Here is a 57,287-nt window from a genome sequence, read left to right as displayed (position 1 = left end):
GACCTGCGCGCCGTGGTCCGCCACCTGGTCACCGAGTTCCGCGACGCGCTCTAGCCGCGACCGGACCACCCCGGGCATACCTGGCCGAATCGGGCGTACCTGGCCGAATCGGGCGTACCTGGTCGTTCCTTTCGACCAGGTACGCCCGATTCCACTTTCCATCGCGCGTGCGATGGGAAGGAACGTCGCGACGCGACCGGACGACGGACGGGAGGCCCGGTGCCAGCTGGCACCGGGCCTCCCGTCCGTCAGGTGGTCGCGATCGCGAGCCGCGTCAGCGACCCAGGAACTTCTGCAGCGACGCGAGCTCTTCCTCGGTCGGTGCCTTGCCGCCCTTGGCGCCCCCGAGGCCGAGGCCGGACCCCTGCGGGGCCTGCTGCGGCGCAGCCGCCGCGCCGGCAGCCAAGGCCGCGCGCTTGGCGGGGTTGCCCACCTTCGACTTCTTCTTGCCGCCCTGCTGCTGCTTCTTGCCGCCGTGCATGCCCGGGATCGGACCCATGCCCGGCATCTGCGGCACGCCACCGCGGGCGACGGTCTTCATCATCTTGGCGGCCTGCTCGAAGCGGTTCACCAGCGCGTTGACCTCGGTGACCGTCGATCCGGCACCGCGCGCGATGCGCAGACGACGCGAACCGTTGAGGAGCTTCGGGAGCTCGCGCTCCTGGGGCGTCATCGACTGGATGATCGCCTCGGTGCGGACGATCTCGCGCTCGTCGAAGTTGTCGAGCGCCTCGCGCATGCCCTTGGCTCCCGGGAGCATGCCGAGCATGCCCTTGATGGAGCCGGCCTTGCGGAGCTGCTGCATCTGCTGCAGGAAGTCGTTCAGCGTGAAGTTGTCGGTCGCGATCTTGTCCGCGACCTTGCGCGCCTCTTCCTCGTCGAAGGCGCCCTGCGCCTGCTCGATGAGGGACAGGATGTCGCCGAGGTCGAGGATGCGGCTCGCCATGCGGTCCGGGTGGAACGGCTCGAAGTCGTCGAGCGACTCACCCGTCGACGCGAACATGATCGGACGGCCGGTCACGCTGGCCACCGACAGGGCGGCACCACCGCGGGCGTCACCGTCGAGCTTCGAGAGCACGACACCGGTGAAGTCGACGCCTTCCTGGAACGCACGGGCCGTGTTGACGGCGTCCTGACCGATCATCGCGTCGATGACGAACAGGACCTCGTCCGGGTCGACGGCCTTGCGGATGTTCGCGGCCTGCTTCATCAGCTCGGCATCGACACCGAGTCGACCTGCGGTGTCGACGATGACGGTGTCGTACTGCTGGTCGATCGCGGCCTTGATGGCGTTCTTGGCGACCTTGACCGGGTCGCCGACACCGTTGCCGGGCTCGGGAGCGAAGACGTGCACGCCGGCCTGCTCGCCGACGACCTGCAGCTGCTGCACGGCATTCGGACGCTGGAGGTCCGCCGCGACGAGCATCGGGGTGTGGCCGTCCTTCTTGAGCCACTTGCCGAGCTTGCCCGCGAGGGTGGTCTTACCGGCACCCTGCAGACCCGCGAGCATGATGACCGTCGGCGGCTTCTTCGCGAACTCGAGCCGTCGCTGCTGCCCGCCCAGGATGCCGACGAGTTCCTCGTTGACGATCTGGACGACCTGCTGCGCCGGGTTGAGCGCGCGGTTGACCTCGTCGGAGAGGGCACGCTCGCGCACCGATGCGGTGAACGCCTTGACTACCTCGAGCGCGACGTCGGCGTCGAGGAGCGCCCGCCGGATCTCGCGGACGGTGCCGTCGACGTCGGACGGAGTCAGCCGACCCTTGCTCCGCAGATTGCGGAAGGTCTCGGTCAGCCGATCGGAGAGTGAACCGAATTGCGCCATGATCCGTCGATTCTACAAGGCTCCCGCCGACGGCACCGGCCCGTTCACCGCAGGAGGACACCCTCGGTCAGTCCGACCGGTGCGTCGAGCCCCACGTCGATGACCACCGGCGCGCTCGACGGACTCCGGTCACCGGTCGGGAACCAGCGCCGGTCGGGCGACACCAGGATCACGAGACCGTCCACGTCACCGACCGCCGCGAAGGACTCCCCCGGCGGGTTGGCGTACGGCTCGAGACCGGCGCGTCGCAGGGCCGAGGCTGCGCCGAGGACGTCGGGCACGGGGACGCCGACCTCGCTGACCGAGACGAGCGGGACGCCGGCGTCGGTACCGGCGCCGACGCGCCGGGCGCCCGGCTCCAGGTCCCGCCGCTCGATGAGTTCGAGGAGCTGCTGGTCGGGCCCCTCGAAGTAGACCGACCGCGAGTTCCAGTTCGGCGGCCCCTCGAACTCGTCCTGGTCAGCGGTACCGAGCACCGTCGTCAGTCCGGCGATCCAGGCCTTGGCCGCGTCGAAGGTCCCCGTGGGGATCGTGATCGCCAGGTGCAGGGCTCCGGTCATCTCCGGCAGTTCACGGAACACGAGGAGCGTCGACCCCACCACGATGCGCACCGTGGTGTCGACGATCTCGACCGAGCACCCCAGTCGTTCGTAGAACCGGGCGGTGTCGGCGAGCGAGCGGGTGGCGAGCTGTACCTGTCGGATGTCCATGCCCCCATCGGACCATCTCAACCTTTGTTGAGGTCAAGCACCCCCGTTGTTGGACGCCGTCCAGAAACTGTCGTACGCTCGCCGCATGCCGGAACTCGAGATCGTCCGCCACCACGGCCTGCTCGACTACTCGGACGGCCTCGCCCTGCAGCGGGACCTGCACGCCGACGTCGTCGCCGGCCGTTCCCCCGGGGCCCTCGTGCTGTGCGAGCACCCGTCCGTGTACACCGCCGGACGCCGCACCGAACCGTCCGACCTGCCGACGAACGGCGCCCCGGTCGTCGACACCGACCGCGGCGGACGCATCACTTGGCACGGCCCGGGGCAGCTGGTCGCCTACCCGATCGTCCGGCTCGCCGAACCCCTCGACGTCGTCGCCTGGGTGCGCGACCTGGAGCAGGTCGTCATCGACGCCGCGGCTGCCGTCGGCGTGCACGCCGAACGGGTCGCGGGTCGCAGCGGCGCCTGGGTGCCGGGCACGGACGGCTCCCCCGCCGCCAAGGTCGGCGCGATCGGCCTGCACGTCGCCGAGGGCGTGACGAGTCACGGCATCGCGATCAACTGCGACAACGCCCTCGACGCCTACGCCGCGATCGTCCCGTGCGGCATCGCGGACGCCGGGGTCACGACGCTGAGCGCCGCGGCGGCGCTCGCGGGGCGTGCCCACGTGACCGTCGACGACCTCGCACCCCTGGTCGCGGAGCGCGTCCGACAGGCCGTCGACGGCATGCACAGCGGCCGCCGGATCAGCACGACGGCCCCCGGCACCAGCACCGGCACGAGCACCAGCACGAGCACCAGCACCGCGCCCGCCCGACAGGAGACCCTCGTATGACCCTCGCCCCCGAAGGCCGCCGCATGCTCCGGGTCGAGGCCCGGAACGCCGAGACCCCGATCGAGACGAAGCCCGCGTGGATCAAGACCCGTGCCACGCAGGGCCCCGAGTTCCGCGAGCTGTCGAGCCTGGTGCGCGAGAAGCAGCTGCACACCGTCTGCCAGGAGGCCGGCTGCCCGAACATCTTCGAGTGCTGGGAGGACCGCGAGGCCACCTTCCTCATCGGCGGCTCGCAGTGCACCCGTCGCTGCGACTTCTGCCAGATCGACACCGGCAAGCCGGAACCGCTCGACCGCGACGAGCCCCGCCGGGTCGCAGACTCCGTGGCGGAGATGGGCCTGCGGTACGCGACCGTGACCGGCGTCGCACGCGACGACCTGCCCGACGGCGGTTCCTGGCTCTACGCCGAGACCATCCGCGCGATCCACGAGCACTCCCCCGGCACCGGCGTCGAGATCCTGGTGCCGGACTTCAACGGGCGACCGGACCAGCTCGGCCCGGTGTTCGCCGCCCGCCCCGAGGTCTTCGCCCACAACGTCGAGACCGTCCCGCGGATCTTCAAGCGGATCCGGCCGGCGTTCACGTTCGAACGGTCCCTCGACGTCATCACCCAGGGCCGCGACGCCGGACTGGTCACGAAGTCGAACCTGATCCTCGGCATGGGCGAGGAGCGCGTCGAGATCGAGGACGCCCTGCAGCGCCTGTACGACGCGGGTACGGACATCATCACGCTGACGCAGTACCTCCGCCCGTCGCCCCGGCACCTGCCGGTCGCGCGCTGGGTCAGCCCTGCGGAGTTCGTCGAGCTCCGTGAGGTCGCCGAACAGATGGGCTTCGCCGGGGTGCTCGCCGGACCGCTGGTCCGGTCGTCGTACCGGGCGGGCCGGCTGTGGGCGCGGGCGACGGTGGCGCGCGGCGGCTCGGTCCCCGAGCACCTGGCCCACCTGCTCGACGCGACCCCTGGCCGCCAGGCCGTCTGACGCGCGCGCGGCTCGCGCGGCGTACGCGGCGCGGGCGCACGCGGCGTTTCGCGCTGGGCGACACGTCACGTGCTGCGGAGCACGTGAACTGTCGCTCAGGCCGAAACTCGGTGCGTCCGGACGACGCCCGGACAGACGGGAGGCGCGGTGCCAGCCGGCACCGCGCCTCCCGGCCGTCAGGTGGTGACGGCTACTTCGCGTCGGCCTCGACCGACTCCTTCGGCTGGCCGGTCGGGGTGAGCCCGCGCTCCTGGCGGCGCTTCGAGACCACCAGCGACGCGGTCGTGGCGACCGCGATCGTCAGCGCGATGAAGCCCAGCGAGAACCAGATCGGGATCTCCGGCGCCCACTCGATGTGCTCGCCGCCGTTGATGAAGGGCAGCTCGTTGACGTGCATGGCGTGGAAGACGAGCTTCACACCGATGAACGCCAGGATGACGGCCAGGCCCTGGCCCAGGTAGATGAGGCGCTCGAGCAGGCCGGCGATCAGGAAGTACAGCTGCCGGAGGCCGAGCAGCGAGAACGCGTTCGCCGTGAACACGATGAAGGCGTCCTGCGTCAGCCCGAAGATCGCGGGGATCGAGTCGAGCGCGAAGAGCACGTCGGTCAGGCCGATGGCGACCATGACGAGCAGCATCGGGGTGAACAGCCGCTTGCCGTCGACACGGGTGGTCAGGCGGTCGCCGTCGTAGTGGTCCGAGGTCGGGATGATGCGCTTGAGGATCCGGATGAGCCGGGATTCGCCCTCGCTGCCGTGGTCGTTGCCGCTGCGGGCCTGCGACCAGGCGAGCCAGAACAGCAGCGCACCGAACAGGTAGAAGACCCACGAGAAGTTCTCGATGATCGTGACGCCGAGGGCGATGAAGACGCCACGGGCGACGAGCGCGATCGCGACGCCGACCAGCAGGACCTTCTGCTGGAACTCCTTCGGCACGGCGAAGCTCGACATGATGATGAGGAAGACGAAGAGGTTGTCGACCGACAACGCCTTCTCGGTCAGCCAGCCGGCGAAGTACTCACCACCGGCCTGCCCACCGCCGAACACCAGGATCCCGATGCCGAACAGGATCGCCAGCCCGATGTAGAAGGCGGACCAGAACGCGGATTCGCGGATGTGGGGCACGTGCGGCGTGCGGACGTGCGAGTAGAAGTCGAACACCAGCAGCGCGAGGATGCCGGCGATCGTGATGAGCCAGACGAAGAGTGGGACGTCCACGGTTTCCTTCAGGTAGGGCGCGCCGCTGATGTGCGGGTACGCCGAGGCCTGAAGGTCTCTTCCGTCGCCCGGCACCGGGACCGGTGTCGCACGACCGGCGCCCCGGGGCCGGATCGTTCCGGACCGTACTGACGGGGTCACCGAGAGGGAATACTCCCCTTCGTGTTCCCGAGCATACCGGGCACAGCGGACATGTGCCGCGCTCTAAGCTGGGAGCATGGCGAGTTCCTGGTCACTGTCCTCACGGCTGCGCGGCCTCTTCCAGCGCAAGACGATCGACGAGACCACGTGGGAGGACCTGGAGACCGCCCTCATCGGCGCCGACTTCGGGCCCGACATCTCCGAGGAGATCATCGAGGACCTGCACGCCCGCGTCGACCGGTACGGCACGACCGACCCCGCCGACCTGCAGCGCATGCTCCGCGAGGTCCTCGAGGAACGGCTCTCCAAGCTCGACACCACCCTGAAGCTCAGCGCGCGGCCCGCCGTGGTGCTCGTCGTCGGGGTGAACGGCGTCGGCAAGACCACGACGATCGGCAAGTTCGCCAAGTTCCTGAAGACCTACGACCGCACGGTGCTCGTCGGGGCGGCGGACACGTTCCGCGCCGCGGCGGTCGAGCAGGTCGCCACCTGGGCCCAGCGCGCCGGGGTCGACGTCGTCCGTCCGTCGCAGCCCGGGCAGGACCCGGCGTCGGTGGCGTACCAGACCGTCGAGAAGGCGATCCGCGATCAGACCGAGATCGTCGTCATCGACACCGCCGGGCGTCTGCACACCAAGGCCGGGCTGATGGACGAGCTCACCAAGATCAAGCGCGTGGTCGAGAAGCAGACCGAGATCAGCGAGGTCCTGCTCGTCCTCGACGCGACGACGGGCCAGAACGGCCTCGCACAGGCCCAGGCCTTCATCGAGGGCGCCGGCGTGACCGGCCTCGTCATCACCAAGCTCGACGGGTCGGCCAAGGCCGGCTTCGTGCTGAGCGTGCAGGAGAAGACCGGCATCCCGATCAAGCTCATCGGGCAGGGCGAGGGCATCAACGACCTGACGGGCTTCACGCCGCACGTCTTCGTGCAGAACCTCGTCGGCTGAGCGAACGCGTCGGCACGCCGAGGAGTAGCGTCCCTGACGGTCCGGGCATCTGCTCGGTCTCGTTCCAGGGATAGGAGACCCTCATGCCCGCACTGCTGATCATCGCGATCATCGTCGGCCTCGTCCTGCTCTTCAGCGGCATCTTCGTCGGTGCGCTGAAGTTCCTGCTCTGGGTGGGCATCGTGCTCATCCTGCTGGCGGTCATCGGCTGGCTGCTCCGGACGATCCGCGGTCGCGCGTAGCGACCCGGCGTCCTGTCCGGACGCACCTGACAAACAGGAGGCGCGGTGCCAGCTGGCACCGCGCCTCCTGTCTGCCGTCCGGTCGCGACCAGGACGCCTAGGCGACCGCGTCCGCCGGCTCGCGCTTCTGCACCCGCTGCCCGACGACCGCCGAGACGCCGTCCTGCCGCATCGACACCCCGTACAGGGCGTCGGCGATCTCCATCGTCCGCTTCTGGTGCGTGATGACGATGAGCTGGGACGACTCGCGCAGACGCTCGAACACGGTCAGCAGGCGGCCCAGGTTGGCGTCGTCGAGTGCCGCCTCGACCTCGTCCATGATGTAGAACGGCGACGGCCGCGCGGTGAAGATCGCGACGAGGAGCGCCACCGCCGCCAGGGACCGCTCGCCGCCGGACAGCAGGGTCAGGCGGTCGATCTTCTTGCCGGCGGGCTTCACCTGCACGTCGATCCCGGTGCCGAGCAGGTCGGTCGGGTCGGTCAGGTTGATGGACCCCGAGCCGCCCGGGAACAGGATCGGGAAGATGACGTCGAACGCTTCCTTCGTGTCGTTGAACGCGGACTCGAAGATCGTCTGCATCTTCGTGTCGAGCTCGTCGATGATCGTCAGCAGGTCCGTCCGGGTCTTCTGCAGGTCCTCGAGCTGCTCGGCGAGGAACGCGTGCCGCTGCTCGAGCGCCTGGAACTCCTCGAGCGCGAGCGGGTTCACCTTGCCGAGCTGTCCGAGGTCGCGCTCCGCGGCCTTGAGCCGGCGCTCCTGTTCGGCACGGACGTAGGGCACGGTCTCGACGTCGGCGGGGTCGATCTCGTCGGTCGTGTCGAACTCGGGCAGGGCCGGGCCGCCGGGCAGGGTGGACTCCGCGTCGACGAGGGCCACGTCGTCGGTGTCGGGACCCGCTTCTGCCGCAGCTTCCTCCGGCTCGGTCACGCCCGCGGCCTCGGAGGCGGCGGCCGCAGCAGCGCGCTCCGCCTCGCGGTGCTTCCGCGCGCGCACCCGCGGGTCCACGAGCACGTCGACGGGCACCGGCACGTGCGGCCCGTACTCGGCCACCAGCACGGCCTCGGACAGCCCGAGCTCGCTCTGCGCCCGGTCGAGGACGCCGGACACGTGCAGCTTCTTCTCGTAGATCTCCATCTCGAGCGAGTGCACGCCGTCGGTGATGGTCTGCAGACGGTCCCGGAGCTCGCGCTCCTCGTTGCGGATCGTCTGCAGCTCGGTGTTGCGCTTCGACCGCTCGGCTTCCTCCGTCGCCAGCTGCACCCGCGCTTCGGCCAGCGAGCGGTCGACCGCTCCGAGCACCCCGGGCAGGTCGGCGAGGACGGCTTCGGCGGTCCGGATCTGGCCACGGCGGATGACGGCGAGCCGCGCGGCCTCCTCGGCGGCGGCGCGCTCGGCCTCGAGCTGGCGGTCGAGCTGGTCGGCGCGGTTCCGTTCGGCGCGCACGCGCTCGCGCACGGTCTCCACCTGGATCCGCTGCTCGACCTCGGCGGCACGTGCGGCCTCGAGCGCGTCCTGCAGCGCGGGACGCTCGGACGCGTCGACCACGGGGCGCTCCTGGTCGGTGAAGGCACGGTGCGCCGACTCGGCCTCGGCCAGCACCGCCTCGGCGGTCTCGACGGCGCCGTCGGTCTCGGCCAGCGCGGCACGCAGCCGCTCGACCTCGGCCGCGGCGTTCTCCGCCTTCGCACGCGTCGACGCACTCGTGCGGTCGTACTCGGCCTTCGCCCGCGTGTAGGCGCGGGATGCTGCGTCGGCCTCGTCCGCACGGCGGCGTGCGTCCTCGACGGCGCTGCGCGCGGCCTGGAGGGCCGTGGCCGCGTCCTCGGCGTCGGTCGCGATCGCGTCGCGTCGCGTCACGGCGTCGTCGCGCTCCGCGACGAGCTCGATGCGCGAGGTCACGCGCTCCCCGCCGCCGGTCACGCGGACCGCACGGACGAGGTCGCCGGACCGCGTGACCACCGTGGCGTGCGGGGCGGCCGTGAGCACGGCCTCCAGGTCGAGGTCGTCGGTCTCCGCGACCAGCGTGTCCCGCAGGATCGACGCGAGCGCCGGCGGTCCCTGCACCAGGTCCGTGGCACGGCGGACGCCGGCCGGCAGGGTCTCGGGCAGGGCTGCTGGAACGGACGCGGCGTCCGCGACGACGACGTCGATCCGGCCGAGGTCGGCAGCGCGGGCGTGGTCGACGGCGTCGAGTGCCGCACCGCGGTCGTCGGCGAGGACGGCGTCGGCGAGTCCCTCGAGCGCGGTGGCGATCGCGGCCTCGAACCCGGGCGACACCGTCAGGCTGTCGGCCAGGCGACCGAGGATGCCCGCGCGACCGGCGTCGATCAGTGCCTGTGAACCGTCGCGGACCTCGATCGACATGCCGAGCGCGGTGACCCGGGCGTCGAGGGCGTCCCGCTCGCGTTCGAGGGCGTGGAGCCGGTCGCGCTGCTCGTCGCGCGTGGTCTGGGCCCGTTCGAGCTCGGCGCGCGCCTGCTCGAGTGTCTGCGCGAGCGCGGTCTCGTCGACCCCCTCGGACGGGTCGACACCGAGTTCGGCGAGGGCCGCCGCAGCACGCTCGGCACGCTCCCCGGCCTCGGCCAGAGCCCGCTCCCGCCGCTCGCGGTCGGCGACGGCGGAACCGCGCTTCGACCGGGCGACGTCGACGGCGCTGGCGAGCCGCTGCGCCTCGAGGTCGTGCTGCGAGACCCGGGCCGCCTGGGCGGCGATGCGTTCGTCCAGGGCGTCCAGCGCGGCGCGTGCGTCCCGCACCGCGCGGGCGGTCGTCGCCGATCCGCCCTGCATCTCGTCGGCGCGGGCGGCGAGGCGGTCGGCCTCGGCACGGACCCCGGCGACCTGCTCCTGGGTGACGGTCGGGCCCTGCTGTGGCGCGTCGGCCTGCTGCGCGAGGAACATCAGGCGCTGGTTCGCCAGGCTCGACAGGCCGCGCAGGCGCTCCTGCACGCTCTCGAGCCGGTGCACGACGGTGCGCGCGCGGTCGACGTCGTCGCCGACCATGCTCTGCTCGACGTGCTGCTGGCGCACCCGGGTCTGGTCGAGCCGCTCGGTCAGGACGATGCGCTCGGACTTGCGGCCCGCCTCGACCTCCTGGTGGTCGTGCAGCTCGCGGCGCAGGCGCACCACGTCGTCGGCGAGGATGCGGGCCTTGGCGTCGCGGAAGACCGCGGCCACCGACTGGGCCTTCCGTGCCACCTCGGCCTGCCGCCCGAGGGGCTTCAGCTGCCGCCGGATCTCACCGGCCAGGTCGGACAGGCGGGTCAGGTTCGTCTGCATCGCGTCGAGCTTGCGGAGGGTCTTCTCCTTGCGACGGCGGTGCTTCAGGATCCCCGCGGCCTCCTCGATGAAGCCGCGGCGGTCCTCGGGGGTGGCGTGGAGCACCTTGTCGAGCTGCCCCTGCCCGACGATCACGTGCATCTCACGGCCGAGGCCGGTGTCGCTCAGCAGCTCCTGGACGTCGAGCAGCCGGCAGTTCTCGCCGTTGATGGCGTACTCGCTGCCACCGTTGCGGAACAGCGTGCGCGCGATCGTCACCTCGGAGTACTCGATCGGCAGCAGGCCGTCGCTGTTGTCGATGGTCAGCAGCACCTGGGCACGACCGAGCGGACCGCGGGTCGAGGTGCCGGCGAAGATGACGTCCTCCATCTTGCCGCCGCGCAGGGTCTTCGCCCCCTGCTCCCCCATCACCCAGGCCAGGGCGTCCACCACGTTCGACTTGCCGGAGCCGTTCGGACCGACGATGCACGTCACGCCCGGCTCGAACGCGAACGTCGTCGGCTGCGCGAAGGACTTGAACCCCTTGATGGTCAGGCTCTTCAAGTACATGCGGTCTCCGGATGCTCTGGTTGGCGTCAGGCTAACGCGTGCGGGCGCGGGGACGGGGTTGGCACACGGGGCAGATGTGGCTCGACCGGTTCATGAAGGCCTCGCGCACGATCGTCGTGCCGCAGCGTGGACACGGCTTCCCCTGCTGCCCGTAGACGTTCAGGCGCTGCGAGAAGTAACCGGACTGCCCGTTGACGTTGACGTACTGGGCGTCGAAGCTCGTGCCGCCGTCCTCGAGCGCCCGGCGCAGGATGGCGCGGACCTCGTCGAGCAGCCGCCGCAGGTCGGCACGGGTGAGGCGGTCGGCGGCGCGGTCGTAGTGCAGCTTCGCGGCCCAGAGCGACTCGTCGGCGTAGATGTTGCCGATGCCGCTCACGACGCCCTGGTCGAGCAGCACCCGCTTGATGCCGCTCGACCGCTTCCGCGCCATCGCGGTGAAACGGTCGTCGTCGAAGGCGGGGTCGAGCGGGTCACGGGCGATGTGCGACACCTGCCCGGGCACCCACCGACGCCACACGGCATCGGGGTCGATCGCGTCGACCTGCCCGCCGAACCCGGCTGGAGCACCGTCGATCGTCGGCACCATCGCGTCGATCGCCATCGAGCCGAACGTGCGCTGGTCGACGAACTCGAGTTCCACCGGGGGCTCCGCCGCACCTGAGCGGTCGGTGCCCGAGGGCTGCACGTCGATGAGGATCCGACGGTGCTTGGCCGCCGGTCGACCACGGCCGAGCAGGATCTGCCCGCTCATGCCGAGGTGGGCGACGAGTGCCTCGGGGCGGTCCCCGTCGTGCTCGGGCTGCAGCGGCATCCAGAGGAACTTGCCCCGGCGGACGGCAGCGGCGATCGTGCGACCGGTCAGTCGGTCGGCGAAGTCCTCGGCGGGGCCGTCGTGCCGGGTGAGGGCACGGTCGTCGACCACGTCGACGTGCAGGACCCGCGCGCCGCTGACGGCGGGTTCGAGGCCGGCGCGGACGACCTCGACCTCGGGGAGTTCGGGCACGCGGTCAGGCCGCTCGGCCGGACAGCCGGGTCCAGGCGTCGAGCGCGGCGGCCATCTCGGCGGCCTTCTTGCTCGAGCCGGTGCCGGTGGCGATGTCCTCGCCCTGCAGGACGACCGTCGCCATGAAGGTCTTGTCGTGGTCCGGGCCGGTCTCGGTGACGCGGTACGCCGGGTTGCCGAGGGAACGACTCGAGGCGAGCTCCTGCAGGCTCGTCTTCGGGTCCATCGCGGCGCCGAAGCGGTCCGGGTCGATCATGAGCGGTTCGACCAGGCGGAGCACGAGCTCGGTGGCCGGGTCGGGGCCGGCCGACAGGTACGTCGCGCCGATGACGGCTTCGACGGTGTCGGCCAGGATCGACGACTTGTCGCGCCCGCCGGTCTGTTCCTCGCCCTTGCCGAGGCGCAGGTAGCGGCCGAGCCCGATCATCCGGGCGATCTCGGCCAGCGCCACGGTCGACACCAGGCTCGCCCGTCGCTTGGCGAGGTCACCCTCGTCGAGGTCGGGGAACGACCGGTAGAGCTTCACGGTCACGGCCTGGCCGAGGATCGAGTCCCCGAGGAACTCGAGGCGCTCGTTGTGCTTGATGCCCCCGTGCTCGTAGGCGTAGGAGCGGTGCGTCAGGGCGAGCTGGAGCAGCTCGAGGTCGATGTCGGCCCCGAGGATGCCCTGCAGACGAACGACGTCCGGCCCCGCGGGGCGAGACCCCGCAGCGCCGGACGTTGTCGTCATGCGTTCGGTCCGATCAGACGTCGGCGACCTTGCGGCCCTTGTACTCCATGTACAGGGGCGTGCCGGCCGAGTCCTCGACGACCTTCGCGCGGTGCGGGAGGCTGTAGGTGACCTGACCGTTCTCGATCGTCTTCACGAGCTGGATCGGCGTGGCCTTCCACTGCGAACGACGGGCGTGCGTGTTCGCACGGGACTGCTTGCGCTTGGGAACGGCCATGGTGAATCTCTTTCGGTTGGTCGGTGGTCGGTACGGGGGCTGGCGGTGTCGGGACCTACTCGGTCTCGGCCCGCTCCTCGCCCTCGGTGGTCTTCGGTGCGGTGGTGTCACCGTCGGTGCTGTCGTCGAGCTCGATCGCGCTGAGCGCTGCCCAGCGGGGATCCAGCACCTGACGAGCGGGCTGCTCGCCGAGGTCGGCCAGACGCTCGCCCGTCACCGGGTCGAGTCCTGGGCAGTCCGGTCGACAGACCGGCTGGAACGGCAGCGACAGCACCACCGCATCTCGAACGACCTGTTCGGTGTCCACGTGGTCATCGCGAACGAAGAAGTCGAAATCCTCCGAGGCATCATACGCGAACAGCTCGGCGAAATCGACCTCGATCGGTTCGCTGATGTCGATGAGGCAGCGCGAGCACTCCCCCGTGGCGTCGGCCGAAGCGTGTCCGGACACGAGGACGCCCTCGTGCAGGCCTTCGAGTTTGACGTCGATGTGCAGTTCGGCACCCTGTCGGACGCCGATCAGACCGGCCCCCATCGCGTCGGGCACCTCGATGTCGAGCGAGTGCTCGCGCATCTCACCCGGCCGGTGCGCGAGGTCGCGCACGCGCAGGGCGTAGGGGCTGTTCACGGGGGAAGACACGATCGACAAGCCTAGCGCGATCGGGGCCGAGAGTCGAGGTGGCGACAGGCGTGTCCGGACGCGGTGGGCGCCGTGCGCGTGCCGGCCGGGCTGTGCAGGCGCGCTCAGCGGGCCGCGAGCGCGTCGGCGACCGTCTTCGGCACGTAGGGCGTGACGTCTCCGCCGAGCGATGACACCTGCCGGATCAGCGAGCTCGACACGTGCGCCCGCGACGCCTCGGGCAGCAGGAACACCGTCTCGACGTCGGCCAGGTGGCGGTTCATGATGGCCATCGGGGTCTCGTAGGCGACGTCCTCGCCGGACCGCACGCCCTTCACCAGGACCTTCGCCCCGACCTGGCGGCAGTAGTCCACCAGCAGCCCGGACGTCCACTCGCCCACCGTGACCGTGTCCGGCGCGCCGACCTCGACCAGCGAGTCGCGGATGAGCCGCACCCGGTCGACAGCCTCGAACATCGCCGGCTTCTTGTCGGGGTTGTGCACCACGAGGACGTGCACCTCGTCGAAGAGCCCGGCCGCGCGGCCGATGACGTCGAGGTGCCCGAGGGTGACGGGGTCGAAGGAACCGGGGACCACCGCGATCTGCGCCATGGCAGCGACGATACCGCGCGGGCCGTCGTGCTCCGGGGTCAGTTCTTGCCGAGGAACGCCGCGTCGGACTCGTCGAGGCGCCGGGCGAGGGCGTCACGGAGGGCCGGGGACCCCTCGAGCTCGGGATCCGGTTCGAGCACGCGCTCCGCTTCTCCGCGCGCGTCGACGATGAGGTCGGCGTGCTCGACCACCCGGAGCAGGTTGAGCGAGGACCGCCCACCGGACTGCCGTTCGCCCAGGACGTCGCCCTCGCGTCGGAGCTCGAGGTCGACCCGGGCGAGCTCGAACCCGTCGTCCGAGGCGGCCACCGCGTCGACGCGCTCGCGCGAGGTGGTCTCGAGCTCGGCCGAGGTGACCAGCAGGCAGACCCCGGCCCACTGCCCACGACCGATGCGGCCGCGGAGCTGGTGGAGCTGCGAGACCCCGAACCGGTCGGCGTCGAGGACGGCCATCATCGCCGCGTTCGGGACGTCGACGCCGACCTCGATCACGGTCGTCGCCACGACCACGTCGAGGTCGCCGGCGGCGAAGGACGTCATCACGCGGTCCTTCTCGTCGGCGGTCATCCGGCCGTGCAGGACCGCGATCGAGCGCCCTTCGAGCACGGGCATGGTGCGCATCCGCTCGGCGGTGGCGAGCACGGTCGCCGGGGCACGCTTCGGGGCGTCGTCCTCGCCCTCGGCCGGCTCCGGCTCGCCGTCGTCCTCGGTGTGGGCGTCGTCGATGGCCGGGCAGACGACGAACGCCTGCCGACCCTTGGCCAGTTCTTCGGCCATGCGGGACCAGATCCGGGGTTCCCACCCGGGGTGCTCCGCCAGCGGGACCGTGAAGGTCTCGACGCCGGCGCGCCCCGACGGCATGCCCGTGATGGTCGAGACGTCGAGGTCGCCGAACACCGTCATCGCGACGGTGCGCGGGATCGGCGTCGCGGTGAGCACGAGCACGTGCGGCGGGGTCGTGCCCTTGGTGCGGAGGGCCTCGCGCTGCTCGACACCGAAGCGGTGCTGCTCGTCGACCACCACGAGCCCCAGCTCGGCGAAGTCCACCCGGTCCCCGAGGAGCGCGTGGGTGCCGACGACCAGCCGTGAGCTGCCCGACGCCGCGGCGAGCAGGGCCCGGCGACGTTCGTCGGTGGACTGCGACCCGGTCAGGATCACCGGTCGGAGCTCGGCAGCCAGGTCCGGCCCGAGGAACTTCACGATGGAGCGCAGGTGCTGGGCCGCCAGCACCTCGGTCGGGGCGATGAGCGCGGACTGGCCGCCGGACTCGGCCACCGTGAGCATCGCCCGGATCGCCACGAGGGTCTTGCCCGACCCGACCTCGCCCTGGATCAGCCGGTGCATGGGCCAGGTGCGGGCGAGGTCCTGGTCGATGTCGGCACCGACGGCCCGCTGGTCGTCCGTCAACGTGAAGGGCAGGGTGGCGTCGAAGCGCTCGAGGATGCCACCCGGGGCGGCCACGCGGGGGGTGGCCGCGGTGCGACGGGCCGCGATCCGGCGCTGCACCAGGGCGGTCTGCAGCACGAACGCCTCGCGGTAGCGCAGGGCGTCCTGCGCGCGCTTGAAGTCCGCGACCTTCTCGGGGCGGTGCAGCAGCTCGAGCGCGCGGCGGAACGGCACGAGGTCGAGCCGGGACCGCGCGGACGCCGGCACCGGGTCGGGCAGGTCCGGCAGGGTGTCGAGGACGATCCCGATGGACTTCGCGATCTGCCACGACGTGAGCGAGGCCGTCGCCGGGTAGATCGGGATCGGCTGACGCGACCACCGGATCGCTTCGTCGGAACCGGGCTCGGCCGTGGCGCGGGGGTCGTCCGGGTCGAACAGCTCGTAGTCGGGGTGGGCGAGCTGCCGGGCACCCCGGTAGTCGCTGACCTTGCCGGAGAAGATGCCCCGCGCGCCGGGGACGAGGTCCTTCGTGCGCCACCCCTGGTTGAAGAACGTGAGGGTGAGCAGGCCCTTGCCGTCGCCGATCTTCGCTTCGAGGATCGAACCGCGGCGCGCGCGCATGGTGCGTTCACGGACGTCGACGACCTCGGCCACGATGGTGACGGGTTCGCCGATCGCGAGCGAGTCGAGGGCCGTCAGTGCACCACGCTCGGCGTAACGGCGGGGCGCGTGCTCGAGGAACTCCCCCACCGTGCGGTAGCCGAAGGCCTTCTCGATCGCGGTCGCCGTGCGACCGCCGAGCACGTTCGCGAGCCGCGCGTCGAGCGGCGCCGGACCGAGGTCGGGCGCGTCCGGCGCAGCGGGGGTTCCGGAGGTGACCACGCTCCAACGGTACCGGGCACGACCGACCCCACCCGTGCCTCCCGAGCGGCCTGTGGAGAACACCGGACCGGACCCGCCGGGCCGATACGGTGGCTGCATGACCCGCATCATCGCCGGTGCCGCCGGCTCCCTGACGCTCCGGGTGCCGAAGTCCGGCACCCGCCCGACGAGCGACCGCGTGCGCGAGGCGCTGTTCTCGTCGCTCGAGGCACGGGGGCTCGTCGAGGCCACGTCGGTGGCCGACCTGTACGCGGGGACGGGCGCGCTCGGGCTCGAGGCTGCGTCCCGCGGTGCGGCCGAGGTGGTCCTGGTCGACCGGGCATCCGCCGCCGCGCAGGCCTGCCGGGCGAACGCGAAGGCCGTGCAGCAGCGGGTGCCGGGCGTCCGGATCGACGTGCAGCCGCAGCCGGTGCTCGGGTACCTGCGCGGGACCGTCCGCACCTTCGACCTGGTGTTCATCGACCCGCCCTACGACGTCACCGAGCACGAGCTCGCCGAGGTGCTCGAGGCCCTGGCGCCGAAGCTGACGCCGGATGCCGTCGTCGTGGTCGAGCGGAGCAAGCGCTCCCCCGAGCCCACCTGGCCGGCGGGGCTCGCGCCGTTCAGCAAGCGCAGCTACGGCGAGACCGTCGCGTGGGAGGCCGTCGCCGCCGGCTGAGGCAGCGGGGGCAACCGGATCAGCCGGGTCAGCCGGCGACGCCGTCCCAGTCGGCGTAGGGGTCCCAGCCGGTCGTCGGCACCACGGCACCGGCGCGCAGCAGGTCCGCGTCACCGCGCTCCCGCACGACACCGATGCGCCGGAAGCCCCCGGGAAGGGCCGCGTCGGCCGGGAACGTGGCGAGCAGTCCGTGGTCCTCGCCACCGTGCAGCGCGACCTCGTCGAGGTCGGAGGCGGCATCGAGTTCGAGCGTCACCCGGCTGGCACGGGCGAGCCGACCGGCGTCGATCGCCAGGCCGTCGGACAGGTCCAGCATCGCGGTGGCCCCGGCCCCGGCCGCGAGCGGCCCGTCGGCGATCGGGGGCACCGGGCGGCGCTGGCGTCCGACGTCGGGGTCGACGTCCGCGCCGCTCGCGACCGTCGCGGCACGGTCCGGCTCGCCCCGGCCGTCGACGCCGTCGCGGAACAGCCGGGACAGCCCACGGGCGGCACGTCCGAGCTCGCCGGACACCGCGAGCACGTCACCGACGGTCGCACCCGACCGCAGCACGGGCGCGCGGCCCAGCAGGTCGCCGAAGGCGGTGACGGCCACCGTGAACGTCGCCGAGGTGGAGAGGTCTCCCCCGACGACCCCGCACCCCGGCGCGAGCGCGTCGACGGCGAGCCGGAAGCCGTCGGCGATGCCCTCGAGGACGGCCACGGGGGTGTCCTGCGGTGCGGCGAGGGCGATCACGAGGCCGCTCGGCACGGCACCCATCGCGGCGACGTCGGAGAGGTTCGTGGCGGCCGCCTTCCAGCCGATGTCCGTCGGCGACGACCACGCCCACCGGAAGTCCGGACCGTGCACCATCATGTCCGTCGTCACGACGAAGCGGCCGTCGGGGGCGGCCACGACCGCGCAGTCGTCTCCGGGGCCGAGGATCGGTGTGCCTGCGGGCAGGCGACTCGTGATCCGGTCGAGGACGACGAGTTCGCCGAGCTCCCCCACCGTCGGTCCGGCCCAGGCGTCGTCCGTCGCATCCACACGAGAACGGTAGCCTGGACGACGATGGACACCGCGCGCCGCACCCCTCGCACCCTCGCGATCGTGGGGGCCGTGATCACCCTCGCCGCCGGGCTGACCGGGTGCACGAACGCCGTGTCGATGTCCGCCGCCCCGTCGGCCAACGCAGCGGCGTGCGCCGCCGTGCAGGTCCGGTTGCCCGCGACCGTGGACTCGAAGTTCGACCTGCGGAACACGAACGCGCAGGCGACCGCTGCTTGGGGCGACCCCGAGGTGGCGATCTACCACTGCGGTGTCGCCGTCCCCACCGTGTCCGACCTGCCGTGCTTCTCACAGGGCGGCGTCGACTGGATCCGCGACGACCGGGGCGACCAGGTCGTCTTCACGACGTTCGGTCGGTCACCGGCGGTGCAGGTCGTGGTCGACTCGACGAAGACCACGTCGACGGTCGTGCAGGAGCTGTCCGACGCCGTGTCGTCGCTGCCGAAGGACGGCCACGAGTGCCTCGACCCGGACGACGTGCAGGGCTGACGCCCGGCTGACGCTCGCGCGCCTACCGAGCCCAGCACGACCTGGTCAGCACGGCCTGGTCAGCACGGCCCGGTCAGCGGACGGCCGCGCGACCCAGCTCGATGAGCTCGGTGATGAGCTCGCCGTAGGACACCCCCGACGCCGCCCAGCATCGCGGGTACATCGACAGCGGCGTGAAGCCCGGCATCGTGTTGACCTCGTTCACGACGAAGCCGTCGTCGGTCAGGAAGCAGTCGACACGGGCGAGTCCCGAACCACCGATGGCCTCGAACGCGCGGGCACCGATGGAGCGGATCTCGTCGGTCTGGTCGTCGGTCAGCGGGGCCGGGCAGAGCAGCGACTCGTCACCGCCCAGGTACTTCGAGGCGAAGTCGTAGAAGCCGTCCTCGGCCACGACGATCTCGCCCGGCAGGCTCGTGCGCGGCACACCGTCACGACCCTCGAGCACGGCGACCTCGACCTCGCGGCCGACCACACGGGGCTCGACGATCACCTTGGAGTCGTGCTCGAACGCCAGGTCCATGGCGGCACCCAGCTGCGAGGGCTCGTCGACGCGCGAGACACCCATGCTCGATCCGGCGCGGGCCGGCTTGACGAACAGCGGCCAGCCGTGCGCGGCGATCGTCTCGGCGACGTCCACCGGGTCGGCCGCCCACTGCCGGCGGAGCACGGTGGTCCACGGTGCGACCCGCAGCCCGGCGTGCTCGAGCACGGCCTTCGCGACGTGCTTGTCCATCGCCAGTGCGCTCGCGAGCACGCCGTCGCCGACGTACGGCAGCCCGGCGATCTCGAGCAGGCCCTGGATCGTGCCGTCCTCGCCGAAGGGGCCGTGCAGGATCGGGAACACCACGTCGACCGGGATCGCGGTGACCGTGCCGTCGGGGTGGGACACGACGAGTTCGTTGGTGGCCGGCGAGGTCGGGAACGCGATCCGCGTGCCGTTGTCGGGCACCGTCGGCAGCGCGCCGTCGCGGATGGTCCACTGTGCCGGGTCGTCCGACTGCAGCGTGAAGGCCCCGTCCTGGGTGATCCCGATCGGCACGAGGTCGTACTCGGCCCGGTCGACGACGTCCATGATGCCGCCGGCGGTCACGCAGCTGATCTCGTGCTCGCTCGAGCGACCGCCGAAGAGCACGGCGACGGTGGTCCTGGGCATGGGGGTTCCCTCGGGGATCGTGGGCACGGGAGTCCCTTCGTGACTCGGTGCGGGACCGGTCACTCGCCCTGCGGCTCGTCGGTCTCGGTGAGGTGCGGCGCGATGTTGCGCGGATCGAGCCTACCGGCGAGGACCTCGCCGACCTGGCTGACGATGGGCATGTCGACGCCGTTCGCCGCGGCCAGCTCGAGGATCGGGGCGACCGAGGCCAGCCCCTCCGCCGTCTGGTTCATCTGGCGGACGACCTCGTCGAACCGGTAGCCCTGGCCGAGCAACCGCCCGGCGGTGTTGTTCCGCGACAGCGGTGACTGGCACGTGGCGATGAGGTCGCCGAGGCCCGCGAGCCCGGACAGCGTCGACGACTGCGCGCCGAGCGACACCGCGAAGTCGGTCATCTCGGCGAGGCCGCGCGTGATGATCGAGGCCTTGGTGTTCTCGCCGTAGCCGACCCCGTCGACGATGCCGATCGCGACGGCGATGAGGTTCTTCAGCACGCCGCCGAACTCGGTGCCGATGACGTCGGTGTTGATGAACGACCGGAAGTACGGGTTCGTCGCGACGGCGGCGACGTCGGTGGCGGTCTCCAGCGACGACGACGACACCACGGCGGCGGTCGGCTGCCGACGGGCGATCTCGAGCGCCAGGTTCGGGCCGCTGGCCACCGCGATGCGGTCCTGGTCGATGCCGAGGCCCTGCAGCAGGACCTCGCTCATCCGCAGGCCCGTGCTCTTCTCGACGCCCTTCATCAGACTGACGACCGGCACGTCCGCGGGCAGCAGCTCGCGGATCGCGGCGAGGTTCGAGCGCAGGGTCTGCGAGGGCACCGAGACGTACACCTGCGAGGCGCCGTCGAGCACGCGCTCGAGGGACGTCGACGCGGTCAGGGTGCGGGGCAGGTTGATGCCGGGCAGGTAGTCCGAGTTGCGCTTGGTCTCGGTGATCTCGCGGGCGACCTCGGGGCGTCGGGCCCACACCACGGTGGACGCACCACCCTCGGCCAGCACCTTCGCGAACGTGGTGCCCCAGCTGCCGGCACCGATCACGGCCACCCGGGGCTTGTCGGTCGACTGCATGACCACCCGGATCGCGGCGGTGTCGAAGGCTCCCGGAGCCGCGGCGGCGGGGTCGGGTCGGTCGTCGTGGGGTCGGAGGTCACTCAAACCGGCCGGTCTCCTTCTGGTTGTTCGCCGCCGGGTCCCAGCGGGTCGCGGGTGCCCGTTCGCCACGGAGCACCTCGAGCAGCGCGGTGATCTCGCGCATGACGAGTTCGGTGGCCTCGCCGAGCATCTGCTGGTCGATCTGCCGACCGCGGTACGCCGACAGGTCGACCGGGTCACCGATGATCACGTCGACGCGGGACGGCGGGAACAGCCGGAGCTTCTTGCCGTACCTGGCCATGATGTTCTGCGTGCCCCAGTGGGCCATCGGGATGAGCGGCACGTCGTTCTCGAGCGCGATCCGCACCGCGCCCGTCTTGCCGCGCATCGGCCACAGGTCGGGGTCGCGGGTGAGCGTGCCCTCGGGGTAGACGATGATCGCCCCGCCCTGCTCGACCAGGGACCGGCCGCCCCCGAGCGGGTCGCTCAGGCGCGTCCGGCCGGAGCGTTCGACGGGGATCTGTCCCATGCCGGACATGAGCTTGCCGACCACGGGGACCTTGAACAGCGACGCCTTCGCCAGGAACCGCGGCGCCCGCTTCGAGATGTACACGGCGGTGCCCACGACCAGGGGGTCGATGTTCGTGAAGTGGTTCGGTGCGAGCACGAACGCGCCCTCCGCCGGCAGGCGGTTCGGGCCGTGCCAGTGGTAGCGCGCCGAGAACCGGAACGTCGGGATGACGATCGAGGCGACGATCCGGAACGCGGTGTTCAGCTCACCGCGGCGCCACCGGCGCCCACGCACGGGGAGGCCGGTCGTGACCTGCGCGTCGGAGCCGCCACGGGCCTCCAGACCGTCGCCTCTCGCTTCTGCCGGCACTGTGCCTACCCAGCGAAGTCGAAGTCGGCGCCGAGCTTGCGCAGCTTCGGGATGAAGTGCTCGTAGCCGCGGCTGATGATGCCGACGTTGGTGATGTGCGACTCGCCGTCGGCGGTCAGCGCCGCGATGAGGTGACTGAACCCGCCACGCAGGTCGGGGACGCGGACGTTGGCGGCGTGCAGCTTCGTCGGACCGGTGATGACGGCGGCCTGCTCGAACGGGCGGCGGGCGACGCGGCGGTCGTGGCCGGGCAGCCCCTCCTTGTGCACGACGATGTCGGCACCCATCTCGTTCAGCGCGTCGGTGAAGCCGAAGCGGTTCTCGTAGACGGTCTCGTGCACGATGCTCTGGCCCTCGGCCTGGGTCAGCGCGACGACGAGCGGCTGCTGCCAGTCCGTCATGAAGCCGGGGTGCACGTCGGTCTCGATGACGACGGGCTTCAGGGTGTCCAGCTCGCGGTAGAACCGGATGCCGTCCTCCTGGATGTCGAACCCGCCGCCGACCTTGCGGAAGACGTTGAGGAACGTCATGAGCTCCTGCTGGTTCGCGCCCTCGACGAAGATGTCGCCGTTGGTGGCGAGCGCGGCGGAGGCCCAGCTCGCGGCCTCGTTGCGGTCGTTGATCGCGCGGTGCGTGTAGCCGCGGAGCGACTCGACGCCCTCGATGAAGATGACGCGGTTCGGCTCGACCGAGACGATGGCGCCCATCTTCTGCAGGATCGCGATGAGGTCCATGATCTCGGGCTCGATCGCGGCGTTCCGCAGCTCCGTGACGCCCTTGGCGAGGGTCGCCGAGAGCAGGACCTGCTCGGTGGCACCGACGCTCGGGTACGGCAGCTCGATCGAGGCGCCCTTCAGTCCGTCCGGGGCCGTCAGGTGGATGCCGTTGACCTGCTTGTCGACGACCGCACCCATGGCGCGGAGGGCGTCGAGGTGGAAGTCGATCGGACGGTCGCCGATGCGGCAGCCGCCGAGGTCGGGGATGAACGCCTCGCCGAGCTTGTGCAGCAGCGGGCCGCAGAACAGGATCGGGATGCGGCTCGACCCGGCGTGCGCGTCGATCTCGGCGAAGTGCGCCGACTCGACCCGCGACGGGTCGAGGATGAGTTCGCCTCGTGCAGGATCGGTGATGCGCACGCCGTGCACCTCGAGCAGCCCGCGGACCACCTTGACGTCGGAGATGTCCGGCACGTCACGGAGGATCGACGGGGTGTCACCGAGCAGCGACGCCACCATGGCCTTGGTCGCGAGGTTCTTCGCCCCACGGACCTCGATGCGTCCCACGAGCGGCTTGCCCCCGCGGATGACGATCTCGTCCGACTTGAGGCCCACGCGCGCCCCTGCGGCCGCTGCGTCCTGTACGAGAGAGTTCACTACTTCACCGGCAATGTCTTCGGCCGCCAACTGGAGCGGCGGGATTCGAACTCCGTGATCGAGGTCTCGTCACGGAGGGTGAGCCCGATGTCGTCGAGCCCTTCCATCAACCGCCAACGAGTGTAAGCGTCGATCTCGAAGGGGACGTCCACATCCCCCAGCGACACGCGCTGCGTCTCGAGGTCGACCGTCGCCTCGATGCCCGGGTTCGCCTCGATGGCGGCCCACAGGCGCTCGACCTCCGGTTCGGTCACGATCGCCGTGACCAGGCCCTGCTTGCCGGCGTTGCCCTTGAAGATGTCCGCGAAACGGGGCGAGACGACCACCGTGAAGCCGAAGTCACGGAGCGCCCAGACGGCGTGCTCGCGGGACGAGCCGGTGCCGAAGTCGGGGCCGGCGACGAGCACACGGGCGCCCTGGTAGCGCTCCTGGTTCAGCACGAAGTCGGGGTCCTGCCGCCACCCGGCGAACAGGGCGTCCTCGAAGCCGGTCTTGGTGACGCGCTTCAGGTAGACCGCGGGGATGATCTGGTCGGTGTCGACGTTCGACCGCTTGAGCGGCGCGGCGATGCCGGAGACGGTGGTGATCTTGTCCATCAGAAGGTCCCCTCGGTGGCGGTGGCGGACGTCGCCGCCGCGATCTCGTCGTCGGTCTCCAGGTCCCACGGGCTGGACAGCGTGCCGCGCACCGCGGTGGCCGCGGCGACGAGCGGCGACACCAGGTGCGTGCGGCCGCCCTTGCCCTGGCGACCCTCGAAGTTGCGGTTCGAGGTGCTCGCGCAGCGCTCCCCCGGTGCCAGCTGGTCCGGGTTCATCCCGAGGCACATCGAGCAGCCGGCGAACCGCCACTCGGCACCGAACTCGGTGAACACCTTGTCGAGCCCCTCGGCCTCGGCTTCGAGCCGGACCCGCGCGGAGCCGGGCACGACCATCACCCGGACGCCGTCGGCCTTGGTGCGGCCCTTGATGATCGACGCGAAGGCCCGCAGGTCCTCGATGCGCGAGTTCGTGCAGGACCCCATGAAGACCGCGTCGACGGCGATGTCCTTCATCGGGGTGCCGGCGGTGATGTCCATGTACTCCAGGGCGCGGCGTGCGGCGGCCTGGTCGTTGGGGTCGCTGTAGGCGGCCGGGTCCGGCACGCTCTCGGACAGCGAGACGCCCTGGCCGGGGTTCGTGCCCCAGGTGACGAAGGGCTCGAGATCGTCCGCGTCGATGAACACCTCTGCGTCGAAGACGGCGTCGTCGTCGGTGGCGAGCGTCTCCCAGTACGCGACGGCGTCGTCCCAGTCCTGACCGGTGGGCGCGTGGTCGCGGCCCTGCACGTAGTCGTAGGTGGTCTGGTCGGGGGCGACCATGCCGGCGCGGGCACCGGCCTCGATCGACATGTTGCAGATCGTCATGCGGCCCTCCATCGAGAGGGCGCGGATCGCGGAGCCGCGGTACTCGAGCACGTAGCCCTGTCCGCCGCCGGTGCCGATCTTCGCGATCACGGCGAGGATGATGTCCTTCGCGGTGACGCCGGGGCGCAGCGTGCCCTCGACCGTGATCGCCATCGTCTTGAAGGGCTTGAGCGGCAGGGTCTGCGTGGCGAGGACGTGCTCGACCTCGGACGTGCCGATGCCGAACGCCATCGCACCGAAGGCCCCGTGGGTGCTGGTGTGCGAGTCGCCGCAGACGACGGTGATGCCGGGCATGGTCAGGCCGAGCTGCGGACCGACCACGTGGACGATGCCCTGCTCCTTGTCGCCCAGGGAGTGCAGCCGGACGCCGAACTCCTCGCAGTTGCGACGGAGAGTCTCGATCTGGATGCGGCTCGTCGGGTCCGCGATGGGGCGGTCGATGGCGAGCGTCGGGGTGTTGTGGTCCTCGGTCGCGATCGTCAGGTCGAGGCGACGCACCGGTCGCCCGGCCTGCCGCAGACCGTCGAACGCCTGCGGACTCGTCACCTCGTGCACGAGGTGGAGGTCGATGTAGAGGAGGTCGGGGTTGCCGTCCTCGCCCTTGACCACGACGTGGTCGTCCCACACCTTCTCGGCGAGCGTCTTTCCCATGAGCTCAGCCCTCCTCGTCCTCGTCGTTGCGCCGCGACCGCGGCCCGATCAGGCGACTCTACCATTGGTATACCAACGCGCCGCACCCCGCGCGTCGCGGGTTCGTCACCCCTCGGCGGCACAGCCTGGAGGCCCGTGGCGACTCCCCGACACCCGTCGCGGTGGGAAGATGGTGACGACATGACGACACCTGCGCACTCGACCCGGACCATCAACCTCGAGGGCGCGGCACGCGCCGCGATCGCCGGTGGCGCACCGCTCGCGCTGCTCATCGCCCTCGGCATGCCGGGGTACGCCGCCTTCGCCATGTTCGCCGGGTTCACCGCCATCTTCGGTGCGACCGAGCCCTACCGGCAGCGTGCCGTCACCACCGGTGTCGCTGGTGCACTGCAGGCGCTCTGCATGTTCGCCGGCATCGGGGTCGGGCTCGTCGGGTCGCCGCTCTGGCTGCAGGCCGTGGGTCTCGTCGTCGTCCTGGTGGTCGCGGTCTGCACCCTCTCCACGCTCCGGGCGATCCCCGCGCAGCCGATCTTCCCGGTGTTCGCGTTCGTCGTGTCCGCACTCGTGCCGATGCGCCCGGCGGACGTCCCGCTCGTCACGACGATCATCGTCTGCTCGGTGGTCTGGGCCTGGCTCGTCGCGATGTCCGGTGCGGTCCTCCGTCGGGTGTTCCACCCGCACGCCCCGCACCGGTTCCGCCCGCTGGCCGACCGCAAGCACCGGTCGCTCGCGGTCCTCGGGACCCCGGCGCTGTGGGAGACCGTCGCGCTCAACGTCGTCGGGTCACTCGTCGCCGGTGCCGTCGCGGAGTCGATCCCCGGGCTCGGGCACCCCTACTGGGCGGTCATCGCGGTGGTCTCGACCCTGCCGGCGATCCGCCAGCGGCACACCGTGGTCCGCGCCGGGCAGCGTGTGGTCGGCACGATCGGCGGCACGGTCATCGCGGTCGGCATCCTGCTGCTCGAGCCGTCGGCGTGGTGGATCGTCGTGCTGGCCGTCGTCGGACAGTTCTTCGCCGAGATCTTCGTCGCCCGGAACTACGCCGTGTGCCTGCTGTTCCTCACCCCGCTCGCCCTGGCGGTGTCGTGGTTGAGCCTGCCCGAGGCACCCCAGCTGCTGGCGCTCGACCGCATCGCGCAGACCGTGCTCGGTGCCGTGGTCAGCGTGGGGCTGCTGCTCGTCGGGCGTGCGATCGAGCGCCGGCGTGGCCGTGCCCTGGGTGCGACGAGCGCGATCCGGACCGTCTGACGCGCTCGGTCGAACCGGGCGTACCGGGTCGAATCGGGCGTACCGGGTCGAATCGGGCGTACCGGGTCGAATCGGGCGTACCGGGTCGAATCGGGCGTACCGGGTCGAATCGGGCGTAGCTGGTCGAACCGGGCGTACCGGGTCGAATCGGGCGTACCGGGTCGTTCCTTTCGACCAGGAACGCCCGATTCCGCCTGGCATCGCGCGTGACAAGGGAAGGAGCGGGCGTGGACGGCGGACGGGAGGCCCGTGGCGGCGCCGCCACGGGCCTCCCGTCCGTCCGTGGTCGCGACCACCGCGTCCGTCGCTGACGCGAGCCCGCAGGCCCCACCCCGCGTCAGTCGCGCGGCTGGATGTTCCAGGCGTCGATGACGGGGCGGCCGTGCTCGTAGCCGAGGATGCTGACCGAGGCGGTGCCGAGCTTCAGCACGGCGCCGTCCTGCGGCGCGAGCCGGATCCACGCGGCACCGAGTGCCCGCAGCACGTGGCCGTGGGCGATGAACACCGCGTCGTGGCCCTCGGCGAGCACCGGGCGGGCGCGGTTCAGGATGCGCTCGACGCGGACGCGGACCTCGGCGGCGTTCTCACCGGGGGTGTCGCCGGCGGGGACCCCGTCGGTCCAGAGGTCCCACGGCCCGTGGCGCAGCACCTTGATCTGCGGGGTGGTGAGGCCCTCGTACGCGCCGTAGTCCCACTCGTACAGGTCCTCGTCGAGCTCCGGCTCGACGCCGATCAGGTGCGCGGTGTCGCGGGCGCGCTGCAGCGGGCTCGACAGCGCCAGCGCGAACGACCGGTCCCCGAGGTACCGGCCCGCACGCTTCGCCTGCTCGACACCGTTGTCGGTGAGCGGGATGTCGGTGCGGCCGGTGTGCTGCCCGCTCTTCGACCACTCCGTCTCTCCGTGACGGACGAGGACGAGTTCGCCGGGGCGTTCCGAGGTCATGAGTTCCTTCCGATCCAGAGGCCGAGCGCAGCTGCGCCGACCGAGACGACGAGCATCCCGAGGCCGTTCAGGACGGCGAGCCGGGTCTTGCCGGATCGGAGGAGCTGTACGGTCTCGACGCTCGCCGTCGAGAACGTCGTGTACCCACCCATCATGCCCGTCCCGAGCACAGCGACCGTCGAAGCGGGGACGGCGCCCGCCTGCCCGAGGCCCGTCAGGACCCCGAGCACGAGCGACCCGGACACGTTGATGAGCAGGGTCCCGACCGGGAACCCGGCGAACCGGGAACCGGCGACGCGGCCCTTGACGACGCCGTCGAGCACGAAGCGCAGGGCGGCGCCGGCTCCCCCGCCGACGGCGACCAGGACCAGTTCGACCGGGCTCATCGGGCGTCCTGCAGCGGTTCGGGGCGGGTGCGGGGCCGGGTGGCCGCGGCGACCCACAGACCGAGGACGACCGCGACGAGTCCGAGCACGATCGAGAGCAGGGCGTACCCGCTGCCCGCCGTCCAGCGGCCGAGGTCGAGCAACTGCGCGGTGTCGTCCGCCAGCGTGCTGTAGGTCGTGAAACCGCCGAGGACACCCGTGCCGACGAACAGCCGGACCGCGCGACGGCGACCGACGTCCGGGCCGCGGCGTGCGAGCGCGTCGAGCAGGAAGCCGAGGCAGAACGCCCCGACGACGTTGATCACGAGGATGGTCCAGCTGATCCCGTCGAGTGCGGGGAACGCCGCGGCGAGGAGTGCGCGGACGGCCGTCCCGATCGCGCCGCCGAGGGCGACGAGGGCGACGAGCCTCCAACGCAGGTGCGGTGGGCGTTCGGCGTGCATCGTGCTCCCGTCGCGAGGCGATCGTTCCCCGGGCGACGGGGACGATCCAGGCTAGCCGAGACGACGAAACCCCCCGCCGAGCCGGAGCTGGACGGGGGTTTGCGTGCTGGTGACCCCAGCGGGATTCGAACCCGCGTTACCGCCGTGAGAGGGCAGCGTACTAGGCCGCTATACGATGGGGCCGCGGCTGTTGTCGGACTCGGAGCATGTCACCTGTGGTGACCCCAGCGGGATTCGAACCCGCGTTACCGCCGTGAGAGGGCAGCGTACTAGGCCGCTATACGATGGGGCCGTTCCGACAACTCGACAAGTATTGCACAAGGCTCGCATCCGCACCAAAACGGGGCGTGTCGCCCGGGTGTGCCGCCGAGTCGGAGCGGGCATACGGTGGATCGATGACGGCGGACCACGACGCGATCGCAGCGCCTCGACACGTCGGCGGCAGCCCCTCGGCCACGGTCCGGATCGGCCTGTCCGGGTGGCAGTACGACGGCTGGCGTGGGGACTTCTACCCCGAGGGCCTCGCGAAGCGGCGGTGGCTCGAGCACGTGGCGTCGCGGTTCCCGACGGTGGAGCTGAACGGATCCTTCTACTCGCTGCAGCGTCCGGCTCGGTACCGGGCGTGGCGTGCGGCCTCGGGCGGGCAGCCGTTCCGGTTCGCGGTCAAGGGCGGCCGGTTCGTCACGCACATGCTGCGGCTGCGGAACGTCGAGACCGCGCTGGCGAACTTCTTCGCCTCGGGTCCGCTGGAGCTCGGGGAAACCCTCGGGCCCGTGCTCTGGCAGCTGCCCGAGCGCCTGCTGCCGACGCCGGAGGTGCTCGACGCGTTCCTCGGGGTGCTCCCCCGGACGCTCGATGCGGCCGCCGAGCTCGCACGCCACCACGACGACAAGGTCCCCGCCGAACCGGACGGTCTCGTGGAGCCGGAGGAACCGGCGACGTCGATCCACCACGCGCTCGAGGTCCGGGCGGCCGGCTTCGGCGACGAGCACCTCGACGTGCTCCGCCGGCACCGCGTCGCCCTGGTCGACTCGCACGCCGGCGACTTCCCCCGCTTCCGGGCGGACACCGGGGCATCGCTCGCGTACCTCCGGCTGCACGGTGCACCCCGGACCTACCACGACGGGTACTCGCCCCGGGCGCTCGGCGGGTGGGCGACGACGGTCCTCGAGCACGCCGAGGCCGGCCGGGACGTCTACGTGTACTTCGACAACGACGCCGAGCGGCACGCTCCGTGGGACGCCCTGACGCTCGACCGCCTGGTCGCGGCGCGACTGCGTCGCGCTTCGTGAGCAGAGACGGTCGCCTCGGGCGCACGGACCCGACCGTTCCTGCACACGATGCGGACAGGAGGCCCGTGGCGGCGCCGCCACGGGCCTCCAGGCCGCGCAGCGCAGCCCTAGAGCGTGAGCGACTCCCCCGGACGCAGCACGACGAGCGACCCGGCGGGCTCGACGGCCTCGCGGAGCCGCCCCGTGTGCATGCCGAGCCCGACCTCGGACAGGGTGGCCTCGTGGATCGGGTACGCGCGGGACGGCGCGATCGCGGCGACGTAGTCCATCATCTCGGCGACCTTGAGCCACGGCGCCCCGACGGGTGCCGCGAGGACCTCGACCGGGACGCCCGGGTCCGTGTAGGAGTCGCCTGGGTGGAACAGCCGGCCGTCCACGAGCACGCCGGTGTTGTCGACGATCGGCACCGAGGCGTGGATCAGCTGGTGCCGCGTGCCGTGGAAGGTGAGCGCGAAGGGGCCCACCGTCCGGTGGTCGCCGTCCGTGACGACGTCGACCCTGACACCCGCCTCGGCGAGCGCCACGCGGACCCCCTCCGGCCCGATGACGACCGCACGGGGATTGGCGTCGAGGATGCTCCGGACCTGCTCGGGCGTGACGTGGTCCGGGTGCTCGTGCGTGACGACGACGGCGACGACCCCGGTCACGTCGACCGGTCGGGTGAAGTTCCCCGGGTCGAGGACCAGGCGGGCGTCCCCCTCGGTGACGACCTGGCAGGCGTGTTCGAGTTTGGTGACCTCCATGCGGGCGACCCTACGCGGCACCGTGCGGGCGGGGCCCCGTGGTCGCGCGGACGACCAGGTGCGCGGGTGCCGCCGCGATCGGGCCGGCGACACCGCCGTCGACCTCGGCGAGCACCGCACGGGCAGCGGTCCGTCCCTGCGCCACCGGGTCCTGCGCGACGGTGGTGAGTCCGACGGTGGCGCCGTACTCGTGGCCGTCGACCCCCATCACGGACACGTCCTCCGGTACCGCGAGACCGGCTCGGCGTGCGGCGAGCAGGACACCGAGGGCCATCTCGTCCGAGGCACAGAGCACCGCCGTCGGTCGCTCCGACGCGGGCTCGGCGAACAGCACGGCCCCGGCGGCGGTCCCGCCGGCGAACGAGAACCGGCCGTCGAGCGACCACCGTTCCGGTACGGCCTGTCCCGACGACCGCACGGCGTCGAGGAACCCGTCCCGCCGCAGGTGCGGCACGGCGACGTTCATGCCGGCCTCGTCCTGCCCGCCGACGTAGGCGATGCGCCGGTGGCCGAGGCCGTGCAGGTGCTCGACCGCGATCCGGGTGACCTCGCGGTCGTCGACGCCCACGTTCCGCAGGCCCGGTGCCGGGCCGCCGATGACGACGATGGGGTGCCGGCTGAGTTCGAGTTCGGCCCGTTCGGTGGCGTCGAGCACCAGGGAGAGCAGCACGAGGCCGTCGACGCGGTGGCGCAGCATCGAGCGTCGGAACGCCCGGTCGCGGTCGCCGCCCGGGCCGCCGAGGTTGTAGAGGACCAGGTCGTACCCGGCCTGGCGGAGCTCCGCGTCGACACCGCCGAGCGCCTTGACGTAGAACCAGCGGTCGATGACGGGCACGACCACCCCGACGGCGCGCTGACGACCGGTGGCGAGGCCGGCCGCCGCCGAGCTCGGGACGTACCCGAGTTCGTCGGCGACCCGCTGCACCTGCTCGATCGTGGTGTCGGCCACGTTCGACATGCCGCGGAGCGCCCGCGACACCGTGGACTTCGACAGCCCCGTGACGGTCGCGATCTCCTGGATCCCCATCGGTGCGACCCGGGAGGCCCGTCAGCCGTCCGTGCCGTGCGTCACGTCCGCCGGTGCGTCGGGTCCACGGCGTCGGGCCGCCACCGCGGGCACGCCGCGGTCCGCCCGGCGTTCCGGTACCCGTGCGGTGCGCGCCGGCCGTCGTGCAGCCGGTGCGACCTCGTCCCAGCCGGCGTGCTGGTGCACCCGTCCGTCCGCGCCGGGTCGAGGCCTGCGACCGGTGGGGTCGGTGACCGACGTGTGCACCGGGGCCACCGCGGGCGCAGCACCGACGCCCCGGGGCACGGACGCACCCGTGCCGTCCTGCGGTGCGCTCCGGCGGAGGACGGCGACCCGCCACCGGTCCAGGGCGACGACGCCGAGCACGCACACGAGCAGGGTGAGCGCCCAGCCGAGCGCCGGCCGCCCGGTGAGCTCGCAGAACACCGTCACGCCGAGGAACAGGACGCCGAACATGCCGACGAAGCCGATCGCCTCCTCGATGCGGGCGGTGGGACGGGTGGGTCCGCGCTGTGCCATGGTCGTCAGCCCTTCACGCCGCCGGCGGTGAGCCCCGCCACGATGCGCCGCTGGAAGATCAGGACGAGGACCACGAGTGGGATCGTGACGATCGTGCCGGCGGCCATCACCGCCGTGTAGGGCTCCTGGTGCGGCTGCGACCCGGCGAACGAGGCGATCGCCACGGTCACCGGCTGGGTCGCGTCGCTCGACAGCTGCGACGAGATGAGGTACTCGTTCCAGCTCGAGATGAACGCCAGGATCGCCGTGGTGAACACCGCGGGCGCCGCGAGCGGCAGGATGATCCGCCGGAACGCCTGTACCCGGGTGCACCCGTCGATGCGGGCTGCTTCTTCCAGGTCCCACGGCATCTCGCGGAAGAACGACGCGAGCGTGTACACGGTCAGCGGCAGCACGAACGAGATGCTCGGCAGGATGAGCGCCTGGTACGACCCCATCCACCCGATGTCGGTGAACAGCTGGAACAGCGGCGAGATGAGGGCGACGCCGGGGAACATCGACGCGGCCAGGATCGCGCCGGCGATGAGCGACTTGCCGCGGAACTCGAGCCGGGCGAGGGCGTACGCCGCCGTGGTGCCGACGAGCAGGGCGATGATCGTCACGACCCCACCGATGAGCAGGCTGTTGGCGAGCGCCCGACCGAGGTGGTTGCCGAGCGACGTGGAGAACGCCGTCGCGTAGTTGTCGAGCGTGACGTGCGTCGGCCACGGGGTGGCGTCGAACGTGAACCCGACGTCGCGGAAGCTCGTCACCACCATCCAGTAGAACGGCAGGAGGCACCACACGGCGATGACGATCGCCTGCACGGCCGTGCGGATGCGCGGCCCGGTGTCGCGGCGCACGCGCACCTCGGTGCGGTCGACGGCGCGGTCGCGTGCTGCTGCGGAGGACCGGGGGCGGTCTGCTGCGAGGGTCACTTGAGTTCACCCTTCTGCTGGGCGGCCTGCGTCTGCACGACGTTGGCGCCGAGGAACCGGACGAAGACGAACGCCACGATGAAGATCACCAGGAAGGTGATGGTCGACAGCGCCGACGCGGAGTTGAAGCCCTGCCGGATCTGTTCGACGACCAGGATCGACAGGGTCGTGGTGGCGTTGCCGGAACCACCGCCACCGCCGGTGAGGATCGCGGGCAGGTCGTACATGCGCAGCGCGTCGAGCACGCGGAACAGGATCGCGACCATCAGCGCGGGCTTGATGAGCGGCAGGGTGATGAGCACGAAGCGCTGGAACGTCGAGGCGCCGTCCATCTTGCCGGCCTCGTAGACCTCCTCCGGGATCAGCTGCAGGCCCGCCAGGATGAGCAGCGCCATGAACGGGGTGGTCTTCCAGGTGTCGGCGATGATGACCGCCCACCGGGACGCCCACTCGCCGCTCGTCCACAGGATCTGCTGCCCGAGGACGTGGTTCAGCACGCCGTTCGCGTCGAAGATGAAGTACCAGAGCTTCGCGGTGACGGCCGTCGGGATCGCCCACGGCACCAGGATCGCGGCACGGACGAGGGCGCGGCCCTTGAAGTTGCGGTTCATGATGATGGCCATCCACACGCCGATGACCGTCTCGGCGAGCACGGTGACGACGGTGAAGAAGAACGTGTTGCCCATCGACACCCAGAACTGGGAACCGAGGCTGCCGGGCGGGCACGTGACGTTGCCGCACTGCTGACCGAGCCAGTGCGCGTAGTTCGTGATGCCGGCGAACCCGCCCTGCACGAACAGGCCGGTGGCCTTGTCGAGGCCCTGGTCGAGCTGGAACGACTGGATGATCGCACTGACGACCGGGTAGCCGATGACGATCGCGAGGAGCAGGATCGTCGGGCCGATGAGGTACACGGCCCACCGGCCGTGCTCGGCGTTGAGTCCGCCCTTGCGCCGTCGGCGCTTCGGTTCCATGCCCGTCGGGTTGGGGATGGCTGCGGGGATCTCGGTTGCTGCTGACACGTGTCGGCCTCCTTGCCGGGGGTGTCGGAACGCAATTACGGGGCGGACGGGAGGCCCGTGGCGGACCCGCCACGGGCCTCCCGTCCGACGCGGCGTGAGCCGCTGTGTGTCAGCTGCTGGTCGCCGACTTCAGGGCGTCCTGCATGTCCTTCATGGCTTCGTCGACCGACTTCGATCCCTTGAGCGCCGCGTAGGTGTTGTCCTGGATCGCCTTCGTCACCGCCGGGTAGAACGGCGTGACCGGGCGCGGCTCCGCCGACTCGATCGACTTGAGCAGCGTCGGCAGGTAGGGCAGCTTCGCCGTCAGCTCGGAGTCGGTGTAGAGGTCACCGACGACCGGGGCGAGCGACCCCTGCGTCGCGAAGAACTTCTGCGTGTCGTTCGAGATGAGGAACTCGAGGAAGTCGTGCGCCGTCGCCTTGTGCTTCGAGTACACGCTGATCGCCGCGTTGTGCCCACCGAGCGTGGAGGCGCCGACGCCGTCGGCACCGGGGATCGGCGCGATGCCGAACGTGTCCTTGACCTTGCTCGAACCGTCGGTCTTCGCCAGGTTGTAGACGTACGGCCAGTTGCGCAGGAACAGCAGCTTGCCGGCTTCGAACGCGGTGCGGCCCTGCTCCTCCTGGTAGGTGATCGCCTCGGCCGGGATGTTCCCGTCCTCGAACGCGTCGACCAGGTTCTGCAGGCCGGCCTTGGCGTCCGAGGTGTCGACGTCCGGGTCACCGCTCTTGCTGAGCACCGAACCACCGGAGCCGTTGATCGCCTCGGAGGCGTTCACCGTCAGACCCTCGTACTTCGCGAACTGCCCGGCGTAGCAGCCGATGCCGGCGTCCTTCGCGATCTTGCAGTCGGCCATCATCTCCTTCCACGTGGTCGGAGGCGTCTTGACGAGGTCCTTGCGGTAGTAGAGCAGCGCGCCGTCCGAAGTCTGCGGCGCGGCGTAGAGGGTGTCGTTGTAGGTCGCGGTCTTCACCGTCGACGGCAGGAGCTTCGAGGTGTCGATCTTCATGTCGCCGGTCAGCGGCGTCAGCCAGCTCTTCGCGGCGAACTCGGCGGTCCAGACGACATCAACGTCGACGACGTCGTAGTTCGCGTCCTTCGCCTGGAAGTGCTGCACGAGGTCGTCGTGCTGCTGGTCGGCCTGGTCGGACTGCTCCTTGAAGGTGACCTTCTCGTCCGGGTGGGCCTTGTTCCACTTCGCGATGAGCGGGCGGACGACGTTCGAGTTGTCCTTGCCCTGCACGTAGGTGATGGGGCCGCGGCTGTCCTGGCCGCTCTTGGCGTCGTCCGAGCCGGCGCCGGAGCTCCCGCTCGAGCAGCCGGTGAGCACGAGGCCGATGACGGCGACCCCGGCAACGGATGCGAACCGCACCCTTGAGCGTGTTGTCTTCACAGCGTTGTCTCCTCGTTGAGATCACCAGGGGGCATCGACCGGGTTCGACGACACTGCCCTGGAGCAAGCGCCGCTGCCTGCTGGTGGAGGAAGCTACGCCCGGTCCAGCGGGAGCGCAACCGGTTGCATCGGTTCCGTGACCTGAGCGTGACCCATGAGGTTCCCGTGGCTTCCTGGGTGAGCGCTCACCCCCGTCGGGGGCACACGCACCGCGCTGCGGAACCCCGCACGAACCCCGCCACTGCGGGTCCGGTCCGTTGTCCGGACACCGCGGGCGGTCGTAGCGTCCCGACCATGACCCTGCACTCCTCCGTCACCGTGCCCGGCCCCCGTCGGGTCGTCAGCGTCGACCTCGACGCTCCGCTGCCGCGCCTGGTCGCCGACGAGTCGGGTTCCTCCGCGCTCGTCGTCGGTTACCGCGACGGCTTCCCCGTCACCACCCTCGACGTGCTGCTCACCGCGGACCCGGCCGACGCCGCCCGCGCGATGGCGCCCCTGGTGGACGGCCTCGCACGGACCTCCGGTGCGACCCAGACCCCCATCCCCGACCTCGACCTCCCGCTCATCTCGATCGTCGTGTCGACCATCGTCACCCGGGTCGAGGACATCCGGAAGCTGCTCGACTTCCTCGAGCACCTCGACTACCCGCGGTACGAGGTCATCCTCGTCGACAACCGCGTGAAGCTGCCCGAGGTCGACGCCCTGCCCGGGCTGCTCGAGGGCCGCGACGTCCGGCTGGTCACCGAACGCCGTCCGGGCTGCTCCGCCGGTCGCAACGCCGGGGTCGCCGCGGCGCACGGCGAGATCATCGCGTTCACCGACGACGACGTCCGGGTCGACGCACAGTGGCTCCGGTCCATCGGCACGCGCTTCGTCCGCGAGCCCGAGGTCGCCGCGGTCACCGGGATGATCCTGCCCGTCGAGCTCGAGACGCCCGCGCAGATCTGGTACGAGGCGTACTACGGCGGCTTCAGCGGCGAGCGCACCTTCACGCCGGTGACCATCGTGCCGGACGACGTCCCCGGGGTCATGCGTCACGCGCAGGCCCGGGCCGTCCGCCCCGACGGCTCGGTGCAGAAGCACTTCGCCGTGTACGGCATCGGCGGCTACGGCGCCGGCGCGAACTGGGCGGTCCGACGGTCGGCCTTCGACGCCGTCGGCGGGTTCGACCCCGTGCTCGGTGCCGGTGTGCCCGCCCGCGGTGGCGAGGACCTGGCGATCTTCATCGACATCCTGTGGAGCGGTGGCCGGATCGGCTTCGAACCCCGCGCGGTCGTGCACCACCGGCACCGGCAGGACCTCGCCGGGCTGCACGGGCAGCTCCACTCGAACGGCGTCGGGTTCACGGCGCTGATGTGCGAGCTCATCGCGAAGGACCGCCGGCACGCGATCGTGCTCGCGCGGCTGATGCCCCGCGCCGGCAAGATCAAGCTGAAGCAGCTCGTGTCACGACTGGCCGGCCGGCGTGACGCCGCGGCCGAGAGCATCACCGAGGCCTCCACGACCCGGATCCCGCGCTCGCTGGCCTACCACGAGTTCCGCGGCTTCCCGGCGGGCCCGGCGGCGTACTTCCGCAGCCGTCGGTTCTGGCGCGAGGTCGAGGAGGGCCGCTTCCGCCCGTAGGCGGAGCAGCAGACGTCCGCACCGGAACGGACGGGAGGCCCGTGGCAGCGTCGCCACGGGCCTCCCGTCCGTTCCGATGCGTGCGGTGGAGCAGTGCACGCGGTGCGTGCCGTGCGCGCGGAGCCCGGTCGCCCGCGCCGCGGTCACCCGCGCCGCGACCGCCCGACGACGTACCGCCACGGTCCGCCCAGCGCCGCCACGAGCTCGACGCGCTTGAGGCCGGCCGTCGCCTCGCGGAACGCGTCATCGACGGGCCACCCGCCGACGGCGTCCACCGCGGCGGACACCTGGTCCGCATCCGCGCCGGCGCCCTGTCCGAGCGCCCCGAGCTGCCGCAGCGCCCCGGCCGCCCGACGGAGCACGGCCAGTGCGGTGCGGGGTCGCAGCATGAGCTTCGCGACCCACGCACCGAGGCCGGTGCCGTAGCCGAGCGCCTGCGAGCGCAGCGCCGCACGGTCCGGCCGGTGCTTGTGCCAGACGACGGCCGAGGGCTCCACCGCGAGCGCACCGCCGGAGAACAGCACCCGGGTGAACAGGTCGGGGTCCTCGCCGGCGCGGGCCAGGGTGCCCGGGCCGAGTGCGACGTCGAACCCGCCCAGGGCGAGCGCGGCCGAACGGCGGAGCGACATGTTGGCACCGGTGCCGAACGCGCCGACGGAGAACGGGAACAGCGGCAGGTCCGCCGGCGGCGCCGACGTGCGGAACACCCGGCGGTCCGTGTTGCGCGCCCAGGTCACGCGCTCGTCGAAGTACCGCTGCGTGGGGGTCCGGAGTTCGCCGCTGGGCACGAGGCCGGTCACGCAGACGACGTCCGCGTCGCGGGCGTACGCGTCGGCGAGCGCTGCGAGCCAGTGCCGGTCGACGACCACGTCGTCGTCGACGAAGGCGACCACGGCCCCGGACGCGAGGGCGAGTCCGGCGTTCCGTGCGCGCGAGACGCCGGGTCGGGCCTCCAGGACGTACCGCAGGCGCGGATCCGCGAGCGACGTGACCACGTCGCGGGTCGCGGTGGTGGTGGGCGCGTTGTCGACGACCAGCACCTCGAAGTCGTCGTGCTCGGACGCGAGCACCGAGCGCACGCAGCGGCGCAGGTCCTCGGGCCGGTCGCGGGTCCCGATGACGACGGAGACGCGTCCGACCGGCGGCCCCGCGGGGGCGGCCGGGAGGCCCGTGGTGCGCAGGGCGCGCAGGGCCGGTCCCAGCTCGGCCGGGTCCACGCCGCCGTCCGCGTTGACGCTGACGTCGACGAACCCGGCGATCTCGCGTCCGTCACGGACGAGCAGGCGGGCGCGGCGGAAGCCGGTGGCGCCGGCGAGTCCGACGGCGGACGCGGCGAGCGCCTCCTGTCGGTCGACGGCGCCGACCCAGGCTGCGCCGGCCCAGGCGGGCACGTCCGGGGACGGCATCGCGGGCGTGAGCGTGAGCACGCGGGTGGTGGTGGCCTGCTGGTCGGTCATGGTCCGATGCTCCGGTGGGGCTGCTGCAGGGTCAACGGCGGCTGCCCGCGGTTGCGGCGACGGTCGTCCGACTTGCGGTTTGCCGCCAGCACACGCCCCCGGACGGTAGGATCGTGAGGACGACTCGGCGGCAGCACGCCGGGCACGAGGAGGACGCATGTCGATGGGCCCCACCGACGAGCTCGGCGCCGTGCTCCCCTCGGAACAGAGCGTCTTCGTGGTCGACTCCGTGACCTGCGTCTGCGGCCACGTGCAGGACGCCCACGAGCACTACCGTCCGGGCACGGACTGCGCCCTCTGCGACTGCCAGAAGTTCCGCAAGAAGCGCTGATCAGGCCTTCCGGGCACTGATCGATCCGGGGCGGTGCGGGAAACCGCCGCTTCCCCGCAGACGGGCACGGGTCGCCTTGTCGGCCCCGGAACCGCGCGGTTAGCGTCGCGTCCATGGCCATCTCCCCCGCGGTCCCCGCGTGCATCGTCCTCGCCCACGAGGACCCGGCACACGTGCGCCGACTCGTCGAGGCGCTCGACCCGTTCCCGGTGTTCCTGCACTGCGACGCGCGCACCCCCGAGACGGTGTTCCGCGCCATGACCGACGGGCTGCCGGATCGTGTCCGACTGCTCCCCCGGATCCGGACCGGCTGGGCGCGCTGGGAGAACGTCGCCGCCGAGGTGTCCGGCTACCGGGCTGCCCTGGCCGAGACCGACGCCTCGCACGTGGCCGTGCTGACCGGGAGCGACTACCCGCTCGCGAACCCCGCCGAGATCACGGCCCTGCTCGAGGCGCACCGCGAGGAGTCGTTCATCTCGGTCAACCCGCTGCCGTTCGCACCGTGGGGCCGTGACGGCGGCATCTCCCGCATCCGCTTCCGGCACTGGGCGTGGCGGAAGCACATGCTCCGGCTGCCGGTCCCCCGCCGCGTGCCGGCGAACGTCTCCTTCGCCGGGGGCTCACAGCTCAAGGTCCTCGCCCGCCGGCACGCCGCCGCCGTCGTGGACACCGTCGACCAGCGCCCCGACCTGGTCCGGTTCTGGCAGCGCACCTGGGTCGCCGACGAGACCTTCGTGCCGTCGGTGCTCAACTCGCCGTCGCTGACGCCGGGGTTCGCCGACGAGCACGTCTCCCAGCCGCTCTGGTGGATCGGGTGGGACGGCACCGCGCGGAAGAGCCCGCCGTGGTTGACCGTCGCCGACGCGGGGCAGCTGCTCGAGCGTCGGACGGACGCGGACGTCGAGGTGCAGCACCTGTTCGCACGGAAGTTCTCGACCGACCGGAGCGGTGACCTGCTCGACGTCGTGGACGCAGCCTTCGGGCTGCGCCAGGGCGCGGCGACGGGGTCGGCGTCGGCACGGCGGGACGCGGCAGCGGTGGTCGCACCGTGAGCTTCCCCCCGCAGACCCGCCGCGAGGCCCGCGCAGCGCGCGAGGCCGAGGCGCCCGCGCCCATCGCCCGGGAGCCCATCGCCCCGGAAGCCACCGCACCCGTGCCCGAGTCGCTCGACACCGGATCGGTCGCCGTGCGGAAGGGCGCCTCCGTCCTGTTCGGCCGCGGCCTGCTGTACGTCGTCGTCTGGTCGATGCAGCTCGTCGTCTCGTCGCTCATCTCCCCGGTGCTCGCACACCTCATGCCGCCGGCCGAGTTCGGCGTCCTCGCCTCGGCCATCGCCCTGTACCAGGCGCTCGTCGTGCTGGCCGTCCTCGGCATCGACCAGGCGTCGGTGCTGCAGCGGGCCGAGGACGGCGACGACCGCCGGGCGCGCGGCCTGCTCGCCGTCGGCATGGTCACCGCGATCATCGTCACCGTCGCGGCCCTCACCACGATCCCGGTCTGGGCCGACGCCGCCGGCTTCGTCGGCAACCACCCGCTGCTCCTCGTCGCGGTGCTCTGGACCGGCCCCGCCGCCATCGTGCAGATCTCCCTCGCGCTGCTCGTCGCCCAGGACCGCATCCGGGTCTTCGCGGTCACGAGCCTGCTGTCCTCGATCGGCGGCTCGGTCATCGGCCTCGGGCTCCTCACCTGGGTGCAGGCCGACGCGACCACCTACGCGTGGGGCGGCGTCGTCGCCCAGGGCGTGGCGATGGTCATCGGCATCGCGGCGACCCGTCCGCGTCTCGCAGGCCTGTTCGACCGCAAGACCACCGCCCGGGCGTTCCGCCTCGGCGTGCCGATCGCCCTCGGCAACCTGTCGTACTTCGTGCTGAACGCCGGCGACCGGATCGTCGTCCAGCGGCTGCTCGGCCCGGACGAGGTGGCCCGCTACCAGATCGCCTACGTCGTCGGCTCGGCCGTCATCCTGCTCCTGACCTTCACCAACCAGGCGTGGGCGCCGCACTTCGCCGCCCTCCGCGACCCGGTCGCCCGCCGGCAGCTCGCGATGCACTCCCGCGACGAGCTGTACCGGATGCTCGGACCGGTCCTGCTCGCCGTGACCCTGGTGTCACCGGTCGCGCTGCCGATCCTCGCCCCGGCGTCGTACCGCGTGCAGGAGCTCTCGGTCGTCGTCTTGGTCGTCGCGATCACCGCGTTCCCCGTCGTCGCCAGCGGTGCGACCGGACGCCTGCTCCTGGTCGAACGCCGCGGTGTCGCCGTCGGGGTGATCGCCGCGATCGCCGGCGCCGTGAACATCGGCGCGAACCTCGTGCTCGTGCCCGTGCTCGGCATCGCCGGCGCGGGCCTGGCCACCGTCGTCGCCTACGCGATCCTGGCCGCCATGCAGCTGCTGGCCCTGCCCGACCGCCGTGAGTGGCGCGGACCGGGTGCCCGGATCGTCCTGACGACCCTCGCCGCGCTCGTCGTGGCCGCCGCGTCCCTGCTCCTGCCGCAGGACGTCCTCTGGAACTGGGTCCGCATCGCCGGGGTGGTCGCCTGCCTCCCCTGGTTCCTCCGCCGACTGAAGACCGCAAGGGGTGGTGTCTCGTGAGACCGCGACAGACTGCACACGACGGCACCCGCCGACTCCGCGTCGGCGTCCTGGTGACCGGACTCGCCATCACCGGCGGACTCGAACGCTGTGTGCTCGAGGACACCCGCGAGCTCGTCGCCGCCGGCCACGAGGTCGAGGTCTGGCACCGGAACGCCCAGTCCCCGCGCGCCGCCGAGGGCCCACCGCCCTACCAGGCGATGGGCGTGGAGCTGGTGGAGGCCACCGACTACCGGTTCGGGATCACGACTGCGCTCCGCGACGCCTGGCGGTTCGCCCGCGAGGGGCTGCGGATCCGACGGTCGCACCTCGACGTCCTCTGGTTGAACCGGCCCGAGTACCTGCCGTTCGGCCGGGTCGCGTCGCTCGTCTCCGGAGTCCCGCTCGCGGTGCACCTGCACCACGCGCCGAACTACCGGCGGCTCGGCCCGATCGCCGGCGGCCGCACCCGCTACTTCGCCGTCTCGCACGCGATGGCGCGCGCCTGGGCGGAGTCCGGCGTGCCGACGGACCGCATCACGATCGTGCCGAACGGTGTCGACACCGACGCGTTCCCGGCCGCCACCCCGGCATCGGTGCACGACGCCCGCGCGGCACTCGGCATCCCCGAGGACACCCCGACGGTGCTGTACTACGGTCGGCTCACCCGGTCGAAGGGCGTGCTCGCCCTCCTGGAGGCATGGGGTCGCGTCCGGACGGCCGCTGCGGCACGCGTGCCGGTCACCACTCCCCCCGTGGCCGGTCACGCGGCGCCCGCGCCGCTCCTCGTGCTGGCCGGTGCGCTCTACCCGGAAGAGGCCGACGCCGTGCACGCCGCGATCGACGCGCTCCCCGCCGGTTCCGTGCTCGTGCTCCCCGAGCGGGACGACGTCGTCCCGCTCCTGCACGCCGCCGACGTCGTGGTGGCGCCGTCCCTCGAGCCCGAGGGCTTCGGGCGGGTCGTGGTCGAGGCGATGTCCGCCGGCCGTCCCGTCGTCGCCGCCGCATCGGGCGGCACCGGGGAGATCCTGTCGGGCGACTGGGCGCGGTACACCGTCGACCCGGCCGACCCCGACGCACTGGCGGAGAAGCTGCTCGACACCCTCGACGACGCCGAGCTCGACCCGTCCCTCGCCGCACGGTGCCGCGCGTGGGTCCGTGACCGCTACGGGCGCGAGCCGCACGTGCGAGCGCTGTTGCTGGCGCTGCTGGCACACGCTCGGCGCTGACCGGGCCGGACCCGGCGCCGTCAGCCGGCGGCGGGTCCCGTGGACGGCAGCGTGGCCCGGGGGCTCTCGCCGTCGGCAGGCACGTCGATCGTCATCCAGTCGACCAGCAACGACCCGGCGGCGTCCCGGGGCGGCAGGCCCTCGAGGGATCCCGTCTGCACGACCAGGTGCATGCGTTCCACGGGGATGTCCTGCGTGGTGCTCCCGACGACCTCGTCGTCGACCAGGAACGACATCCGCGAGGGCGTCCACTCGATCGTGTACGTGTGCCAGTCGGCCAGCGACGCGTCGGTCTCGTGGTGGACGCACTTCTCGGCCGGGTCGACCAGACAGTGCACGTTCAGCCAGGCGGGCGCACCGAGCGCACCCTCGGGGAAGTCGATCTCGCCGTGCGCCCAGACGTTCTCGTCGCTCCAGAGCAGCACCGCCACCCCGTACCCGTCGACCTCGTCGCTCTTCATCCGGATGCTGTAGCGCCCGGAGGTCTGACCACCCCATCGTCCGTCGACGAGCGGGACGACCCCGCCGGCGAGCGGGGTGCCCGCCTTCGTCGTGCGCAGGTGCATGTCGAGCATCCCGTCGTGGGCGCTCAGCGTGGACGCCTGGTACCGGCCGGTCCCCGCGGTGTCCGCGAAGCCGTGGTAGACGGTGAACCGGTCGTCGTAGGCCGCCTCGAACCCGCCCGACGGGGTGGTGTCGTCGAAGTCCTCGGAGAACACCCGCTTCCAGCCGTCACCGTCGCCGGTCGGCATCGCGACCCCGCTGGGGCCGGGGCCGACGGACGTCGTGCCGGTGGTCGCCGCGGCGACGGCACCGACCGCGACCACCAGGGCCGCGGCCACGATCGCGACCCGTCGTCCTCGTGTCCGGAGCGGGGTGCGGTGGCGGGAGGCGCCGAGGCCGTGCGCCGGTGCGGCACCGTGCGCGGCGGCCGACTGCTCGGCGACGGGGCGGGGGCCGTCCTCGTCCGGGGTCATCCAGCTGCCCATGCGCGGACCTCCGAGAGACCGACGTTGATCGTGCTGTTCGACACCCCGGTGGTGGTGAACCGCACCCAGGTGACGTTCCGGGCGGTGAAGTCGACCGTCCGGGCGCTGCCGTCGTTCGGGAGCTCGCCCACGGCGACCTGGCTGCCGTCCGAGAACGTCAGCGTGCCGCTCGTGATCTGGTCGTCACTGTTCGGACGGTCGTGCAGGACGATGCGCTGGAGCGCGACGGGGGCGGCCCAGTCGAGCTGGATCCAGATGCCGGTCCGTCCCCAGGGCACGGCCCACTCGGCGGTGTGGTCGACCGGGTGGCCGGACACCACGCCGTCGACGGCCTTCGCGACGGTCTGGCCGTCGGCCGGGTTGTCGGCGATCGCCGTCGGGGTGGCCGAGCCGGTGACGTCCCGCAGGCCCGGAGCGGGCGTGGGCGTCGGGGTCGGGGTCGGGGTCGGCGTCGGCGTCGGGGTCGGCGTCGGTGTCGGCGTCGGCGTCGGCGTCGGCGTCGGCGTCGTGCCGCCGCTGCTGCTCGCCGGCGACAGCGCGCGGATCTCGGCAAGGCCCACGTTCTGCGTCCCGCCACTGACCGACGTCACCGTGAACCGCACCCACGTGACACTGCGCGCCGCGAACGTGATCCGCTGCACCGCACCACCGTTGCTCAACGCCGGCACCTGCACACTCGAGCCGTCCGAGAACGTCAACGTCCCGCCCAGCACCTGGTCCACCGAGTTCGGCCGATCAGCGAGGTCGACCGCGTCCAACGCCGTCGCCTTCGCCCACCCGAGCTGGATCCACGTCCCCGCACGACCAGACGGCGCGACCCACTCCGCCGTCGGCGCATCCGGGTACCCGCTCACCACACCGTCGACCGCCTTCACGGCCGTCTGACCGTCAGCCGGGTTCTCCGCACTCGCCGTCACCGACGCCGAACCCGTCACGTCCGTCCGCGTCGGGGTCGGCGGCGGGGTCGTGTCGGCCGGGGCCATCGCGCGGATCTCGGCAAGGCCCACGTTCTGCGTCCCGCCACTGACCGACGTCACCGTGAACCGCACCCACGTGACACTGCGCGCCGCGAACGTGATCCGCTGCACCGCACCACCGTTGCTCAACGCCGGCACCTGCACACTCGAGCCGTCCGAGAACGTCAACGTCCCGCCCAGCACCTGGTCCACCGAGTTCGGCCGATCAGCGAGGTCGATCGCGTCCAACGCCGTCGCCTTCGCCCACCCGAGCTGGATCCACGTCCCCGCACGACCAGACGGCGCGACCCACTCCGCCGTCGGCGCATCCGGGTACCCGCTCACCACACCGTCGACCGCCTTCACAGCCGTCTGACCGTCAGCCGGGTTCTCCGCACTCGCCGTCACCGACGCCGAACCCGTCACGTCCGTGTGGGTGGGGGTCGGGTCCGTGGGGTCGGTGGGGTTCGTCGGCACCGGCGAGCCGGCGGTGTACTGCCGGCTGAGCCACGAGGTCTCCGGTCGAGCCGAGCAGGCCTGGTACGACGCGCAGGTCTCACTGTCGTGGGCGGCGTAGGTGAAGAACGCGTCGGCCTTCGCCTGGGTCTGGGCCGTCGTCAGGTTCGCCGGACGGTCGGCGATCGGGTACCCCATGTACCCGGTGAAGCCGTGCGCGCCGGTGTACTGCCGCTGCACCTGGTCGGTCAGGTACGCGACCGTGTGGTGGTCGCTGTGGTCCCCGTCGCCGTACTCGCCCTCGTGGTCGAGCGTGTGGATGTCCGTCGGTGCGAAGTCCTGCACGATCCCCTGCAGCGTCGCCCGGAGCTGCGCGAGCGTGTACGTGGCGCTGTGCGGGGCGTCGGCGACGGTGTGCAGGGTGTCCATGTCGCCCGTGTACAGGCGCTGGAGGCTCTCGTACCCGTTCGCCCAGAAGCCGTTGCCCTCGACGTTGCCGTCCGGCAGGTCGATGAAGACCAGGCTGATCCGCGGGTCGGCAGTGAGGGTCTCGGTGAGCAGGGTCCGTCCGGCGACCGTCGTGGAGCCGGTCGTCGACGCCGGGTCGACGCCGGCCATGCTCGCGTAGGCAGCCATCAGCCCGACCTGGCGTTCCTGCCAGTACCAGTCGGGCTTGCCGGCGTCACCGGCGGTGACGATCACCGAGCGCACGCAGCGCCCCGCGTCGATGTCCTTCCGCAGGTCCGTGCCCTGGAAGAGCAGGTCGTCGTCGGGGTGGGCGACGACGTTGAGCACCCGCCCGGCGCTGCAGTCCGCGGCCGCGGCCACGGCGGGCTGGACCGCGAGGTTCGGCGCGACCAGCACGGTGAGCACCGTGGCGACCACGCCCGCGACGGACGCGACGGTGGCCCGTCGCGTCCGTCGCGGTCTGTCGGAGGTCGGTTCAGTCGGTTGCATGGCGCAGGCCCTCCGTCGTCAGTTCGTACATCGCGGTCGTCCCCGACGACCAGACCCGCTTCCAGTAGGGCGAGGACGCCATGGCGGCGGCGAGCTCCTGGTAGTCGGCATCGCTCTGGTAGCCGTACCGCTCGTCGTAGGCGCCGAAGGGCTCCGCGACCAGGGCGTAGTAGCCGGTGGCCGACCAGTTCACGACCAGTTCCCGCGTCACGTTCGACAGGTCGGCCTCGGCGTCGTAGCCGCCGGTCGGGTCCGGGTACGGGCCGAGTGCTTCGCGGGACAGGTAGCCCACGTCGAAGTACCGTGCGCCGGTGTTGCTCGGGACGGCGTTGGCCGAGCCGGTGAGCAGCATCACGGAGCCCGCGGGCGCCGTGCGGTCGTAGTACTGCGTCGCTGCGGACTGGCTCCGGGTCATGACGCGGTTCCAGTCGAGCGAAGTCTGTCCGAACGCACCGATCGCGACGAGTGCCGCCACCGCTGCTCCGGCGACCGCGAACCGCACGGCGGACGGGCGCATCCCCCGCTGCAGGACCGCCCCGACCGGGGCGAACCGACCGGCGGGCATCGGGAGCGCCGCCGCCAGGATCGCGATCCACGGCGTCGCGAAGAGCACGACGCGGAAGACGCCCTCCTGGCCGTAGTTCGTGGCGACGAGCAGCGAGATCGGGCTCGCGGCGGTGGCGAGCAGCGCCCAGTGCGTCCGGTCGCGCCGCATCAGCACGGTCACCAGGGCGATGAGCCCGAGCACCACGAGCGCGGCTGCCGGGATGTCGAACGCCAGGCGCGTGACGAGCGGCTTCGGCAGGACGGTCATGTCGTGCGCGGGCGGCTGCACGTTGTCGAGCACGCGTCCGACCGCCGCGAGCGACAGGAACCGTCCGAGGATGTCACCGTTCAGCGCGGCGAAGACCACCGCCGGCACGAGCACGACGACGGGCAGCCACCAGGGGCGGAGCATCCGGAAGACGATGAGCGTGACGAGTGCGGCGACCGTCAGGTACGGCGAGATCTGGTGCGTCACGGCGAGCACGATGCCGATGAGGGTGATCGCGATGATCCGCGAGAGCCCCACCCGCCGTGCCCGCGGCTTGGCGGCGACCGAGCCGTCGGCGGTGGTGACGGCGGCGTCGCGCAGCGGTCCGGTGGCGAGCACGAGGATCACGATCGACATCAGGATGCCGGTCGACTGCGGCGAGAAGTACGTGGTGTTGAGCGAACCGGTCATCGCGGTCAGCAGCGCTGCGATCCACGGCCGACGGGCGCCGGGCAGCCAGTGCGCCGCCAGGACCCCGACCGCGATGGTCGTGCTGAACGCGAGCAGCACCGGCACCCAGGCGGCGATGAGGATCGTGTTGACGATGCCCCCGACGTCGGCGACCCAGGCGGCGCCCGCGAACAGGCCGGACCAGGTCTGGAAGATGTCGGCCGACGGGTTGGTCCCACCGAACTGGCGGATGTACTCGACGACACCGATGTGCCGGGCGGCGGCGGTCACGGTCGGCACGCCGTACGTGATCGCCTGGGCGAGCTGCACGACACCGCCGAGCACGACGACGGGCACGGCGAGTGCGCGGCCGCGCACCAGGGCGATGACCGCGGCGGCGACGACGAGCACGAGGCCGACGACCAGGCCCGGGCCGAGCGAGCCGAACAGGCCGGCGGGCACCGGGTCGCCCATGTGGGTGAGCGCGGCGACGACCACGACGACGAGCCCGCCGAGCGAGAGCGCCGTCACGGTGGCGGTCGTGCTCCACCGGGGCCGAGCGGTCGCACGGTGCACGAATCCGGCGCGACGGAGCTCCGCCACGTCACGGGGTACCGAGACGGCGAGCGCCGCCGCGGTGAGCACGACGACACCGACGAAGGGGACCGCCGGCGCCCAGATGTGGAAGGTCGCCATGGTGTACCCGATGGCGATCGTGCCGACGAGCGACCCGGTGACGGCGAGGACGGCGAACCGTGCGAGGGCCATCGGACGGACGAGCAGCATCGGGGCGACCCCGAGCAGGGCGAACAGGAAGACCGCGACGGCGCTCGCCCGCAGCGTGGGCAGCTCGACGACGCTGCCGACGGCGGCCAGCACGAGCGTCAGCACGACGATCGCGGCGGCACCGAGTCGCGCCGCCGGCCCCATCGCGCCACCGGGGGTCGGTCGCGCCGGCCCCGCGGTGTCGAGGCCGCGCTGCAGCTCGTGGCGGCCGTGCGCCGTGCGGTCGATCGTTCCCGCGCCGCCCATGCGTTCCCGGAGCGCCAGGACCGGAGCGGTGAGCACGGAGCGCCGCTCGACGCGACGCAACCGACGCTTCGTCGCCGCGAACTCCGCGTCAACGGCGTCGACGGTGTCCGCGTCGCGCGCGGTGCCCGTCCCGTGGCCGTTCGCCGGAGCAGCGTCGGCAGCGTCGTCGCCCTGCTCGAGGCCGAGGCGCGCGAAGGCGCTGATGGCCTCCGGTGCCGCGTCCACCGAGGCGGTCAGCGTGTCGCGGTCGAGTGCGTTCTTGGTCATCCAGGCTCCGAGTCCGTGGCCGTGCGCGGCAGCGGCGGCGCGGAGCGACGCGACGTCGTCCGCCGATCGCTGCCACGCGATCGCGGCCGGTTCGACGGCGATCGCGGATCCGGCGAACAGCAGTCGTGTGAAGAGGTCGAGGTCGTCGCCGCCGCCGACGCGGGTGCCGGGGCCGAAGGCGGTGTCGAACCCACCGATCCGGAGCGCGGTCGCGCGGTGCACGGCGAGGTTCGCGCCGGTGCCGTAGGCCGAGGCGGCGAAGGGGTGCAGCGGGAGGTCGTCGACCGGGTCGTCGAGCCGGAACACCCGGCGGCGGACGGTCCGCCCACCGGGGGTGCGGTCGTCGTGCCAGCGCTGCGCCGGCGTCCGGAGCTCGGCACTCGGCACGAGCCCGGTGACGCAGGCCACGTCCGGGTCGGCCGCGAAGGCACGGGCGATCGCGGCGATCCAGCCGCCGTCCACGACGGCGCCCTCGTCCACGAACGCGACGACGTCGCCGGTCGCGACGAGCAGGCCGGCGTTCCGCGCGGCGGCGAGGCCGCCGTCGGGCGCGGCGATGGTGGTGACGCGGCGTCCGCCGATGTCGACGGTCGCCACACCGCCGTCGTCGGCGCCGTGCGAGACGACGACGACGTCGAAGTCGGGGTGTCCGTTCACGAGCACCGACCGCATGGTCGTGCCGGCGGCACCGTCCGTGCAGAGCACCACGGTGACGGACGGCAGCACCAGACCTGCTGCCGGCCGACGCTCGGGTGCCGGCATGGGCCGGATCGCGCGCTGCAGCGCACGGACGTCGATGGTGCCGCCGATGCGGCGGCGTTCGGTGATCTCGGCCTCGACGAAGCCGAGCGGCTCGCCGTGGTCGCGGACGAGCAGGCGTGCACGCCCGTACCCGGTCGATCCCTGCAGGGCGATGACGTCCCGGTGGCTCGACGCGTGCACGTCGGCACGGTCGACCTCGCCGACCCAGAGCGCGCCGTCCCAGGTGGGGACGAGCGGCCCGGTCACGACCGGCGAGAGGACCATCGCCAGGGTCGCGCGGGTCACGGTGTGCCCACCGGCTGCGGGAGCGGGGCGGGTGCGGGCGGGGTCCGCACGACGACGGTGCCGAGGACCCGGCCGACGGCGTAGCCGGCGACCGTCGAGACGACGGAGAGCGCGATCGCGTACGCCCGCAGGCCTCCGCCACGACCGACGTGACGCAGTTCGCGCAGCACGGCGCCCGGGATCACGCGGGTCAGGTAGGTCGACTCGCTGGCGAGCGAGTCACCGGTGCCGACCCGACGGCTCAGCACGGCCTTCGAGATGCCCTCGTAGTAGCTGCGGCGGCGCAGGTAGCGCATCGTCACACGGTCCGGGGAGACCCGGTGCGAGACGTTCGAGCGCGGTTCGTGCCGGATCCGCGCGCCGGGACGGGCCTGGGCGATGCGGATGCAGAGTTCGGTCTCCTCGCAGCCGAGCGGCTGGTTGCCGACGCGGCCGATGCCGGAGCGGAAACCGCCGGCGAGCAGGATCGCGTCGCGGCGGAACGCCATGCTCGACCCGATGACGTTGCGGACGTCGCCCGGGGTCTCGGGCAGCCCGCGGTACGAGCACCCGACGATCCAGAGCAGTTCGTCGGCGTACGGGCCGGGGCCGGTCGCGGTCGGCCAGGACGGCGTGGCACGACCGCCGACACCGACGACGTCGGGGTCCTCGAGCGCGGTGAGCATGTGTCCGAGCCAGTCGGGGTCCGCGGTGGCGTCGTCGTCCAGGAACGCGACGACGTCGGCGTCGGTCAGGGCGACACCGGTGTTGCGGGCCCCGGAGAGTCCGCGGTCCTCGGTGTTCGGGACGACCCGGAGTTCCGGCCAGCGCGCGGCGGCGCGGGCCAGGAGCTCGGGCTCGTGGTCGATGACGACGACGACCTCGGGGCCCTCGGGCTGGCGCTTGGCCGACTCGACGCTGTCCTGCAGGTCACCCCAGCGCTGCTGGGTGTAGGCGCAGATGACGACCGCGACGGTCGTCACGCGACGTCCTCCTCGAGGGCGACGACGGACGCCCCGGCGACGACGGACGCCCCGGCAACGGCGGACGCGGCGACGGGGGTCGCGACGGACGCAGCGACCGGCGACGCAGCGACGGGCGCAGCAGCGACAGGAGCAGCAGCCGGCGCGGCGAGCTGCTCGGCCGGCGGGACGACGCTCATCGCCGCGCGACGGACCTCGGCACGGCCGATGGCGGCGCGACGACGCTCGTGCATGATCGACTTCAGCACGCGGATGCCGTCGGTCACGGCGTTGAGGTTGCTGGAGCCGTGCACCCGGAGCTTCTCGTGGCTCGGCACCTCGGTGATCGCGAGCTCGGCGGCCGACCAGCGGCAGGTCAGGACGGTCTCGATCTCGAACCCGTCGCCCCACAGCATCGAACCGTCGGCCGGCTTCGGCAGCTCGGACGACAGCAGACCGATCTCCGGCAGGACGTCCGCCCAGAAGGCGTTGTAGCCGTAGCAGAGGTCGCTGTAGCGGGTGCCGAGGATGATGTTGCAGAGCATGTTCAGGCCGCGGTTGCCCATGTTCCGGACGATCGTGATGTCGTCGCTGCCACCGCCGAGCGAGTACCGGGTGCCCTTCGCGACGTCGGCGCCGTCGATGAGTGCCTGGACGAACCGCGGGATCTCGTCGGGGTCCGCGGAGCAGTCGGCGTCGAACATGACGACGATGTCGCCGGTGACGGCCTCGAAGCCGCAGGCCAGGGCGTTGCCCTTGCCCTTGCGGGTCTGGTGCACGACGCGGATGTCGGGCATCACGCGCTGGGCGGCGGCGATGGTGTCGTCGACGGAGTTGCCGTCGACCAGGATCACCTCGTACACGGGCGGGAGCTTCGGGAGGATGATCTCGAGGTTGCGGGCCTCGTTCCGTGCCGGGATGACGACGGAGACCCTCGGGTCTGCAGGGCGAACGGTACGTGCGGGCATGGCGCGGTCCTGTCGGGTCAGGGTTGCTGTCGGGTGGTGGCTCGTCGAGACGAGCGGCGCGTCCTCGGATGACGCATCGACGACGGTGACCGTCGTCGGTCGAGCAGCGGGACGCGGGTACGACGCCGCCTGCTTGCCGCGGGTGAGTGGGTACTCTCCCCCGCGGTTCCAACCATCGCCGTGGCCAGCGGGAGGGTCAATGCGCGGTGCGGTCCCTTGCGGACACCCGGGTGCGGATACGGAAACCCGCAACCCTCGTGCAGGTTGGCCCTCCGGCGCGGCGGCCGGCGGGTGGTGGACGCAGGACGAGCGGTCGGGAGGCGCGGTGCCAGCTGGCACCGCGCCTCCCGTCCGCTCGTGGGCCGGTCTCAGACCTGCGGCACGTCCGCCGTCTCGAAGGCGGCCCGCAGCGCGACCGCCAGCTCGGCGACGTGCGGTTCCCGCAGCAGCGACGTGTGCTCGCTCGCGATCCGCACCATCTCGGTGGGCCCGCGCAGCAGGGCGGACCACCCGGCGGCGTCGGGGTTGGCGTCGGCGAGGACGTAGGTGGCCCTCCCGTGGAACGGCGTCGGGTGGTGGCGTCTGGTGACGATCTCGGCCTGGTCGAAGAACGCGTCGAAGTCCTTCTGCCCACCGTGCCGCAGCACGCCGGCCGTGTACGCACGGAGCCGCTTGGCGAACAGCGCTCCGTACGGCACACCCGCGGGCAGCACCCGCCTGACGGCGCGGTCGAGCCCCCGCTGCACGGCCCGGACGGCGGTGTTCGGCTGGTCGCGCGGCTCCATCCGGCCGAAGTGCAGGCGGGCCTGTTCGGACTTCGTGCGGGGCAGGTAGGTGTCGAGCAGGACGACGTGCTCCACCTGCTCGCCGCTCTCGGTCAGGAGCCGGGCGATCTCGAGCGCGACGAGTCCGCCGAGCGAGTGCCCGACGAGCAGGTACGGGCCGCGGGGCTGCACGATGCGCATCAGGGCGAGGTAGCGGCGGGCGCTCCGCTCGATGTTCCAGTCCGGCATCCCACGGCGCTCGAGGGCGTGCTGCTGGAACGCGTACAGGTCGTGTGCGGGCAGGTGCCGCGAGAGCGGCAGGAACGTCAGCGCCAGGGCACCGCCACCGGCGAAGCAGAACACCGGCGGACGGCCGCCCTCGCGCGCCTCGGACACCTTCACGACGTCGGGGTGGCTCGGCAGCGCGCTCGTCCCGCTCCGCACCCGTCGGGCGAAGGCGCGGAGCGTCGGGTGCTCGAGCACGTCCGAGGAGCGCAGGTCGACCCCGAGCCGGTCCTGCACGACGGCGAGCATCTCCTCGGCGGACAGCGAGTCGCCGCCGAGCGCGGAGAAGTCCTCGTCCAGGTGCACGCCCCGGAGCCCGAGCACCTCGGCCCAGATCTGCCCGACGACGAGCTCCCACTGGTCGTACTCGCCCTCGACCATCTCGGTCTCGACGCTCGGCGCCCCGGGGAGTTCGGCCCGGTCGACCTTGCCTCGCTCGTTCCGCGGCAGTTCGGTCATCGGCACGATCGACGCCGGCACCATGTACTCGGGGAGCCGCTCACGGAGCGCCCGGCGGAGCGCGCCCGGTGCCGGGGTGCGGTACCCCGGGCGACCGACCACGTAGGCGACGAGCCGGGTGACGGAACCGGGGTCGACCTGTGCCGTCACGACCGCGTCGTGCACCTCGGGGACCGCGCGGAGGGCCGCCTCGACCTCACTCGGCTCGACCAGGTAGCCGCGGACCTTCACGGCGTCGTCGGATCGGCCGAGCAGCACGAGCCGCCCGTCGGGGTCGACGCGGGCCAGGTCGCCCTGCCGCCAGCTCGGGGTCCCGACGGGGATGCCGGCGACGGCCTCGGCTTCGCCGGTGTGTCCGGCCCGTTCGGCGGTCTTCTCCGGCGCGCCCCAGTAGCCCGCGGTCAGGGCGTCGGAGACCACGACGAGCTCGCCGGTCTCCCCCGGGTCGGCAGGGCTGCCGTCCTCACGGAGCACGAGGACCGTCTTGCCGGGCAACGGCCACCCGGCGGGCACGACGCCCTCGGGCACCGGCTCGCCCGGGGCCACCGGGCAGTAGGCGACGCACGCGGTCTCGCTCGAGCCGAAGGCGTTCAGGAGCAGTGTGTCCGGGTCCAGGTGGGGTCGGGCCGCGGCGAGGTCGGCGCCGGTGACGGACTCGCCCGTGGTCATCAGGAAGCGCAGCCCGCCGAGCACCGGTGCGGTTCCAGCTGCGGTCCCGTGCGACCCGGGGGCGCTCTGCGACCCGATGATCGAGCGCAGCAGGTGCGGGGTGCAGACGAGCACGTTCACGTCGTCGTCCCGGAACCGCCCGAGCAGCCGCTCGACACCGAGTTCACGCGGCTCGAGCAGCACGATGGTGCCGCCGCAGAGCAACGTGTCGAACGAGAACAGGAGCCCGGCGGCGAAGGACAGCGGCAGGACGACACCGAGCCGGTCGCCGGGGCCGAGGCCGAGGGCGACCGCGTCCTGCTCGGCGTCGGCGATCTGCTGCCGGTGCGTCAGGACGACGCCCTTCGGCATGCCGGTCGAGCCGGAGGTGAAGACGATGGCGAAGGGGTCCCGCCCGCCCGGGCGCAAGCCGACGGTGTCCGCCGACGGGGCCGCGCCGGGACCGCCCGCGTCCAGTGGTTCGCCCGCGTCCAGCAGTTCGCCGAGGGCGTGCACCCGGCCGTCCCGCTCCGCGACGACGGCAGCGGCCAGCGCCGCACGCTCGGTGTCGGCCACGATCTCGTCGACGCCGGCGAGCCGGGCCACGTGCGCCAGGCGTGCTGCGGGCAGGTGGTCGTCGAGCACCACCACGGTCCGTCCGGCACGCACCAGCGCGAGGATGCCGATCACGGCCTCGGTCGACTGCCCCGCCATCAGCCCGACCGGCTTCGACGCCCCGCCCGGGGTGTCGCCGACGCCGGCGCCGCTGTGGTCGTCGGGTCGGAGTGTCACGGCCAGGGCTGCGGCCAGCGCGCGCGAGGCCCGGTCCGCTTCGGCGTAGGTGTACGGACGGCCGTCGCCCGCGAGCGCGGCGGCGTCGCCCCGGAGTGCCACCACGCGGTCCCAGCGGTCCAGCACGGAGTGGTCGGCCGCCGCGGGCACGGATGCGGGGTGGTTCCAGGGATCGACGGTCGTCAGCGGGTCGACGGAGGTCACGATGACACCTCGGGTGCTCAGCAGCGGACCGCCACGACTCCCGCGACGGTCTTCCGACCGTAGGTCCGCGCTCCCCCCGCCCGCGAGCAGTCGAGAGCCCGGTGCGGGGAACCGCAACCGGTCTGGAGGCGCGGCCTGCGCCCGCCACGGACGGTACGACTCCGGAACGACCGGACCACCGCCGTGGGCGCCTTCCGCACGGCGGCTCGCCCCGGCTCGGGGATCGTGCGGTTCCGCGCAACCTCCGGATCAGCCGTGGCGTGACCGTGGATGAGCCGTGCATCCCCGATGAGGACGCTCGGAACCAGCACGGCCGCGAACGAGATAAGCCCGGTACGAGAACAGCCCGGAACGAGAACAGCCCCCGGGAGATCCCGGGGGCTGTTCATCGAGTGCTGGGGTACCTGGACTCGAACCAAGAACGACGGTACCAGAAACCGCTGTGTTGCCAATTACACCATACCCCAAAAGGCCTGTCGGCCTTCTGGCCCGGTCACCCGGGGCACGATCAACTACTGTACAGCATCCCGGAGGTCCGCAAGACCACCCACCAGGTCTCGGTGCACGGCGGCGGCGGTCGCGGCGCCGTGTCCGGCGGCGACGATGAGCTGCTCCGGCCCGGGAGGCGTGACGTCTCCCACGGCGTAGAGCCCCGGGACGGACGTCCGGCCCACCCGGTCGACCACGAGGAGTCCCTGCGTGTCGCGCTGGAGCCCCTCGAGTTCTCCGGGCGTGTCGCCGTTCGCGGCCGTGTTCCCGCTCGTGGCGCTCGTACTCGTGGTGGCGCTGGTGCGCAGCCAGTCGAGGTCGGCGTGCCACACCGGTCGGACGAACCCACCGGTCCGCGGCTCGACGTGGCCGTCCGCGAGCCGGACGCCGGTCATCCCGGAGCGATCGCCCTCGAGGTCCTCGACGACCCGCTCGTCCACGACGACCCCCGCCGACGCCAGCCGAGCGCGGCCGGCGTCGTCGAGCGGCGCCACCCCGTTCGTGTAGACGATCAGGTCGTCGGTCCAGGAGGCGATGAGCAGCGCCCGGTCGACCACGTCGTCGGTCTCGCAGATGAACGCGAGCGGCTGGCCGGCCTTGTCGTACGCATCACACTCGACGCAGCTGTGCACCGCGGTGCCGTAGAACGCGCGGAGCATCGGCAGTGCCGGGAACTCCTCACGCAACCCGGTCGCCACGACGACCGTCCGGGCGCGGGCCTCGAGCTCGGTGCCGCGCCACGAGCCGTGCACCCGCCAGGTGTCCGTGTCGGCGTCCGGGGCCACCAGGTCGACGACGGACTGCACGACCGTCGCCTCCGGGTACCCCTCGACCTCGGTCCGCCCGAGCTTGCGGAGCTCGAGCGGCGAGATGCCATCGCGCGTCAGGAACCCGTGCGACCGGAGCGTCGCGGCGTTCCGGGGGCGGTTCGCGTCGACGAGCAGGACGGTGCGCTTCGCCCGGACCAGGTTGAGCGCAGCGCTCAACCCGGCCGGACCGGCGCCGATGATCGCGACGTCGTGCACGACCGGGACGGTGTGCGCCGTGCTGCTCACGGCCGGTCAGCGCGCCGCGAGGGCGCGGAGCCGGGTCAGGGTGGACTCCTTGCCCAGGATCTCCATCGACTCGAACAGCGGCGGACTGATCCGACGTCCGGACACCGCCACGCGCAGCGGGCCGAAGGCGACGCGGGGCTTCAGGCCGAGCTCGTCGATGAGGGCTGCACGGAGTGCACCCTCGACGGCCTCTGTGGTCCAGTCCTGGACGCCCTCGAGTGCCGCGGTGCTCGCCGCCAGGACCGTCGCCGTGTCGCCCTTGAGCGAGGCCAGGGCGTCGTCCTCGACCACCAGGTCGGCGTCGGAGGTGAACAGGAACCCGAGCATCGCCGGTGCCTCGCCGAGCAGCTGCATGCGCTCCTGCACGAGCGGAGCCGCCTTGGTCAGGACCTCGAGCTGCTCCGGGGTCGCCGGGTCGCTGATGAACTCCGACAGGTACGGCAGCAGGCGCGACCGGAAGTCCTCCGGCGCCAGCAGACGGATGTGGTCCCCGTTGATCGCCTCGGCCTTCTTGTGGTCGAAGCGGGCCGGGTTCGGGTTCACGTCGGTGACGTCGAACGCCGCGACCATCTCGTCGATCGAGAACACGTCGCGGTCGGGGCCGATCGACCAGCCGAGCAGCGCCAGGTAGTTGACGAGCCCCTCCGGGATCATGCCGGCGGCACGGTGGTGGAACAGGTTCGACTCGGGGTCACGCTTCGAGAGCTTCTTGTTGCCCTCTCCCATCACGTACGGCAGGTGCCCGAACACGGGGTTAGAGGGCGCGAGGCCGATCTCGTACAGCGCCTCGTACAGGGCGATCTGCCGCGGGGTCGACGACAGCAGGTCCTCACCCCGGAGCACGTGGGTGATGCCCATCAGGGCGTCGTCCACCGGGTTCGTGAACGTGTACAGCGGCGTGCCGTTCGGGCGGACCACCACGAAGTCGGGGAACGTGCCCTGCTTGAAGGTGATCTCACCGCGCACCAGGTCGTCGAAGCTCAGGTCACGGTCGGGGACCCGCAGCCGGAGTGCCGGCTCGCGGCCCTCGTCGCGGAAGGCCTGGCGCTCGGCATCGGTCAGGTCACGCTCGTGGTTGTCGTACCCCTGCTTCGGGTCACGACCGGCGGCCTTGTTGCGGGCTTCCATCTCGTCCGGCGTGACGAAGGACTCGTAGATGTGGCCGGATTCCTTGAGCTTCGTGATCACGTCGTCGTAGATCGCGGTTCGCTCGGACTGCCGGTACGGTCCGTGCTCGCCGCCGGCGTCCACCCCTTCGTCCCAGTCGAGCCGGAGCCAGCGGAGCGCGTCGAGGATCTGCGCGTACGACTCCTCGCTGTCGCGGGCGGCGTCGGTGTCCTCGATGCGGAACACGAGCTTACCGCCGGTGTGGCGGGCGTACGCCCAGTTGAAGAGCGCCGTACGGATGAGCCCCACGTGCGGGGTCCCCGTCGGGCTCGGGCAGAAGCGGACGCGGATGTCGGAGCCGGAGGCGGTGGTGAATGGCGCAGTCATGACCCGTCAACCCTACCGCGGCACCTGTGCCTCCCACCTGCCCTGTGGAGGGGCCGCAGAACGCAGAAAACCCCTGACCACGAATGGTCAGGGGTTCCCTGGTTCTTCTACGTTAAGTCCGGCGGCGTCCTACTCTCCCACAAGGTCCCCCTTGCAGTACCATCGGCGCTGAGAGGCTTAGCTTCCGGGTTCGGAATGTGACCGGGCGTTTCCCTCTCG

Annotated in this window: 49 protein-coding genes, 3 tRNA genes and 1 rRNA gene (1 of these 53 running past the window's edge); 14 read left to right on the top strand and 39 right to left on the bottom strand. The window is 72.0% G+C overall.

The annotated features are described in order from the left end of the window. Positions 1–54: the end of a glutamate--cysteine ligase gene (locus tag DEJ00_RS02270; RefSeq protein WP_027465888.1), read on the top strand. Its footprint begins 1,086 nt before the window's first position; 54 of the gene's 1,140 nt are visible here — the last part of the coding sequence; its start codon lies beyond the left edge, outside the window; the stop codon is at positions 52–54. 220 nt (positions 55–274) lie between these two features. Here the strand turns inward: DEJ00_RS02270 and ffh are convergent, their stop codons facing one another. Continuing rightward, positions 275–1,825, bottom strand: coding sequence for a signal recognition particle protein (ffh, locus tag DEJ00_RS02265; protein WP_027465889.1), 1,551 nt, complete (start codon positions 1,823–1,825; stop codon positions 275–277). A 44-nt stretch (positions 1,826–1,869) separates the two neighbouring features. Continuing rightward, positions 1,870–2,535: a hypothetical protein gene (locus tag DEJ00_RS02260; RefSeq protein ID WP_111056306.1), complete on the bottom strand. Its 666-nt coding sequence runs from the start codon at positions 2,533–2,535 to the stop codon at positions 1,870–1,872. 85 nt (positions 2,536–2,620) lie between these two features. Here DEJ00_RS02260 and lipB point away from each other — a divergent pair, with 85 nt between their 5' ends. After that, positions 2,621–3,370: a lipoyl(octanoyl) transferase LipB gene (lipB, locus tag DEJ00_RS02255; RefSeq protein ID WP_111056305.1), complete on the top strand. Its 750-nt coding sequence runs from the start codon at positions 2,621–2,623 to the stop codon at positions 3,368–3,370. Next, positions 3,367–4,350, top strand: a complete 984-nt coding sequence (lipA, locus tag DEJ00_RS02250; protein ID WP_111056304.1) for a lipoyl synthase — start codon at positions 3,367–3,369, stop codon at positions 4,348–4,350. Before lipB ends, lipA begins: the two co-directional genes overlap by 4 nt. A 190-nt stretch (positions 4,351–4,540) precedes the next feature. On the opposite strand, the gene DEJ00_RS02245 is transcribed toward lipA, so the two are convergent. Next, positions 4,541–5,566, bottom strand: coding sequence for a TerC family protein (locus DEJ00_RS02245; protein WP_110859106.1), 1,026 nt, complete (start codon positions 5,564–5,566; stop codon positions 4,541–4,543). A 217-nt stretch (positions 5,567–5,783) separates the two neighbouring features. On the opposite strand from DEJ00_RS02245, the gene ftsY reads away from it, so the two are divergent. Both ftsY and DEJ00_RS18415 read left to right on the top strand, forming a co-directional pair. Beyond that, entirely contained in the window at positions 5,784–6,653 is an 870-nt protein-coding gene (ftsY, locus tag DEJ00_RS02240) for a signal recognition particle-docking protein FtsY (RefSeq protein ID WP_027465892.1), read from the top strand. Between the two features lie 83 nt (positions 6,654–6,736). Continuing rightward, positions 6,737–6,895: a hypothetical protein gene (locus DEJ00_RS18415; protein ID WP_171907827.1), complete on the top strand. Its 159-nt coding sequence runs from the start codon at positions 6,737–6,739 to the stop codon at positions 6,893–6,895. A 97-nt stretch (positions 6,896–6,992) separates the two neighbouring features. On the opposite strand, the gene DEJ00_RS02235 is transcribed toward DEJ00_RS18415, so the two are convergent. The 7 genes from DEJ00_RS02235 to DEJ00_RS02205 form a co-directional block, all read right to left on the bottom strand. Beyond that, positions 6,993–10,721 carry an AAA family ATPase gene (locus DEJ00_RS02235; protein ID WP_111056303.1) on the bottom strand — a complete coding sequence of 1,243 codons (3,729 nt, stop codon included), beginning with the start codon at positions 10,719–10,721 and terminating at the stop codon, positions 6,993–6,995. Positions 10,722–10,752: 31 nt separating this feature from the next. Then, complete coding sequence (gene mutM, locus DEJ00_RS02230; protein WP_111056302.1) at positions 10,753–11,724, bottom strand: bifunctional DNA-formamidopyrimidine glycosylase/DNA-(apurinic or apyrimidinic site) lyase; 972 nt, start codon at positions 11,722–11,724, stop codon at positions 10,753–10,755. Between the two features lie 4 nt (positions 11,725–11,728). Then, the gene (gene rnc / locus DEJ00_RS02225; RefSeq protein WP_173034235.1) at positions 11,729–12,454 is read right to left on the bottom strand and encodes a ribonuclease III; all 726 of its coding nucleotides are present in this window, start codon (positions 12,452–12,454) and stop codon (positions 11,729–11,731) included. 13 nt (positions 12,455–12,467) lie between these two features. Then, positions 12,468–12,671, bottom strand: coding sequence for a 50S ribosomal protein L32 (gene rpmF, locus DEJ00_RS02220; protein ID WP_017888273.1), 204 nt, complete (start codon positions 12,669–12,671; stop codon positions 12,468–12,470). 55 nt (positions 12,672–12,726) lie between these two features. Then, positions 12,727–13,299, bottom strand: coding sequence for a DUF177 domain-containing protein (locus DEJ00_RS02215; RefSeq protein ID WP_071405664.1), 573 nt, complete (start codon positions 13,297–13,299; stop codon positions 12,727–12,729). 116 nt (positions 13,300–13,415) lie between these two features. Then, entirely contained in the window at positions 13,416–13,901 is a 486-nt protein-coding gene (gene coaD, locus DEJ00_RS02210; protein WP_071244868.1) for a pantetheine-phosphate adenylyltransferase, read from the bottom strand. A gap of 38 nt (positions 13,902–13,939) precedes the next feature. Next, positions 13,940–16,168, bottom strand: coding sequence for an ATP-dependent DNA helicase RecG (locus DEJ00_RS02205; RefSeq protein WP_258373494.1), 2,229 nt, complete (start codon positions 16,166–16,168; stop codon positions 13,940–13,942). A 97-nt stretch (positions 16,169–16,265) separates the two neighbouring features. Between DEJ00_RS02205 and DEJ00_RS02200 the strand changes: the two genes are divergently transcribed. After that, positions 16,266–16,826 carry an RsmD family RNA methyltransferase gene (locus tag DEJ00_RS02200; protein ID WP_027465899.1) on the top strand — a complete coding sequence of 187 codons (561 nt, stop codon included), beginning with the start codon at positions 16,266–16,268 and terminating at the stop codon, positions 16,824–16,826. Between the two features lie 28 nt (positions 16,827–16,854). Here DEJ00_RS02200 and thiL read toward each other — a convergent pair whose 3' ends face one another. After that, the gene (gene thiL / locus DEJ00_RS02195; protein WP_111056301.1) at positions 16,855–17,850 is read right to left on the bottom strand and encodes a thiamine-phosphate kinase; all 996 of its coding nucleotides are present in this window, start codon (positions 17,848–17,850) and stop codon (positions 16,855–16,857) included. A 24-nt stretch (positions 17,851–17,874) separates the two neighbouring features. Here thiL and DEJ00_RS02190 point away from each other — a divergent pair, with 24 nt between their 5' ends. Next, on the top strand, positions 17,875–18,360 hold the full coding sequence (locus tag DEJ00_RS02190) for a DUF3515 family protein (protein WP_027465901.1): 486 nt from the start codon (positions 17,875–17,877) through the stop codon (positions 18,358–18,360). Between the two features lie 73 nt (positions 18,361–18,433). On the opposite strand, the gene DEJ00_RS02185 is transcribed toward DEJ00_RS02190, so the two are convergent. The 6 genes from DEJ00_RS02185 to leuC all read right to left on the bottom strand — a co-directional run bounded on the left by DEJ00_RS02185 (position 18,434) and on the right by leuC (position 24,919). Continuing rightward, positions 18,434–19,516 carry a D-alanine--D-alanine ligase family protein gene (locus DEJ00_RS02185; protein ID WP_071244873.1) on the bottom strand — a complete coding sequence of 361 codons (1,083 nt, stop codon included), beginning with the start codon at positions 19,514–19,516 and terminating at the stop codon, positions 18,434–18,436. Between the two features lie 59 nt (positions 19,517–19,575). Then, positions 19,576–20,589 (bottom strand): NAD(P)H-dependent glycerol-3-phosphate dehydrogenase, encoded by a 1,014-nt coding sequence (locus tag DEJ00_RS02180; RefSeq protein WP_031259730.1) that lies wholly within the window; start codon positions 20,587–20,589, stop codon positions 19,576–19,578. A gap of 79 nt (positions 20,590–20,668) precedes the next feature. After that, positions 20,669–21,493 (bottom strand): 1-acyl-sn-glycerol-3-phosphate acyltransferase, encoded by an 825-nt coding sequence (locus tag DEJ00_RS02175; protein WP_111056300.1) that lies wholly within the window; start codon positions 21,491–21,493, stop codon positions 20,669–20,671. Positions 21,494–21,498: 5 nt separating this feature from the next. Further along, on the bottom strand, positions 21,499–22,866 hold the full coding sequence (gene murA, locus DEJ00_RS02170) for a UDP-N-acetylglucosamine 1-carboxyvinyltransferase (protein ID WP_071244875.1): 1,368 nt from the start codon (positions 22,864–22,866) through the stop codon (positions 21,499–21,501). After that, positions 22,866–23,462, bottom strand: a complete 597-nt coding sequence (leuD, locus tag DEJ00_RS02165; RefSeq protein WP_071244876.1) for a 3-isopropylmalate dehydratase small subunit — start codon at positions 23,460–23,462, stop codon at positions 22,866–22,868. Before leuD ends, murA begins: the two co-directional genes overlap by 1 nt. Then, positions 23,462–24,919, bottom strand: a complete 1,458-nt coding sequence (leuC, locus tag DEJ00_RS02160) for a 3-isopropylmalate dehydratase large subunit (protein ID WP_111056299.1) — start codon at positions 24,917–24,919, stop codon at positions 23,462–23,464. Before leuC ends, leuD begins: the two co-directional genes overlap by 1 nt. Before the next feature lie 180 nt (positions 24,920–25,099). Here leuC and DEJ00_RS02155 point away from each other — a divergent pair, with 180 nt between their 5' ends. Then, on the top strand, positions 25,100–26,167 hold the full coding sequence (locus tag DEJ00_RS02155; RefSeq protein ID WP_111056298.1) for an FUSC family protein: 1,068 nt from the start codon (positions 25,100–25,102) through the stop codon (positions 26,165–26,167). 337 nt (positions 26,168–26,504) lie between these two features. Here DEJ00_RS02155 and DEJ00_RS02150 read toward each other — a convergent pair whose 3' ends face one another. From DEJ00_RS02150 to DEJ00_RS02130, 5 genes are all read right to left on the bottom strand, one after another. After that, the gene (locus tag DEJ00_RS02150) at positions 26,505–27,110 is read right to left on the bottom strand and encodes a histidine phosphatase family protein (RefSeq protein ID WP_027465908.1); all 606 of its coding nucleotides are present in this window, start codon (positions 27,108–27,110) and stop codon (positions 26,505–26,507) included. Then, positions 27,107–27,496 carry a fluoride efflux transporter CrcB gene (gene crcB / locus DEJ00_RS02145; protein ID WP_111056297.1) on the bottom strand — a complete coding sequence of 130 codons (390 nt, stop codon included), beginning with the start codon at positions 27,494–27,496 and terminating at the stop codon, positions 27,107–27,109. Before crcB ends, DEJ00_RS02150 begins: the two co-directional genes overlap by 4 nt. Then, a complete protein-coding gene (locus DEJ00_RS02140; protein WP_111056296.1) occupies positions 27,493–27,939 on the bottom strand; it encodes a CrcB family protein in 447 nt (148 codons plus the stop codon). The genes crcB and DEJ00_RS02140 overlap by 4 nt, the downstream gene beginning before the upstream one ends. A gap of 107 nt (positions 27,940–28,046) precedes the next feature. Further along, a tRNA-Glu gene (locus tag DEJ00_RS02135) sits at positions 28,047–28,122 on the bottom strand. A 33-nt stretch (positions 28,123–28,155) separates the two neighbouring features. Beyond that, positions 28,156–28,231, bottom strand: a tRNA-Glu gene (locus DEJ00_RS02130). 103 nt (positions 28,232–28,334) lie between these two features. On the opposite strand from DEJ00_RS02130, the gene DEJ00_RS02125 reads away from it, so the two are divergent. Beyond that, positions 28,335–29,231 (top strand): DUF72 domain-containing protein, encoded by an 897-nt coding sequence (locus tag DEJ00_RS02125; protein ID WP_111056295.1) that lies wholly within the window; start codon positions 28,335–28,337, stop codon positions 29,229–29,231. A 107-nt stretch (positions 29,232–29,338) separates the two neighbouring features. Here the strand turns inward: DEJ00_RS02125 and DEJ00_RS02120 are convergent, their stop codons facing one another. The 6 genes from DEJ00_RS02120 to DEJ00_RS02095 form a co-directional block, all read right to left on the bottom strand. Then, positions 29,339–29,974 (bottom strand): MBL fold metallo-hydrolase, encoded by a 636-nt coding sequence (locus DEJ00_RS02120; RefSeq protein WP_111056294.1) that lies wholly within the window; start codon positions 29,972–29,974, stop codon positions 29,339–29,341. A 10-nt stretch (positions 29,975–29,984) separates the two neighbouring features. Further along, on the bottom strand, positions 29,985–31,001 hold the full coding sequence (locus DEJ00_RS02115; RefSeq protein ID WP_111056293.1) for a LacI family DNA-binding transcriptional regulator: 1,017 nt from the start codon (positions 30,999–31,001) through the stop codon (positions 29,985–29,987). Positions 31,002–31,022: 21 nt separating this feature from the next. Beyond that, positions 31,023–31,520: a hypothetical protein gene (locus DEJ00_RS02110; protein ID WP_111056292.1), complete on the bottom strand. Its 498-nt coding sequence runs from the start codon at positions 31,518–31,520 to the stop codon at positions 31,023–31,025. 5 nt (positions 31,521–31,525) lie between these two features. Then, positions 31,526–32,368, bottom strand: a complete 843-nt coding sequence (locus tag DEJ00_RS02105) for a carbohydrate ABC transporter permease (RefSeq protein WP_051596808.1) — start codon at positions 32,366–32,368, stop codon at positions 31,526–31,528. A gap of 65 nt (positions 32,369–32,433) precedes the next feature. Continuing rightward, positions 32,434–33,411, bottom strand: a complete 978-nt coding sequence (locus DEJ00_RS02100) for a carbohydrate ABC transporter permease (RefSeq protein WP_027465915.1) — start codon at positions 33,409–33,411, stop codon at positions 32,434–32,436. A 157-nt stretch (positions 33,412–33,568) separates the two neighbouring features. Beyond that, positions 33,569–34,852, bottom strand: coding sequence for an ABC transporter substrate-binding protein (locus DEJ00_RS02095; protein WP_111056291.1), 1,284 nt, complete (start codon positions 34,850–34,852; stop codon positions 33,569–33,571). Positions 34,853–35,146: 294 nt separating this feature from the next. Between DEJ00_RS02095 and DEJ00_RS02090 the strand changes: the two genes are divergently transcribed. Continuing rightward, positions 35,147–36,475: a glycosyltransferase gene (locus DEJ00_RS02090; protein WP_111056290.1), complete on the top strand. Its 1,329-nt coding sequence runs from the start codon at positions 35,147–35,149 to the stop codon at positions 36,473–36,475. A 143-nt stretch (positions 36,476–36,618) separates the two neighbouring features. Here the strand turns inward: DEJ00_RS02090 and DEJ00_RS02085 are convergent, their stop codons facing one another. Continuing rightward, positions 36,619–37,932: a glycosyltransferase family 2 protein gene (locus DEJ00_RS02085; RefSeq protein ID WP_111056289.1), complete on the bottom strand. Its 1,314-nt coding sequence runs from the start codon at positions 37,930–37,932 to the stop codon at positions 36,619–36,621. Positions 37,933–38,089: 157 nt separating this feature from the next. Between DEJ00_RS02085 and DEJ00_RS18410 the strand changes: the two genes are divergently transcribed. The 4 genes from DEJ00_RS18410 (at position 38,090) to DEJ00_RS02070 (ending at position 42,061) form a co-directional block, all read left to right on the top strand. Continuing rightward, entirely contained in the window at positions 38,090–38,263 is a 174-nt protein-coding gene (locus tag DEJ00_RS18410) for a hypothetical protein (protein ID WP_155896838.1), read from the top strand. 113 nt (positions 38,264–38,376) lie between these two features. Continuing rightward, entirely contained in the window at positions 38,377–39,315 is a 939-nt protein-coding gene (locus DEJ00_RS02080) for a beta-1,6-N-acetylglucosaminyltransferase (RefSeq protein ID WP_111056288.1), read from the top strand. Next, positions 39,312–40,853 carry a lipopolysaccharide biosynthesis protein gene (locus DEJ00_RS02075; protein ID WP_111056287.1) on the top strand — a complete coding sequence of 514 codons (1,542 nt, stop codon included), beginning with the start codon at positions 39,312–39,314 and terminating at the stop codon, positions 40,851–40,853. The genes DEJ00_RS02080 and DEJ00_RS02075 overlap by 4 nt, the downstream gene beginning before the upstream one ends. Beyond that, positions 40,850–42,061, top strand: coding sequence for a glycosyltransferase family 4 protein (locus DEJ00_RS02070; RefSeq protein WP_181440065.1), 1,212 nt, complete (start codon positions 40,850–40,852; stop codon positions 42,059–42,061). Before DEJ00_RS02075 ends, DEJ00_RS02070 begins: the two co-directional genes overlap by 4 nt. A gap of 20 nt (positions 42,062–42,081) precedes the next feature. Here DEJ00_RS02070 and DEJ00_RS02065 read toward each other — a convergent pair whose 3' ends face one another. The 10 genes from DEJ00_RS02065 to rrf form a co-directional block, all read right to left on the bottom strand. Continuing rightward, positions 42,082–43,050 (bottom strand): glycoside hydrolase family 16 protein, encoded by a 969-nt coding sequence (locus DEJ00_RS02065; RefSeq protein WP_111056285.1) that lies wholly within the window; start codon positions 43,048–43,050, stop codon positions 42,082–42,084. Further along, positions 43,035–45,347 carry a PIG-L family deacetylase gene (locus tag DEJ00_RS02060; protein ID WP_181440064.1) on the bottom strand — a complete coding sequence of 771 codons (2,313 nt, stop codon included), beginning with the start codon at positions 45,345–45,347 and terminating at the stop codon, positions 43,035–43,037. Before DEJ00_RS02060 ends, DEJ00_RS02065 begins: the two co-directional genes overlap by 16 nt. Positions 45,348–45,405: 58 nt before the next feature. After that, complete coding sequence (locus DEJ00_RS02055; RefSeq protein ID WP_111056283.1) at positions 45,406–48,969, bottom strand: glycosyltransferase; 3,564 nt, start codon at positions 48,967–48,969, stop codon at positions 45,406–45,408. Beyond that, positions 48,966–49,931, bottom strand: a complete 966-nt coding sequence (locus DEJ00_RS02050; protein WP_071246821.1) for a glycosyltransferase family 2 protein — start codon at positions 49,929–49,931, stop codon at positions 48,966–48,968. The genes DEJ00_RS02055 and DEJ00_RS02050 overlap by 4 nt, the downstream gene beginning before the upstream one ends. Next, positions 49,928–50,878: a glycosyltransferase family 2 protein gene (locus DEJ00_RS02045; protein ID WP_258373491.1), complete on the bottom strand. Its 951-nt coding sequence runs from the start codon at positions 50,876–50,878 to the stop codon at positions 49,928–49,930. The genes DEJ00_RS02050 and DEJ00_RS02045 overlap by 4 nt, the downstream gene beginning before the upstream one ends. Positions 50,879–51,246: 368 nt before the next feature. Then, on the bottom strand, positions 51,247–54,030 hold the full coding sequence (locus DEJ00_RS02040; RefSeq protein ID WP_181440063.1) for an AMP-binding protein: 2,784 nt from the start codon (positions 54,028–54,030) through the stop codon (positions 51,247–51,249). 395 nt (positions 54,031–54,425) lie between these two features. Then, a tRNA-Gln gene (locus tag DEJ00_RS02035) sits at positions 54,426–54,497 on the bottom strand. Between the two features lie 45 nt (positions 54,498–54,542). Next, the gene (locus DEJ00_RS02030; RefSeq protein ID WP_111056281.1) at positions 54,543–55,574 is read right to left on the bottom strand and encodes an NAD(P)/FAD-dependent oxidoreductase; all 1,032 of its coding nucleotides are present in this window, start codon (positions 55,572–55,574) and stop codon (positions 54,543–54,545) included. A 6-nt stretch (positions 55,575–55,580) separates the two neighbouring features. Continuing rightward, positions 55,581–57,068 (bottom strand): glutamate--tRNA ligase, encoded by a 1,488-nt coding sequence (gltX, locus tag DEJ00_RS02025; RefSeq protein WP_111056280.1) that lies wholly within the window; start codon positions 57,066–57,068, stop codon positions 55,581–55,583. Positions 57,069–57,184: 116 nt separating this feature from the next. After that, a 5S ribosomal RNA gene (gene rrf, locus DEJ00_RS02020) occupies positions 57,185–57,287 on the bottom strand; the annotation flags it as partial.

The organism is Curtobacterium sp. MCLR17_039 (assembly GCF_003234745.1).
GTDB classification, from domain to species: Bacteria; Actinomycetota; Actinomycetes; order Actinomycetales; family Microbacteriaceae; genus Curtobacterium; species Curtobacterium flaccumfaciens.
The sequence above is the reverse complement of the archived record's forward strand: the minus strand, read 5'-3'. Positions and strand labels throughout refer to the sequence as shown.

What these genes read in the sequence shown, in the direction of transcription:
- gltX (WP_111056280.1), bottom strand. Translation starts at nt 57,068, where the DNA reads ATGACTGCGCCATTCACCACCGCCTCCGGCTCCGACATCCGCGTCCGC.
- DEJ00_RS02155 (WP_111056298.1), top strand. Translation starts at nt 25,100, where the DNA reads ATGACGACACCTGCGCACTCGACCCGGACCATCAACCTCGAGGGCGCG.
- DEJ00_RS02185 (WP_071244873.1), bottom strand. Translation starts at nt 19,516, where the DNA reads ATGCCCAGGACCACCGTCGCCGTGCTCTTCGGCGGTCGCTCGAGCGAG.
- DEJ00_RS02065 (WP_111056285.1), bottom strand. Translation starts at nt 43,050, where the DNA reads ATGGGCAGCTGGATGACCCCGGACGAGGACGGCCCCCGCCCCGTCGCC.
- DEJ00_RS02260 (WP_111056306.1), bottom strand. Translation starts at nt 2,535, where the DNA reads ATGGACATCCGACAGGTACAGCTCGCCACCCGCTCGCTCGCCGACACC.
- DEJ00_RS02085 (WP_111056289.1), bottom strand. Translation starts at nt 37,932, where the DNA reads ATGACCGACCAGCAGGCCACCACCACCCGCGTGCTCACGCTCACGCCC.
- DEJ00_RS02120 (WP_111056294.1), bottom strand. Translation starts at nt 29,974, where the DNA reads ATGGAGGTCACCAAACTCGAACACGCCTGCCAGGTCGTCACCGAGGGG.
- DEJ00_RS02125 (WP_111056295.1), top strand. Translation starts at nt 28,335, where the DNA reads ATGACGGCGGACCACGACGCGATCGCAGCGCCTCGACACGTCGGCGGC.
- lipA (WP_111056304.1), top strand. Translation starts at nt 3,367, where the DNA reads ATGACCCTCGCCCCCGAAGGCCGCCGCATGCTCCGGGTCGAGGCCCGG.
- leuD (WP_071244876.1), bottom strand. Translation starts at nt 23,462, where the DNA reads ATGGACAAGATCACCACCGTCTCCGGCATCGCCGCGCCGCTCAAGCGG.
- ffh (WP_027465889.1), bottom strand. Translation starts at nt 1,825, where the DNA reads ATGGCGCAATTCGGTTCACTCTCCGATCGGCTGACCGAGACCTTCCGC.
- coaD (WP_071244868.1), bottom strand. Translation starts at nt 13,901, where the DNA reads ATGGCGCAGATCGCGGTGGTCCCCGGTTCCTTCGACCCCGTCACCCTC.
- DEJ00_RS02190 (WP_027465901.1), top strand. Translation starts at nt 17,875, where the DNA reads ATGGACACCGCGCGCCGCACCCCTCGCACCCTCGCGATCGTGGGGGCC.
- ftsY (WP_027465892.1), top strand. Translation starts at nt 5,784, where the DNA reads ATGGCGAGTTCCTGGTCACTGTCCTCACGGCTGCGCGGCCTCTTCCAG.
- DEJ00_RS18410 (WP_155896838.1), top strand. Translation starts at nt 38,090, where the DNA reads ATGTCGATGGGCCCCACCGACGAGCTCGGCGCCGTGCTCCCCTCGGAA.
- DEJ00_RS02235 (WP_111056303.1), bottom strand. Translation starts at nt 10,721, where the DNA reads ATGTACTTGAAGAGCCTGACCATCAAGGGGTTCAAGTCCTTCGCGCAG.
- DEJ00_RS02080 (WP_111056288.1), top strand. Translation starts at nt 38,377, where the DNA reads ATGGCCATCTCCCCCGCGGTCCCCGCGTGCATCGTCCTCGCCCACGAG.
- DEJ00_RS02150 (WP_027465908.1), bottom strand. Translation starts at nt 27,110, where the DNA reads ATGACCTCGGAACGCCCCGGCGAACTCGTCCTCGTCCGTCACGGAGAG.
- DEJ00_RS02140 (WP_111056296.1), bottom strand. Translation starts at nt 27,939, where the DNA reads ATGCACGCCGAACGCCCACCGCACCTGCGTTGGAGGCTCGTCGCCCTC.
- DEJ00_RS02115 (WP_111056293.1), bottom strand. Translation starts at nt 31,001, where the DNA reads ATGGGGATCCAGGAGATCGCGACCGTCACGGGGCTGTCGAAGTCCACG.
- leuC (WP_111056299.1), bottom strand. Translation starts at nt 24,919, where the DNA reads ATGGGAAAGACGCTCGCCGAGAAGGTGTGGGACGACCACGTCGTGGTC.
- DEJ00_RS02045 (WP_258373491.1), bottom strand. Translation starts at nt 50,878, where the DNA reads ATGCCCGCACGTACCGTTCGCCCTGCAGACCCGAGGGTCTCCGTCGTC.
- DEJ00_RS02180 (WP_031259730.1), bottom strand. Translation starts at nt 20,589, where the DNA reads ATGCAGTCGACCGACAAGCCCCGGGTGGCCGTGATCGGTGCCGGCAGC.
- DEJ00_RS02090 (WP_111056290.1), top strand. Translation starts at nt 35,147, where the DNA reads ATGACCCTGCACTCCTCCGTCACCGTGCCCGGCCCCCGTCGGGTCGTC.
- DEJ00_RS02100 (WP_027465915.1), bottom strand. Translation starts at nt 33,411, where the DNA reads ATGGAACCGAAGCGCCGACGGCGCAAGGGCGGACTCAACGCCGAGCAC.
- DEJ00_RS18415 (WP_171907827.1), top strand. Translation starts at nt 6,737, where the DNA reads ATGCCCGCACTGCTGATCATCGCGATCATCGTCGGCCTCGTCCTGCTC.
- DEJ00_RS02200 (WP_027465899.1), top strand. Translation starts at nt 16,266, where the DNA reads ATGACCCGCATCATCGCCGGTGCCGCCGGCTCCCTGACGCTCCGGGTG.
- rnc (WP_173034235.1), bottom strand. Translation starts at nt 12,454, where the DNA reads ATGACGACAACGTCCGGCGCTGCGGGGTCTCGCCCCGCGGGGCCGGAC.
- rpmF (WP_017888273.1), bottom strand. Translation starts at nt 12,671, where the DNA reads ATGGCCGTTCCCAAGCGCAAGCAGTCCCGTGCGAACACGCACGCCCGT.
- crcB (WP_111056297.1), bottom strand. Translation starts at nt 27,496, where the DNA reads ATGAGCCCGGTCGAACTGGTCCTGGTCGCCGTCGGCGGGGGAGCCGGC.
- lipB (WP_111056305.1), top strand. Translation starts at nt 2,621, where the DNA reads ATGCCGGAACTCGAGATCGTCCGCCACCACGGCCTGCTCGACTACTCG.
- DEJ00_RS02110 (WP_111056292.1), bottom strand. Translation starts at nt 31,520, where the DNA reads ATGGCACAGCGCGGACCCACCCGTCCCACCGCCCGCATCGAGGAGGCG.